Consider the following 57,671-nt stretch of genomic DNA (forward strand, 5'->3'; position numbering starts at 1 on the left):
ACTGGGGCGCCGCGCTGGTGTATTTCACTGGCAGCAAGGCGCACAACATTGCGATTCGCAAGCAGGCGCGGGAACAGGGCCTGAAGCTCAACGAGTATGGCGTGTTCAAGGGCCAGGAACGCCTGGCGGGTGTCACGGAGGTCTCGGTTTATCAGGCCCTGGGGTTGCCGTGGATCACGCCGGAGCTGCGCGAAGATCGCGGTGAGGTCGCGGCGGCACTCAGCGGGCGTTTGCCCAGGCTGGTGGAAGTGAGTGATCTCAAGGGTGACTTGCACGCGCACACCTGCGACGCGGATGGCGCCAATACCCTGGAGCAGATGGCACTGGCCGCGCAGCAAGCCGGGTTGGAATACCTGGCGATCACCGATCATTTCCTGGACAGCGAGCGGCTGCTGAAGCAGATCGACCAGATCGATGCGCTCAACGCCCGCCTGCGCGGCATCACCTTGCTCAAGGGGGTTGAAGTCGAGATACTAGAAGATGGCAGCCTGGGGCTGCCAGACACTGTCCTCGCTCGCCTGGACCTTGTGGTGGGCGCGGTCCACACGCATTTCGGCCTGACGCTGCGGCAACAGACGCAACGCCTGCTCAGGGCCATGGATCATCGCTATTTCACGCTACTGGCGCACCCGCTGTGTCGCCTGATCAATCAGCGCGCGCCGTTGAACATGGACCTGTCGGCCGTCATCAGGGCCGCCTCTGCACGCGGCTGCTGCCTGGAACTCAACGCGCAACCCCAGCGCATGGACCTGTTCGACCTTCAATGCCAATACGCCAAAGACCAACACGTGCTGATCAACATCAATTCGGATGCCCAGCGCACCGCGGATTTTGCGTACTTGCGCTACGGCGTCGCGCAAGCCCGGCGTGCCTGGCTGGAAAAGGGCGATGTACTCAATACCCGTTCGCTGAGCGCGCTGAAGTCGTTGTTGGCCGCTACGGCAGGCGGGCCTTCGCAAGGCGCCGGGAACTGACGGTTCGGTCTGATTCTTGGTCGAAAGTTGACAAAAATCAGAGCCCCGCACCGACGGCGCCGGATACTTGAACCGTAGCCGGAGCGTTCCTGCTACGACCCTCAAGGAGAATACCCATGAATATGCGTTTACCCGTAGTGTTGCTCAGCGTCCTCCTCGCGTTATCGGCTGGTTGCAGTAACAAACCGGCCAAAGAACTGGATGCACGCCTGGAGGCTGCTCAAAGCACTGCGCTGTCGGCACGCGCCAGAGCCGATGAAGCCTACTCGAAAGCGGAGCAGGCGGCGATGGCGGCCAATCAGGCGCAACAGACTGCCGATCAGGCCAATGAGCGCGCCAGCCGGATGCTCGAAAAAGCCAGCCGCAAGTAGTGAACGGTTGCAGCACCCGACACGTCGTCGGGTTTGCTGCAAGACAGCCGCAGGCCTGCAACCACCCCTGCCAGGCAGCACATCTGGCACCTGCGCGTCGACTCAACAGCATTGGCTTGGTTTTCCCCGACTATCATCTCTTCGCGTAACGGACTGCCGCTGAACATGTGGCTTAGGCTGACGTTCGGCAGGCGTTACCTGTGCATTCGCACGCTCTTGAAGATCGAGCTGTTCGATATTTTCCGGGGATGAAGCGTTGAACCACTGCAGATAAAAAAAGCCCCTTGTCGGTTTCCCGCCAAGGGGCAGTGCAGCCTGGGATTCATTCGCCTTTGATCGGCACGACTTTATCCGCTTTCATGGCTTCTGGCTTTTTCGGCAACGAGATGCACAGCACGCCTTTGCTGAAACTCGCGTCGATCTTATCGGCATCAATACCTTTGGGCAGGTTGAACACCCGCTCGAAGGAACCGTAGTGACGCTCGCTAAGGTGGTAGCCTTTGCGTTTTTCTTCCTTGTCCTCCTGTTTCTCGCCTTTGATGATCAGGCTGCCGTTGGACAGTTTGACCTCAATGTCTTTCTGATCCATGCCGGGTACTTCGGCGGTGATCTCGTAGCTTTTGTCTTTCTCGGTGATGTCCACGGCAGGCATGCCATGGCCGATCAGCTCGCGACGCCAGAACGGTTCAACGTCGAACAGCCCCCGGCTGAAGGGCGACAGGCCGGAACCGAGATTGAAGTCATCAAACAGGTGGTCCACCTGTTGCCGCAGTTTTTCCAGCGGCCGCCACAGGTCTGTCGTCATGGGATGCTGGTCGGATTTGTGTTCGGTAGTGACCGGCATTTTTTTTGCGGAATTGCTCATCTTTCGGTACTCCTCTTCAGATAGAAGGCAGGCAGCAGAACGGCCTCTGCGCGGCCTGCCAGGACAGAACACGGGGGCAAGCCCATCGTTACAAGGTCAGCGTCCCCGACCACAGCATCCAGCCGGCATAGGCCGCGGCCGCCCAGATGATGATCAACAGGCCGGTCTCGGGGCCGCTGAGCGCTTGTCCCTGACGGGCGCGCAGGGTGCCCAGGTAGATCAACGAGCCCGGGGCGTAGAGGAGGGCGCTGAGCAGCATATATTTCGGCCCGGCGGCATAGAGCAACCACATGCAATACAGCGTGGCGACCGCCGCGATGGCCATGTCGCGCAATTGCAGGGCGCGGTGGCCGGCATAGGTGTCACCCTTCCAGGTCAATTTCAGCGCATACAGGCCGCTGAACAGGTACGGCAATAGAATCATCGAGGTGGCCAGGGAGATCAGCGCGAGATAGGTAGCGCTCGAATACAAGGTCAGCAGCAGGAACAATTGAATGCAGCCGTTGGTCAGCCACAGCGCATTGGCTGGCGCGCCTTGGGTGTTTTCCACGCCCAGCGAGACAGGCATGACCTTTTCCTTGGCGGGCGTGAACACCGACTCGGCCGCCAGCAACGTCCAGGCGAGCAGGGCGCCGCCGACCGAAACGATCAGGCCGATGCTGATCAGCACCGCGCCCCATGGCCCGGCCGCGGCCTGCAGCACGCCCGCCATCGAGGGGTTCTTCAAGGCGGCGAGTTCCGGTTGTTTGAGCACCCCCAGCGACAGCAAGGACACCGAAATCAGCAACAACAACGTGATGACAAAACCGATCACCGTGGCCCGCCCGACATTGGCCCGCTCCGCCGCACGGGCAGAAAACACGTTGGCGCCCTCGATCCCGATAAACACCCAAACGGTGACCAGCATCGTGCTTTTGACTTGATCGAGCGTACTGCCCAATGCCGGCGAGCCCCAGAAGTCGACAGTGAACGTTTCACGCTGGAACGCGGCGATCACCAGGCCGATGAACAACAGCAACGGCACGATCTTCGCGACCGTCGTCAACGCATTGGCCCGCGCAGCGGTGCGCAAGCCCCTGAGGATCATCCAGTGCAACGCCCACAACACCACGGACGCACCGGCGATCGCCGCCTTGTTATTGCCTTCGCCAAACACCGGAAAGAAGTAACTCAGTGCAGCGAACAGGATCACCAGGTAACTGACGTTGCCGATCCAGGCACTGATCCAATAACCCCAGGCGGAGTTGAAGCTCAGGTATTCGCCACCCAGCGCACGCGCATAGGCAAACACACCGTTGTCCAGCGCGGGCTGGCGGTTGGACAGGGTCTGATAGACCAGCGCCAGCGACAGCATGCCGACGCCGGTGATCAACCAACCGATCAGAATCGCACCGGCGCCCGCACTGGCGGCCATGTTTTGCGGCAGGCTGAAGATGCCGCTGCCGATCATCGAACCGACCACCAGGGCAATCAACAAGCTCAGCGACAAGCGCTTGGGTTCTACCTTGCGCAGACTGCCTGCCACGGGTTGGACAGCCGGCGGGACGATCGGTTGAGAGCCTTGCAGATGCGTAGCCATGACGAGCCTCCACGAAAACGTGAGTATCTGCACCGTCGAATGCGAGGGTGCGACTGCTGCATCTAATTTCTGCGCGAAGGGGCTGGGTCTGGTTGATTTAGATCAGATGTAAGTGTCTGCGGATCAGTCGCAATACTTAACTGATTGAATTGTTTTTCAAAAAACATTTTCCCGCGGGTGTTTTCGTCGTTAAACGCCAAAGTGTTGTTCGTCGATGATATTGATGCGCCAGGAGCGCGCCGAACCGTAACGGGAACATTTTATTGAGGAAGGTCAAGCCGCCGCGCCCCGTGGATGCCAGGATAAGGCCAACCTGGGGCAAGGTTCCCTGTAACCTCATTGAGTGTCGAGGCGGCCCATGATGCGAGCATTACGGTTACTGCTTGGCGGCTCCCGTCAGGCCGTGGATTCCCCGGCGTTGTGGAGCCGCGCATGATGGATGCCCCTTGCCCGGCGTTGTTGGTGCTGAATGCGGGCTCTTCAACCCTCAAGTTTTCCCTTTACTTCGTGACGGCACCAACGGTCCATTGCCTGGGCAGCGGCATGATTGAAGTGCGCCAGGGCAGGGCAACGCTGGTGTATCAGGCCCCAGGATCCGAGGCCGAACATCAGGAGCAATGGCGCGCCGACAGTTGCATGGACGCAGTTTCCCTGGGCAACCTGATGCGTTGGCTGGGCAGCAACCGCCAATGGCAGATTGTCGGCGCGGCGCATCGGGTGGTCCATGGCGGCGCCCGTCGGGAAGTGGCTGCGCGGGTCGATAGCGCGCTGATCGACGAGATACAACGACTGATTCCAATGGCGCCCTTGCACCAGCCCTTGTGCCTGGCACCGATTCTCCATATGGCCCGCGAGCATCCCGAGCTGCCTCAGGTGGCCTGCTTCGACACCGCCTTTCACCACACGCTCAACCCGCTGGAAACCTTGTACGGCCTGCCCCGGGCACTGAGCGAGGCGGGCCTGCGGCGTTACGGCTTCCATGGTTTGTCCTACGAGTACATTGCCGGGGTCCTGGCGGATTACGACCCGCGCGCGGCGGCCGGGCGCACCTTGGTCGCACACCTGGGCAACGGTGCCAGCCTGTGCGCGATGCGTAACCGCATCAGTTGCGGCACCACCATGGGGTTTTCCACCCTGGACGGGCTTTTGATGGGCACCCGCCCGGGCAACCTGGACCCCGGCATCGTGCTGTACCTGCTGCGCGAACGCGGCATGAGCGCGGCGGCGGTCGAACACCTGCTGTACCACGAGTCCGGATTGCTGGGCGTCTCTGGCGGTGTGGCGAGTGACATGCGGACGCTGCTGGCCAGCCACGCCGAAGGGGCCGCGCAGGCCGTTGAGTTGTTTGTACGGCGTGCCGTCAAGGAGATCGGCGCGCTGGCCGCATTGCTCGGCGGGCTCGACGCGTTGGTGTTCACCGGCGGCATTGGCGAACATGCACCCACCGTGCATGACGGGATTCTCGACGGTTGCGCCTGGTTAGGCGTAACCCGCAACCAGCACCCGCCCACCGGAGCCTGCCTGACGACGCCGGACAGCCCGGTATCGGCCTGGGTCATAGCCACTGATGAAAATGCAGTCATCGCTCGACACAGCCTGGCCTTGCTGCCGGCGCCGGCATCGAGCGAGGCGCTTTAGCCACTATCGCCTTGAGGTGTCGACGTGTATGCATTCTTGCCACGCGAGCTGCCAGAGCAGTTGCGCGCATTGACCGAGCTTGCGCTTAACCTGCGCTGGACCTGGAACCATGCGCTCGACGAGCTCTGGAAAAGCATCGACCCGCAGCTGTGGGAGCGTACCCACAACCCCTGGTTGATACTGCAGAACACCTCGCCGCACCGGCTAGGAGAACTCTGCCGAGATGCGACGTTCTCGCAAACCCTCGCGCACGCCATCGAAGAGCATCGGCACTACCTCAGCGAGCCGGGTTGGTATGCGCAGCAGACAAACGCCGGCGATTCCAAGCGGATCGCCTACTTCAGCATGGAATTCGGCCTGAGCGAGGCGCTGGCGCTTTATGCCGGCGGGCTCGGTGTGCTGGCCGGGGATTACCTGAAGACGGCAAGCGACATGGGCGTACCGGTGCTCGGGGTGGGGTTGCTCTATCAGGAAGGCTATTTTCGACAATCCATCGACGCGATGGGGCGCCAGCAGGAGGCCTACCCCTATAACGACCCCACCAGCCTGCCGATCCAGCCGACGTTTGGACAGGACGGCGCGTGGTTGAAAATCCCCTTGGCGCTTCCCGGCCGGACCCTGTATTTACGCGTGTGGCAGGCCATCGTCGGGCGTACCAGCCTGTACCTGCTCGACAGTAATGACCTGCTCAACGGCGCCAGCGACCGTGGCATCACCTCGAAGTTGTACGGCGGCGGTTCGGAGATGCGCTTGCTGCAGGAAGTGGTGCTTGGCATCGGCGGCTGGGCCACACTCGAAGCGTTGGCGATCAATGTCGATGTGTGCCACCTCAACGAAGGTCATGCTGCACTGCTGGTGCTGGAGCGTGCCCGGCGCTTCATGCATCAGAAGGGCACATCGTTCCAGGAAGCCTGGTGGGCGACGCGGGCAGGCAACGTGTTTACGACCCATACGCCAGTGGCTGCGGGTTTCGATGTGTTTTCCGCGGAACTGGTACTCAAGTATGCCCGCGGCTATCTCGACGACTGCCGCCTCACATCGCACGAGTTGCTGGCGTTGGGCCGACGCAATCCGTCGGATGCGGATGAACCCTTCAACATGGCTTTTCTGGCGCTGCGTGGGTGCGCTCAAGCCAATGGCGTGAGCCGCTTGCACGGCGAGGTCAGCCGACGGCTATTCAGCGATTTGTATCCCCGCTGGCCTGTTCAAGAGATACCGGTGGGGCATGTCACCAACGGTGTGCATGTGCCGTCCTGGGACTCAATGTGGTCCGATCATCTGTGGACCACAAGCTGCGGCAAGGAGCGTTGGCGCGGCGCAGTCGAGTTGCTGCCGGCGACGGTCGCCAACAATGACGACGAGGCCTTGTGGAACATGGCTGCCGAGCAACGGCGCGACCTGGTGAACTATGCGCGCAAGCGCCTGGCCTGGCAGCTCGAGCAGCGTGGCGAATCGGCGCAGCAGGTGGCGGAGGGCGGGCAGGTGTTTGACCCCAACTGCCTCACGCTCGGGTTTGCGCGACGCTTCACCGACTATAAGCGCCCGAACCTGCTGCTGCACGACAGCGACCGCCTGGCGCGGCTGTTAACCAACGAGCAGCATCCGGTACAACTGCTCATCGCTGGCAAGGCTCATCCCGCCGATGAGCGGGGCAAGCAACTGATCCAGGCATGGCTCGACTTCGTGCATCGCCCGGGGCTGCGCCGGCATGTGGTGTTCCTGGAAGACTACGACCTGGAAATGGCCCAACACCTGGTGCAAGGCGTCGATGTCTGGATCAACACCCCGCGTCGGCCCTGGGAAGCCTGCGGCACCAGTGGCATGAAGGTGCTCGTCAACGGCGGGTTGAACCTCTCGGAACTCGATGGTTGGTGGGCACAAGCGTACCAGCCCGCCTATGGCTGGGCGATCGGGGATGACGCGCCGAGCGATGACGACGTCGACGCCGAGCGCTTGTACGGCCTATTGGAAAACGAGGTCGTCCCCACGTTCTATTCACGCGATGCACAGGGTATTCCACGCGACTGGGTGCAACGCATGCGCGCCAGCATGTCGCAGCTGGGGCCGTACTACAGCAGCAATCGCATGCTGCAGGAATACCTGGAGCATCTTTACCAACCGGCGATTCAGGCGTTTCGACGCCGCCGCGAGGATAACGCGGCACTGGCGCGCACGCTCCATGCCTGGCAGAAGGCGTTGACGGCGGCCTGGGACAATATTCACTTCGGCGCGGTCGAGGGGCATCGCGATGGCGACTGTCTGAGCGTTCGCGTGCCGGTCTATTTGGGTGAGATCTCGCCTCTGTGGGTCAAGGTGGAACTCTATGGCGGCCTGTGCGACGAGTACCCCGCAGAGTGCTTGCTGATGAAAGCCGTCGATGTGATTCCGGGCGCCATCCAGGGTTATATCTATTCCATTTCGGTCGCCGCCACGCGCCCGCTGGAGCACTACACTCCGAGGGTTCGCGCCTTGCACGCGGATGCCTTTCTGCCAGCGGAAAACCCATTGATTGCGTGGCAGCGTTGAGCGGCGATGCGCCTATTGTCAGCGAGCCAAACCGGGGTAAAGCCTGGCGGCCAACAGCAGAAAAACGGTGAACACCGAGAGCATCACCTATCGCAACGGGCGCTGTCCCACGCGGCAGCAAAGCGCATTTGTTGATAAAGATCAGAGGGCATCGGGAGCAACCCCAGATACTCGTGCGACTGACTTAACCGTCTTCCCGCACTCTCGACTCAACAAAAAGGAAAAGGATCATGGGCGCAGCCGCCATTTCCCCGCAGGCTGAACGTTTCAATCTGCCGGTCAGTGAATGGGTTACCTCGACTGTTGATCCGCTGGCGCTAGCGCCGGTTTCACCGGCCATTACCAGCGTGGCGGCGAGGGCCAAGGTCCTGTTCGTGACCTCCGAATTGGCCGGCCTCGTGAAAACCGGCGGGCTCGGCGATGTATCGGCGGCATTGCCCCGGGCCCTGCATCCCCTGCACGATGTGCGCGTGTTGATGCCGGGTTACCCGCAAGTGCTCAACAGTGGAAATCCGGTCCATGTGATCAGCGAGCTGGAGGGCCATGCGGCATTGCCGGCGTGCAAGATCGGGCGGATGGACATGACGGATGGCCTGGTCATTTACCTGGTGATCTGTCCCGAACTGTATGAGCGTGAAGGCACTCCTTACGGGGATAACAATGGCCGTGACTGGCCGGATAACCATATCCGGTTTGCCCGTCTCGGCCTGGCCGCGGCCGACTTCGCCGCAGGCGCGGTGAAGTGCCAGTGGCGTCCGGAGCTGGTGCACGCGCATGATTGGCCGGCCGGCCTCGCGCCGGCGTACATGCGCTGGCGTGGGCAGGCCACGCCGAGCATTTTCACCATCCATAACCTTGCCTATCAAGGCATGGTCAGCAGCGGTTCCCGGCGCGAACTGGGCATCCCCGAGCACGCGCTGGCCTCGGACGGTATGGAGTTCTACGGCAAGCTCTCATTGCTCAAGGCCGGCATGGCCTATGCCAACCACATCACCACCGTCAGCGCGACCTACGCCCGGGAAATCACCACGCCAGCATTCGGTTGCGGCCTGGACGGCTTTCTGCAGAGCAAAGCCGAACAAGGGCTGCTCAGCGGCATTGCCAATGGTATCGACGCCAGTTGGGACGCCGAAACCGATGAGCACTTGATCTGCCGGTTTGCCGCTAACGATTGGCTCGGCAAGGCGGTGAACGCCCACTATGTCCGCCAGTTGTTCAATCTCAAGCCGTCGACGGGGCCTCTGTTCGCGGTGGTATCGCGTCTGGTCTTCCAGAAAGGCCTGGATCTGACCATTGGCGTTGCCGGGCACATCGTCAGGCAGGGCGGGCAGATCGCCATCATCGGCCGTGGCGAACCGCAGGAAGAGGAGGCCGCACGGGAGCTGGCCCGGCGCTTCCCGGGCCAGGTCGGTGTGCTTATCGGCTTCAACGAAACGGATGCCCGGCGCATGTTTGCCGGCAGTGACTTCCTGCTCATGCCGTCGCGCTATGAACCGTGCGGCCTGAGCCAGATGTATGCGCAGCGTTTCGGCTCATTACCGGTAGCCCGTAATACCGGTGGGCTGGCCGACACGATCGAAGATGGCGTGAGCGGTTTTCTGTTCGAGGAGCCCACCGTGGAAAGCTACTCGGCAGCACTGACGCGGGCGATCAAGGTGTTCGCCAACCCTGAGTTGCTCAATGCAATGCGTTGCCGCGCCATGCGCAAGCCGTTCGATTGGCACCAAGCCATAAAGCCTTACAGCGCCCTGTATCTGCGATTGCTGAAGGCCAATCGGGTATCCCTGGCGGCCCCCTCACTCAATGGAGAGATATCGTGACCCATTCACAGCCGCACATTCGTTGGTTCAAGGACTTGGGTATCAACGACGTCGCACAGGTCGGTGGCAAGAACGCCTCGCTGGGAGAGATGTACCAGAACCTGACAGGCCAGGGCATCCGCGTACCCAACGGGTTTGCCGTTACTTCAGACGCGTACCGTTATGTCCTTGAGCACAACAAGGCGTGGGCGCCGCTGCATGCCGCGCTCGACGGCCTCGACCCCAACGACATCAAGGACCTGCAAGCCCGCGGCAAACGGGCGCGGGCGATTGTGTATGGCTGTACGCTGCCGGAAGACCTGAAGAGCGCGATACTGCACAGCTACGCCCAGCTCAAGCGCGAATACGGCAACAGCCTTTCACTGGCCGTGCGCTCCTCGGCAACCGCCGAGGACTCGCCGCAGGCCTCATTTGCCGGGCAGAACGAGACCTATCTCAATATCACCAATGAAGATGCGCTGCTCGATGCCTACAAGCGTTGCCTGGCCTCCAACTTCACCGATCGGTCGATCCATTACAAATACGACAATGGCTTTGATTGCTTCAAAGTCGATCTCGCCGTCGTCATCATGAAAATGGTGCGCAGTGATCTCGGGGCCAGCGGCGTGATGTTTTCCCTGGATACGGAAACCGGCTTCAAGGATGTCGTGTTCATCAACGCCGCGTGGGGGCTTGGGGAGAATGTGGTGCAGGGCGCGCTGGCCCCGGACAGTTTCTACGTACACAAACCCAGCTTCGTCGCCGGTTATCGTGGCGTGCTCAAGCGTAGCCTGGGCAGCAAAGAAAAGAAGATGGTGTTTACCGACACCCTCAATACCGGGAACATCGCGCAGGAGTACACCGCGAATATCGAAACACCCGACGAAGAACAAACGCGCTTTTGCCTCTCTGACGGGGACGTCATGGTCCTGGCTGACTATGCCATCAAGGTTGAAAACCACTATTCGAGCAAAGCCGGTTTCTACAAACCCATGGACATGGAATGGGCGAAAGACGGGATCGATGGCCACTTGTATATGGTCCAGGCGCGCCCCGAAACGGTGGCCTCGCAGAAAAAAGGCAGCGTGCTGCAGATCTATCACCTCAAGCAACGCTCGTCAGTGCTGCTTAAGGGGAAGGCGGTCGGCACCCGCATCGGCGCCGGGAAGGCCCGTATCGTCAACGATGTGAAACAGCTCAGCGAGTTTCAACCGGGCGAAGTGCTGGTTTCCGAAGCCACGACTCCGGATTGGGAACCGGTGATGAAAACCGCCGCCGCGATTGTGACGAACCGCGGCGGACGCACCTGCCACGCGGCCATCGTGGCACGGGAGCTGGGTATTCCCGCGATCGTGGGCGCCACCAATGCGGCAGCGACAATCAAAACCGGCGCCTTGTTGACCGTCAGTTGCGCCGAAGGCGAAATCGGAACGGTCTACGACGGCATCCTGGATTTTGATGTGGAGGAAACGGACCTCAGCCAACTCGGGCATCCCGACACGCACATCATGATGAACCTGGCCAACCCCGACCAGGCCTTCAGCCTGGCCTCGCTGCCGGTCGACGGGATCGGTCTGGCGCGCATGGAGTTCATCATCAATGAATGCATCAAGGTCCATCCGATGGCCCTTGTCCACCCGGAAAAGCTGGATGACGCCACCCGTGAAAAAATCGCCGTGCTGAGCGCCGCGCATGCGGACCCTACGGATTTTTTCATCAAGACCTTGGCCGAAGGCGTCGCCACCATTGCCGCAGCGGTGTACCCAAAACCGTGCGTGGTACGCATGAGCGACTTCAAGAGCAATGAGTACGCGACCCTGCTGGGTGGGCAGTATTTCGAGCCGGTAGAACACAACCCGATGATCGGTTTTCGCGGCGCGTCCCGATACAGCCATCCGGCTTATGCCGAAGGGTTTGCGCTGGAGTGCGCGGCGATGAAATGGGCGCGCGAACACATTGGCCTCACCAACATCAAGTTGATGATCCCGTTTTGCCGCACCGTGGCGGAGGGCGAAAGGGTATTGGCGACCATGGCCAGCCATGGCCTGCAGCGCGGAGAAAACGGGCTGGAGGTCTACATCATGTGCGAAATACCCAACAACGTGATCCAGATCGACGCGTTCGCCAAACTGTTCGACGGCTTCTCGATCGGTTCCAACGACCTGACCCAGTTGACGCTCGGCGTGGACCGCGACTCGGAAATCGTCGCCTTCGATTTCGATGAGCGCGACCCGGGCGTCAAGCAGATGATTCGCCTGGCGGTAGAAGGCGCCAAGCGTAACGGCCGACACTCGGGAATCTGCGGGCAGGCGCCGTCGGATTATCCCGAGATGGCGGAGTTTTTGGTGTCGATTGGCATCGATTCAATGAGCCTCAGCCCGGACGCGGTGCTGGCGACGATTCGGCATGTGCTGGCGGTGCAGGCGCAGCGGTTACCGAGCGATGAGGCCGACCGGGGCAACATCGGCACGTGAGGCCTTTCACGCAAGGCCTTCGTCTCGCAATGCTTTGCGCACCGCAGGACGTGCCTTGACCCGGTCATACCAGGCCCGGAGGTTATGCAAGTGCTCGAAGTGGATGTCGGCCTTGTAATAGCTGGTCAGCCAAGAGGCCTGGCCCCAGCCGGTCAATGCGAACAGATAGGCATCCGCCACCGTGAAGGCATCGCCCATGAGGTATGGACGGGTACTCAATTGTTCGTCGATCCAGGCGAAGCGCTTTTCCAGCTTTGGCTTGGCAGTCTCGACGTATTGACCTGCGAGTGTGGCGTACAACAGCGGAATGTAGCCCTTGTGAATCTCAGACGACAGGAAGCTCAGCCATTCCTGAAGTCGGTATCGATCGAGGGTGCCATGAGCGGGAACCAGCCCAAGCGCCGGCTTCAGGTCGCCCAAATACTGCACGATTGCCGGGCCTTCACGCAGGAGCGTGCCATCGTCCAGCTCGATGGCGGGTACGTAGCCCAGACGGTTGACCTCGAAGTAGTTGGCGCCCGAGTCGGTAAGGTGCGTCTTGTGATCGACCTTGATCAGCGTGGCATCGAGACCCAATTCATTCAGAACGATGTGGGGCGAAAGCGAGCAAGACGCGGGGATGTAGTACAACTTCATTGGCAAACTCCAGAACAGGGGGAGCGCTGTCAATCCAATGGAGAGCGCGCTTCAGCTGATTCTAGATGCCCGGTATAAAATAGGAAGAACGCACTATTTTGTAGTATAGGTACAAAAAATATACCTACACCCGGCCAGGACTCTGACTATGAAAGACAACATCTCTGGCTGCTCGGTCGAAGAAGCGATGCGTTTGTTGGGTGGCCGCTGGCGCCTGCTTCTTGCGTCCTACCTGCTCGATGGGCCGAAGCGTTTTAATGCGCTGAGGCGCGACATTCCGGCTATTTCGCAACGCATGCTGACCCTCGACTTGCGCGCCCTTGAGCAAGCCGGGCTGGTCAAACGGACGGTGTTCCCCACCGTACCCGTGACGGTTGAGTACGAACTCACCGTGGACGGGCGACGGTTGGAACCGGTCGTTACGGTAATGAAAGAGTTTGGGCTGTGGGTCAAGAGTCGCCCATGTGAGGAGATTGTGAGCATGTCCTCGGTCTTGACTGACAGTGCGCGTGGTTGAGGCAATGGCTGCCCTTAGAGCGACGCCCTGGCAACCAACGGGCAATCGACTGACTGGGCTCCCGATACCTCGACAGCGTCGATCAGGTGTCGGGCGGCCCTGCGACCGATCTCGTAGTACGGCAGTTGTACCGTTGTCAGCGGTGGGATGAACAGTTCGGCGATACCGATCATATTGTCGTAGCCGAGCACGGCGACATCATCGGGGATTTTCAGCCCGCGGCCCAACAACACCTGGTAGGCACAAAAAGCAATCCGGTCGTTGCCACAGATCAGAATGTCGAATTGGGGGCGACCCTCGATGATGTGCCGGTCGAGGATGGTCGCGGTTTCACCATAGGCGTCATGATCGGAAAGGTCATATTGCAGGAGTGCCTCAGGCAACAGCCCGAATGCCTGACAGGCACGCTGCAGGCCTTTTTGCCGCAGCCCCCACGCCAGGCTCTGTTTTGGGAGATTGATCAACAGAGGGCGCCGATAGCCTTGGCTCAAGGCGTGATGTACGGCTCGATACTGCCCCATTTCATCGTCGGGCACATAACTGACCAGGCGGCTGTCATCCGCCAGGCAATTGGCAAGCACCAGGCGGGTGCTCTTCAATCGCTCGGGAATGCACACCTGGCGCAGCCCCATGGCGCTGAAGATCAACCCGTCGGGACGGTGCGATAACATCAGGTCGATGTTCTGGTCGGTGGGCGGGTTGCTTAACAGGTTGAGGATAAATACATTCCAGCCGGCTTGCTGCGCGGTCTGTTCGATGGACAGCAGCAGTTCGACGGCGAACGGGGTTGTCGCGGTGTCCAGCGCGAAGACGCCGATGGTTCGAGTCTGGAGGTTGTCGCCGCGAATCCTGCGCGCCGACAGGCTGGGCACGAATTGCAATTCGTCGATGGCGCGGCGCACCCGTTGATAGGTTTCGGGGCTCAATTTTTCCGGGTTGTTGAGCGCTCGGGAAACCGTCATCAGGGACACGCCGGCTAGCTGTGCAACGTCTTTCACTGAAGTCATGCGAAGCGAGACCGGTCAGGTTGAGGCCGAATCATGACACATGGCCTGCGCTTCTCGCGACTCGAATGACACGGTTCATAACCATCCCGAGGCGAGTGGCCATGCCTTGGGAATGGCGACACGCCCACCACTCCCGCTTGCAAAGAGCTTCACCCCCAGACTGCCGGGCTGCGGGTAGAGGCGACTGCTCAGGCTGAAGCTGCCGTTTTCGTCGAACACTTCAATGGACGAACGATCGAGGAACACCCGCAGTGCCAGTTGCCCTTGTGTCGGGTCTATCGCCACGCTGCGCTGGCCGCTGACTTGCGCGCCCGAGCGGCTGCGGTCAAGAACCAGGCGCTGCAACGCCGCATCGTAGTAGAGCAGGGTTTGTTCCTGGCCATCGTCGCTGCAACGCAAGGCGACTCCCAAGTGGCCGTCGGTGCAGCCGAGTAAATCCAGATGCACATGGATTTCCAGCATATCGCCATTCACTTGCGGCACCCAGCGGCTTCCCGACGCCTCCCACCACGCGGTAGCCGGCAGCAGCGTCCCGCGCAGTGCGGTGAGCTCCCGTGCCGGAAACATGCGCAGACGATCGGCACACAGTTCAAGTTCGCGTGGCAATCCGAGCATGCCGCTCCAGTGATGCGCCTGACTCGGCATCGGGCTTTCCCACATGTCGAGCCAGGCCCAGACAAGACGCCGACCATCGGCGGCCACGAGGGTCTGCGCGGCATAGAAATCGTGGCCGTTATCCAGCTCGATAAACGGCCCGCCGGTGAAGTGCCACGCGCTGTCGAGCCGGCCCACTCGATAACCCGTCTGGTATTTGTTCAGCCGTTCGTACCCTTGGGCAAGCATGCCTTGCGGGGAATACAGCAGCACGTCGCGTCCGTTCAGTCGAAACAGGTCCGGACACTCCCACATATAACCATCGCCGTCGCTGCCCGCGGCAATATAGTCAAGGAACTCCCAGGTGTGCAGATCGGTGGAGCGGTACAACGGAAGCAGCGGCCTGTCGCCCAGGCGTGCGCCGGCAATGAGGTACCAAGCGTCATCCTCCTTCCATACCTTGGGGTCGCGAAAATGCATGATGTTGTCTTGCGGCGCGGTCTCGATGACTGCGCCATGCTTGACGAAGCGGATGCCGTCGACACTGGTGGCCAGGCACTGGACTTGACGGATCGAGCGTTCGTCGCCCACTTCCCCAAGCCAGGTGTGCCCGGTATAGATCAGTGCCAAGGTATCCCCACACACCACTGCGCTACCGGAAAAACAACCGTCACGGTCGCACTCATCGCCGGGCGCCAGCGCAATGGGCAGGTGCTGCCAATGAACCAGGTCGGCACTCTTGGCGTGCCCCCAATACATCGGGCCCCATTTCGCTTCGAATGGGTAATGTTGATAGAACACGTGATATTCGCCACGAAAGTACACGACCCCGTTCGGGTCGTTCATCCAGCCGGCCGGTGGCGCAATATGATAGCCGGGGCGATAGTCGTCGACGACGCGAGACGCACCGTCATGCAGTGCGCGCTGCGCAAGGTCAAGGGCTGAAGGCATTGGCTCGCTCAGGGTATTCAAGGACAAAGTCATAGGGCGCGTGCTCGGAATGAATGCAGAGCGACGTCATCGGGCAGGTGTTCGGCGGCGGCCGGATGGCGTTTCAAAGCGGTGCCGTCGGCGTCGAACAGGTGCAGGTTGTCAGTGTCCAGCTGCAGCTCGACCCGATCGCCCACCTGCCATCCGGCGTTGACCTCGCAACGGCAGATCAGGGGTTCGTCCTGACCCGATTCGAGGTGTACATAGGTTTCGCTGCCCAGGTATTCGACCCCGGTCACGACGACACCGTTGGCGCCCTCAGCCGCTTTGAGCGACAGGTGCTCCGGGCGAATCCCCAGGCTCAGCTGCGCGTCTGCCGGCAGGTTCGAGCTGTCGAAGGGCAGGGCAGTCATGCCCGCTACAGGGGTGTCGATCAGGCTGGTTTTGCCTGGGGCATGCAGGCGCGCCGGCATAAAGTTCATTCTGGGCGAGCCGAGAAAACCGGCGACAAAGCGGCTGGCCGGGCGTTCATAGAGTTCGCGCGGTGAGCCGACCTGTTCCACGCGGCCGCCGTTGAGCACGACAATTTTGTCGGCCAGGGTCATCGCTTCTACTTGGTCGTGGGTGACGTAGATCATGGTCGAGCCCAGTCGAGCATGCAGACGGGCGATTTCGTTGCGCATCTGCACCCGCAGGGATGCGTCCAGATTGGAAAGCGGTTCATCGAACAACAGAATGTCCGGCTCCCGCGCCATGGCTCTGCCCATGGCCACACGCTGACGCTGGCCTCCGGACAGTTCCTTTGGTTTGCGTTGCAGCAGTTTGTCCAGTTGCAGGATCTGCGCAGTTTTCAGCACGCGCTCGCGCAAGCTGGTCTTTTCCGTCTTGGCCAGTTTGAGACCGAAGCTGATGTTGTCGTAGACACTCATGTGCGGGTACAGCGCATACGACTGAAACACCATGCCGACGCCGCGCTCACGCGGTTCCAGGTCGTTGACCCGTCGTCCGTCGATCAGCAGGTCGCCGCCGCAGATCGAATCCAGCCCGGCGATCAGTCGCAGCAGGGTCGATTTTCCGCAGCCCGAAGGGCCAACGAACACCACGAACTCGCCCGCGGCAATCTCCAGGCTGACGTCGCGAAGAATCCGCGCGCCGCCCAATTGTTTGTTCACGTTGTCCAGTTTCAATTTGATCACGATGCTGTTCCTTGTATTTGTTGGGCATCAACCCTTTAACGCGCCGGCAGTGAGGCCGGATACGATTCGGCGCTGGAAGATCAGCACCAGAATCACCAATGGGACCGTGACCAGCACCGAAGCGGCCATCAACAGTCCCCACGGCAGCTCATGGGGGCTCCCGCCGGAAATCAAGGCAATGGCGACCGGTACCGTGCGTTGCGTGTCGGTGAGGGTGAAGGTCAGGGCGAACAGGAACTCGTTCCACGCTGCGATAAAGGCCAATAAGCCAGTGGTGACCAGGGCGGGCCAGAGCAGCGGCAACAACACCCGCGTCAGCGTGACCCACGGCGAAGCGCCATCCATGATTGCCGCCTCTTCCAGCTCATGGGGCAGTTGGCCCATGAATGTGGTCAGCACCCAGACGGTGAAGGGCAGGGTGAAAATCGTGTAGCTCAGGATCAACGCCCAGGACGTGTTGTACAGGCCCAGGGCGCGGATCACTTCGAACAGCCCCGACAGTACCGCGACCTGGGGAAACATCGAGACGCCAAGCACCATCATCAATACTGTGCCGCGCCCACGGAACTTCACCCTGCCCAAGGCATAGGCGGCGGTCAGGCTGAGGAACAACGCCAGCGTCACGACGCACAGCGCAACCACCAGCGAGTTGCCGATAGCTTTCAGGAACGAGGGTTGATGGAGTACCGCCGCATAATTGGAGAAGTCGGGACGGTCGATCCAGTAGCTCACCTCGAACAAGGTGCTGGATGGCTTCAGCGACGTCACGATGGCGTAGTAGAAAGGGAAGACCGCATACAGCAGCAAAATTCCGATCAGGCACCAGAACCCGAGGCGCAACAGCGCTTTTTTGAGTAGACGCGGGCTCATGAGCGCACCTCCAGTTGACGGCGTCCGAGGTAGAGATACAGCAACGCAATCACCGCGACGACCAGGAACAGCAACGTCGACGCCGCGCTGCCATAGCCCACGTCCTGGAACTCCACCAGGTGCTGGCGCGCATAGACCGACATGCTCATGGTGCTCGACGAGTTCGAGGTCAGCACATAGATAACGTCGAATACCCGCAGCGAATCGAGGATGCGAAAGATCGCCGCCACCAGCAATGCAGGCATCAACAGTGGAAGCGTGACACGCCAGAACACGTGCAGCGGATGAATGCCATCGACCCTGGCGGCTTCGTAGCAATCGCTTGGCAACATCTGCAAGGCCGCCAGCATCAGCAGTGTGACAAAGGGCACGGTCTTCCAGACGTCGACGATGATGACGGCCCACATCGACAGACTTGCATCAGCCGTCCAGGCCAACGGCATGTCAATCAGGCCGAGGCTCAGCATCAGGTGATTGATGATGCCGAACTGGTCGTTGAGCATCCACGACCAGATTTTCGCCGAGACAATCGTAGGAATCGCCCAGGGAATCAGTATCAACGCACGCACCAGGGACCGGCCGGTGAACTTGATGTTCAGCAGCAATGCCACCAGCAGCCCGAGGACGATTTCCAGGCCCACCGACACTACGGTGAAATGCAGCGTGTTGCGCACCGCGTTCCACCATTGTGGATCGACCAGGATGCCCGACCAGCCGGAGCCGTTGTAGAACAGGTAATTGCTAAAGCCGACGAAGGTTGCGCCACGCGTGTCCGCCAGGTTGGCGTCGGTCAGGCTGAACCAGAATGTGCGCAATAGCGGCCAGGCCGCTACCAGGGCCAGGCACAGCAACATCGGTGTCAGAAACAGCCAGGCGGCGCGCAGGCGGCGGCGCTGTATGGGCGTCTCCCTGGCGAGCAAGGGCTCGTCACAGGAGGCGTGGGGAGTAGAGACAGACATGGTGATTTCCTTCCTTGTGGCTTACCAGTTCCGGCGTTTGATGCGCGTGAGTTCGCTTTCCAGCTCGGCAAGCGCCTGATCGACGGGCAACTCACCCGCCAACACGCCATGCACCCGATCGAAGAACGCATTGGAAACCCGTGGATAGCGCTCGGCAGTGACTGAGGCGGGGCGCATGACCCCGTCGTTGAGGATGCTGTGGAGCTGACGGTAGTAAGGCATTGCCGCGAGCAGTTCGGGGTCTTGATACAGCGCCTCGATCACCGGGTTATAGGCGCCTATCAGCGCACGCCGTTTTTGCTCTTGAGCGCTGGTCAGGTAACTCACCAGCTCTGCGGCAAGTTTCGGATGGGCGCTGTAACGCGAAACCGCCAGACCCCACCCACCAAGGGTGGACGCATGGCTGCCGGCGCTGCCGCCGCGGGGCAGGGGAGCGACGCCCACCTTGTCTTTGACGGCACTGTCCGGGCTTTGCACCAGGGCCCAGACATAAGGCCAGTTACGCATGAACAGCGCATTGCCCGACTGGAAGACACCACGTCCTTCTTCCTCGGTGTAATTGAGTACGCCACGCGGGGAGATGTCGCCGACCCAGCTTTTCGCCAGGGTCAAAGCCGCTCTTGAAGCCGGGCTGTTGACCACGATGTCGCCTTGCGGGGTGACCAGTCCGCCTTCCGGTTGGCTGCTGATCCACTCCAGTGCATTGCACGTCAGACCTTCGTAGGCGCGCCCCTGAAATATGTAGCCCCACACATTGGGGTTACCGGCGTTGCGTTCGGCCTGTTGAACTTCCTTGGCGGTAGCGGTCATTTCCTCCCACGTCTGGGGCACCGGCTTGTTGTACTTCTCGAGCCAGTCCTTGCGGTAATACAGCAGGCCCGAATCGGTGAACCATGGCATCGTCACCAGCCGTCCGTTCACCGTGGCGTTATCGATCTGGGCCTGGAAGTAGCCTTGGGTCGCGTCCGGCGCAAGCACCTCGCGCAGATCCATCAGGTGTTTGGCCAGCATTCCCGGCCACACCATGTCGATTTGAATGATGTCGATGTCGCTGGACTGCGCACTGAGGATCTGTTGGTAGAACGACAGCCTCTCGGTTGCCGAGTTAGGCGTGGAAACCACCTCGACGTTGTTGCCGGTCTGTTTCGACCATGCCTCGACAGCCTCCTTGCACAGTTGTAACTCGGCACCCACTGCACCGCACGAGATCGTCAGATCGGCTGCGCTCGAGACGCCAGGAAGCCCGGCACAGAGGGTAAGCAGCGCTGCGGGAAGGAGCGATTTCAGTTGTTTCATAAAGCCCTCTTTATTTTTGTTTTTAGAGAAGTTAACGTTAACACGCTCAATGTATCAGCGTATTTTCGATGAGGCATCCTTTTTTTTGCCGACTCTGGCAATTCACACCTCACGGAAAAACACGTCTGTCGCTGGGACAAAACAATAAAAACAAAACAGGGAAATCCACATGCAGAAAGCATCACAATGGCTGCTCGCAGGCGTGCTCAGCACCTCGGCAGCGACGTCCCAGGCCGCGACTCTGGAAGAACGCATGGCCGCGTTCGAAGCCCGTGCCAGCGCCGCCGAGAAACGTGCCGCCGCAGCCGAGCAGCAAACCCAGGCACTCGCCAGAGAATTGCAACAGATCAAACTCGCCACGCCGCCCTTGCAGCCCGCTGCCGCCACTGCGCAAGCAACGGCGCAAGCAACGGCGGCACCGACGCTGGATACCCGGCTGGCAAAGCTCGAAGCCCGCCAAGAAAGCCTGGAAAAACCGGGCGGTACCGGACACCTCACAGACGGCTTCAGCTTCAAAGGCTATGCCCGCTCGGGATTGCTGATTGACCAGGGACTCGGCGGTGGCCGCGGCGGGCCGTATACGACACCGGCCGGCTCGGTCGGTGGCGCGGTTGGGCGCCTCGGTAACGAAGACGACACCTACATGCGTATAGACCTGTCGAAAGAGATCTATGCGCAGAACGGTACCCGCGCGAAATTCACGGTCTCCATCGCCGACGGCGTGGAAAGTTCCAATGACTGGACCGCCGAAGAAAGCAAGTTGAACGTGCGCCAGGTCTTCACGGAACTCGACCGTCTCGCCGCGTTCAAGGGCAACTCAGTGTTCGAGAACGCGACCTTGTGGGCCGGTAAGCGATTTGATCGCGATAACTTCGATATCCACTGGATGGATTCGGACGTTGTCTATCTGGCCGGCACCGGGGGTGGCATCTACGATGTGCAGATGAACAAGAATTGGCGCTCGAATTACTCGTTGATCGGGCGTACCTACGGCGATTTCAGTCGAGACGGTGTGAATGCCGATGTGGAAAGCTACATCCTGACCTCCAACCAGTTCTTCGATAATGGTCAGTGGCAGTGGATGTTCAATGGCATTGGCGCCAAGAAAAACGATTTCGCCACCCGCACCAACGAAGCGGGGTTCAGGCCTGCGAATTCCGGTGTACACACCATGCTGGCCAACCACCAGAAAAACTTTTTCGGCAGGGAAGGCTTCTTCAAAACCGCGCTGCTCTATGGGCAAGGCCTGGGCGCGGAGGTCAAGAACGTCGGCTCGGACGGTGAGTTGATTGACGACGCCCGCGCTCTGCGTCTGGCACTGTATGGCGAGACGCCCATCGCGCCTGGTTGGCGCATCGGCCCGAGCTTGTTGGCCGAGCAGAGCAAGGATAGATACGTCAAGGGTGACGACTACCGCTGGATGACCCTCAACATGCGTTTGGCCAATGAAATCAACAGCAATTTTGAGATGGCCTACGAATTGAGCTGGCAAACCATGAACCTCGACCCGAAGGGCTATCTACAACGTAATGCAGTCGACGGTAACTTCTGGAAGTTCACTGTCGCGCCAACATTCAAGCTTGACGTTGGCGACCTTCTCACGCGGCCCGAGTTGCGAGTGTTCGCAAGCGTGATGAACTGGTCTTCCGATCTGGACAACTACGCGACCTCTGACGCCTTCGGCAAGACCGACTTCAAGGCCGGCGGTGTATGGCAATACGGGATACAGATGGAAACCTGGTTTTAATGCCTGGACGCGCCGGCCTACGCGTCTTCAGCGCGTCGGTCGGGTTGCGTCGCGCCCCTCTGTCGTCGGCCTCGACGAAGCCCGGTTCATCGCACCGGATTGTTCAAGCTATTCACCATTTCCTTCAAGAGTAAAACTCGCCTCGGTTGTTATCGTTTATCCGTGCCTTAAGCATTGCCTGGCAGCAAGTAAGTAAAGGCAAATATAAACATAACAATATGAGGCTTCAAAATGAGTGCTCAATCTAAACTCGCCGCTGTGTCTGCCGAAAACGGCAAAGTCACGTACTTGGACGCAATGGTGATTGGTGCAGGGGTAGCTGGCCTCTACCAGTTGTATCGACTTCGTGAGATGGGCTTGACGGTCCGTGCCTACGATACGGCTTCCGGAGTGGGCGGCACATGGTATTGGAATCGTTACCCCGGTGCGCGGTTTGACTCTCAGGCAGAAATTTATCAGTACTGGTTCTCTGAAGAACTCTATAAGTCCTGGCAACCCACCGAGCGTTTCCCGGCTCAGCCCGAAACAGAGCAGTGGCTGAACTTCGTCGCCAATCGGCTCGACCTCAAGAAAGATATCCAGTTCAACACCCGCATCGCTGCCGCGCACTTCTGCGAAGAGAGCGGGCACTGGAGGGTGACAACCGAGGCCGGCGAAACGATCAATACGCAATATCTGATCTCTTGCTGCGGGATGCTGTCCGCTCCGCTGTCCGATCGGTTCCCCGGCCAAACCGACTTCAACGGTCAGATCTATCACACCGGCCTGTGGCCAAAAGACCCCGTGGACTTCAACGGCAAGCGCGTGGCCGTGGTAGGCACTGGCGCCACCGGTATTCAGGTGATCCAGACCATCGCTCCGGCGGTGGGATCGATGAAGGTCTTCGTGCGTACCCCGCAGTATGTGATTCCGATGAGGAACCCTAAGTACAGCAAAGAAGACTGGGAAAAGTGGGGCACCCAATTCCACCAGCTCAAGAAGCGCGTGCGAGAGACCTTTGCCGGTTTCGACTATGACTTCGACGCCGGCCCCTGGGCCGAGAAAACCCCCGACGAGCGACAAGCCGTGCTTGAACAACTCTGGGAGGATGGCTCTTTGGCCATGTGGCTGGCGTCGTTTCCCGAGATGTTCTTTGACGAACAGGTCAATGAAGTCGTGTCGGAGTTCGTGCGTATCAAGATGCGTGAGCGCCTGCAGTCGAGGCCAGATCTCTGCAACCTGCTGATCCCGACCGACTATGGCTTTGGCACCCATCGCGTACCGCTGGAAAGCAAGTACCTTGAAGTCTATCTGCAACCCAACGTCGAGGCGGTCGACTGCAAGCAGTCGCCGATCGAGCGCATTGTGCCGGAGGGGCTCCAGACCGCAGATGGAAAGATTCACGAGGTAGACATCATCGTGCTGGCCGTGGGTTTCGATGCAGGTTCCGGCGCACTCAGCCGGATCGACATTCGAGGGCGCGATAACCGGTCGCTGAGGGAGCAGTGGAAACAAGAAATCCGTACATCGATGGGGCTGCAGATCCATGGCTACCCCAACCTGTTCACCACCGGTGCGCCATTGGCACCGTCGGCTGCACTTTGCAACATGACCACTTGCCTGCAGCAGCAGGTGGACTGGATCACCGGATGCATTGAGTTTGCCATCCAGCACGGCAAACAAGTCGTGGAAGCTTCCAAAGAGTTCGAGGACGACTGGGTACAGCATCACGACGAGACGGCGGCGAAGACCCTGGTCGTCAAAACCGACTCTTGGTACATGGGCTCCAACGTCGATGGAAAACCGCGCCGACTTGTATCGTATATCGGCGGCGTCGGTAATTATCATCGCCGCTGCGACGAAATAGCCGCACAGGGTTACCCAGGCTTTGAAATGGCTTGAGGTCGAACGACTGCTCATTGATTGCAGCTGTCACTCCGACTCTCTATTGCGCCGTGACAGCTCGATATTCGAGGTAACCTGAAATGAACAACTATTACTCCCAGGAACATCACGGTCCTTTTGAACTGATCAACATCGGAGCGCTTCAGCTTGAAGAAGGCTCGTGCATTCCTGAATGTCAGCTGGCCGTAGCCGTACATGGCACCCTGAACGCCGACAAGACTAACGCCATACTGGTTCCCACTTGGTATTCCGGCACAAGCAAGGCGATGGAGCAGATCTACATCGGCGAAGGGCGGGCGCTGGACCCTGCGAAATACTGCATCATCGTCGTCAACCAGATCGGTAACGGTCTTTCCAGCTCTGCGAGTAACACCGGCGGTTCATTGGCTGGCCCTGGGTTCCCGAATGTCAGAATTGGCGATGACGTCAGTGCCCAGCACACATTGCTCACCGAATACTTTGGCATCGAGAGCCTGGCGTTAGTGGTCGGGGGATCGATGGGCGCGCAGCAAACCTACGAGTGGGCTGTGCGCTATCCAGACTTTGTCAAACGCGCCGCAGCTATAGCGGGCACCGCGCGCAATAGCGAACATGACTTCCTGTTCAGCGAAATACTGATTGATGCGATAACCACCGATCCGGCCTTCCGGGCTGGCTTATACGGCTCATCGGCGGCAGTGGCGGCCGGGCTCAAGCGCCACGCGAAAGTTTGGACATTGATGGGCTGGAGTACCGCGTTCTTCCGCGCCGAGCGGCATAAGGCGCTGGGTTTCGAGTCGATGCAGGTATTCGTCGACAGCTTTATGACGAACTACTTTGCAGCAATGGACCCTAACAACCTCCTGACCATGGCCTGGAAATGGCAACGGGGCGATGTCAGTCGAAACACGGGCGGTGATCTTGCGGCGGCCCTGGGGCGAATCCGAGCGAAAACCTATGTCATGCCCATCTCACATGACCAGTTCTTTACCGTGGACGATTGTCTGTCGGAGCAGAAAATGATCCCGAACAGCGAGTTCAGGCCATTGCAATCAATCGACGGTCACCTCGGACTTTTTGGCACCGATACGCAAATGCTCAATCAACTGGACGCCCATCTGGCAGAGCTGCTTTCGTCCCCGACACATTGAAAAAAGCTTCAAAAAAAATAGCACAGGGCACCTGTGCTAGACCCAGAACAATTTTAAAAAAAACAGGGTTGAAGATGAACATAATAACAACAGCACATGCTTTGCGCGCGGCCAATACGCTCAAGTCGAGTTCTGATGCTAGCGTCGACTGCCTGAGAAAAAACAATACCCACTGCCGAATTATGCATGCGTTTCAGTTGGCGACTTTAATGCTTGGCCTACAACTTCCGATTGTGTGCCACGCACTGGATATCGATCCTGGCGACTATACGCCAATGCCAGACGGCACACAGCTCGGGCTGCTGTATTTACAGCATGCAGAACGTCACGATTATTACGTGCGCGGCAATCAGTTAAGCGACAAATATAACCTGTACTCGGATGTCAGCATTCTGAGGGGGGTCAGCTATCAAGCGTTTGCAGGCGTCCTGACGAATATCCAACTGCTATTGCCTTTTGGCCACTTGTCGGCCGGTGGCGCTATAAAAGGCATGGGCAGCGAAAGCGGAATGGGCGATCCGATTCTGGCCAATGCGGTCTGGATCCATCAGGACCCTTCAACAAACCGCGCATTGGCCGTCACTCAATATCTTTTTTTGCCAATAGGCGACTACAACAAGAATAAAGAGTTGAATATTGGGGAGAACCGATGGAAGTATGTCTTGCAGGGCGGATACATGCACGGCATCGGCAGCCGCGTCATTCTGGATTTCGTTGCTGACGTGACTTTTTTCGGCGACAACGATCGTTATTCCTCCCGCGACCTGACGCTGAAGCAGGACCCGCAGTATCAGATGCAAGGATTCATCAGGTACATGTTCAGTGAGCGCGCGGCTATGCATGTCGGTTATTCCCGGCTATGGGGCGGGCAGAGGAAAGTTGACGGAACTGAACTGGAAGATGAAAGCCGTCAAGCAAAAATAATGCTGGGCGGGTCTTATTTCGTGACGCCGAAAACTCAGTTGCTTGCGACATTGGGGCGAGACCTTTCAGTTGAAAATGGCTTCAAGGAAGACTCTCGCGTCAATCTTCGATTGCTTTACGTATTCTAAGTCACTGAGCAACGCCGGCTACGCCAGGAAAATCAGCGAAGACATCACCAGGGCGGCGGCCTGACAGGCGTCGCTCCGTTGCGAGAATCACTTCTCGCAGCCCCTTTACGGCCGCCCGGCGGTGGCCGTTTTTTTTGCGGGGCGGGAAACGTTCGCAACCCTCAACCCATGCAAATCATCTCGGTCACGCTTTATACCCATTTAATCCCTGTGTTCGGTTTTTTTATAATCACTTAAGTCGCATAACGTTGGATATTTTTTTCGACACTGCTCATCCCGTGCTAGTATTCTGGTGAGCTGTAAATACTAATAAAAACAATACTCCACGGCCATCCTCGAGTGCTTTCAACTTTGCGTAGGAGCGCAATAAGAGCCAGGGTGACGGCCCTCAAGTGAGACTTCAAGTATGCCGACCGTCATTACTCCAAAGGAACTTCTCAAGTGGGTGCCAGGCGTAGTTCTCAGCTCAAGCGAAGAACTCGGATGGAAAGATATGCAGCAACGCTCATATCGATATAAAGGTCAGGACGTCCTCATTCCACCCCTTGATCATTTCATGATCGTTTATTACTTTGGCGGCCGTACACCGATGGATCGCTGTGTGGATGAGGGCTGGACACGTACCGCTTGCGCGCCGGGCGATATTTCCCTGCTTACGATGTCACAGGACTCCCATTGGAACTGGACGCAAGACATTGATGTTTCTCATCTCTATCTTTCCAATGCGCTGATGTCTCGTGTGGCCATGGATGTTATGGAGCGTCCGATTGAAGAGGTGCGCCTGCATGATCTGCTCCGTACCCAAGACACGATCCTCACGGCTATTGTCGGCGCAATTACCAATGAAGTAAGAAGTCGTGGGATTGGTGGCGCATTGTATGTGGAAGCCTTGAGCATGCAGTTGGCCATTCACCTTCTACGGCATTACGCCAGTGTCACCTTTAAAGAGTCCAGTGCGCCTGGTCGGCTGTCGCAACAACAAAAAAAGTACTTGCTCGAGTTCATCGATGCTCATCTGGAGGAGTCCATACGCCTGGACGAAATGGCCGATGCCGTAGGGTTGGGCGTCTGGACGTTTTCCAGGAAATTCAGCGAATCGTTCGACTGTTCGCCACACACCTTTGTTACCGAACAGCGCATCGAACGGGCCAAGCGAATGCTGTACAGCGGCACACTTTCGATTAAGGAAATTGCCTATCATTGTGGGTTTTCAGATCAGGCGCATTTGACCCGTGTCCTGCGCAGCAAACTTGGCGTAACGCCTACGCAACTAAGGAAAACAAACAACCTGGAATAGTGTTCTTACAACGATCGGAAAGTAATTTTCTGCTTCGCCGAACAACCATCAGCGAAGTCAAGCCATCGCCGGCCAACGGCTACCGGAAAGAAACATGGACCTTTTAGATATTCTATCCTCGGCTGTCGTAACCGTATTGGTGGTGGCACTGATTGCACTTAGACGCACGGACAGGAAAATCCCGATCGAAGACATCCCTCAGGAGCGTGCCAAGTGGGAAGAGAAGGTTCGCGGTAAGTCCCGGTCAGCCCTCACACGGCGCCCACTCGCACCCTCTATTCCAGAACCGTATGTGCCTCGCGAATCCGCAACCGTCGCCGAGGCCCCATCGGAGCCAGGCGATAAAACATAACGCCGGTATCCCGCGACGGCGAGCAGCGCGTTAACCCGCTGAAATGGTCAGAACGTCTGACCCATGGAAAACTGGAACACCTGTTTATCCGCGTTCTCCGGCGTGCGAATCGGATAAGCCAGGTTGACACTCAACGGCCCCAGCGGGCTGTACCAGGTCACGCCAACCCCCACCGAACTGGCCATCTGGCTCAGGTCCACACCACCGCAGCCTTGGGTGGTGCTGAGGTAACACTTGTCCGAATACACCGTGCCCACATCCCAGAACAAGGAGGTCCGCACGGATTTGTTGTCTTTGATGAACGGCACAGGGAACAAGTACTCCGTGCCCCCGGTAATCAGAATATTACCGCCCAGCGCCTCCGTAGTCCGGTCCGAGTAGTACGCTTGACCTGCGCTGGCATAGGTCCCGGTCGCCGGGGTATTGCGCGGGCCGAGCGTGCCGCTTTCAAAACCACGTACCGTGCCTTCGCCGCCGGCCGTATAGCTCTCATAGAACGGCAACCCGTCCGTGGAGCCATAACCGTTGCCGTAACCGAGCTTGGTATGGAAGCGCAGGGCGGTGGTATTGCTGACCGGCAGGAAGGTTTGCCCCGTATAGTCGATTTTGTAGAAACTCAGGTCACTGCCGGGCACCGTCACCGTCAGGTTGAGGTTCTGCGCGTGCCCGCGCGTGGCCAGTACGCCTTTGTTCAAGGTCGACTCCGACCAGCCTGCGCTGGCCTTGAAGTTGGTGAATTCCTTGCCTTCGCGCTCGATGAAATCGTAGATCTCGTCGGCGCTGTAGGTGCCCGGCTCGATGCTGTCGTGTTGTGCGGTCAGGCCGAACGTCAGGCGCGAGGTCTCGTTGATCGGGTAACCGAGGCTGGCACCCAGGCCAAAACTATTGATGGCGTAATAGGACACCCCGTCATCGTAGTATTTGTTGTAGTCGGTTTTGCTGTAGAACGCGTTGTAGCCCAGGCTAACCCCATCGGTGGTGAAGTAGGGGTCGGTGAAACCGATGTTGTACTTGCTCTGGTAGGACGAACGGGTCAGCCCCAGGCTGGCGTAATTGCCCGTGCCAAGAAAGTTGTTCTGGGTAATCGACCCGCCAAGGATCAGGCCCGAACTCTGGGCGAAGCCGACGCTGGCCGTGATCGAGCCGGAGGCTTGTTCTTCCACGGCGTAGTTCACATCCAGCTGGTCATCCAGCCCGGCCACGGCCGGCGTCTCGACGTTCACTTCCTTGAAGAACCCCAGGCGTTCCAGGCGCACTTTGGATTGGTCGATCAGGTAGGTCGACGCCCAGCCGCCTTCCATCTGCCGCATTTCGCGACGCAGCACTTTGTCGTCGGTCTTGGTATTGCCTCGGAAGTTGATGCGATTGACGTAAGCCCGCTTGCCGGGGTCGATGCTGAAAGTGATGTCTACCGTGTGGTCTTCTTCATGCACCTGAGGCGTACCGTTGACGTTGGCGAACGTATAGCCTTCGTTGCCCAGGCGGCGGGTGATCAGTTCCGAGGTGGTGGTCATCAACTTGCGCGAAAACACCTGGCCCTTTTGCACCAGCAATAATGACTGGACCTGCTCTTGCGGGACTTTCAGCTCGCCGCTCAGCTTGACTTCACGCACCGTGTATTTCTGGCCTTCCTGGATGTTCACGGTGATATAGACGTGCTTTTTATCCGGGGTCATGGAGACCTGGGTCGAGGTGATATCCATGTTGATATAGCCACGGTCCAGGTAATAGGAGCGCAGCCGTTCGAGGTCGCCGGAGAGTTTCTCCCGTGCGTATTTATCGTCGTTCTTGAAAAATGACAGCCAGTTGCTGGTCTTGAGCGTGAATTGGTCGATCAACGCGTCGTCGGGGAACACCGTATTGCCCACCACGTTGATGTGCTGGATCGACGCCACTTCGCCTTCATCGATCTTGATCTTCAGGCCGACCCGATTGCGCGGCTGGGCCACGACCTCGGTGTCGACCGAGGCCGAGTAACGGCCCTGGGCAACGTATTGACGCTGCAACTCGTTGCGCACGCCTTCCAGGGTGGCGCGCTGGAATATCTCGCCTTCGGCAAGGCCCGATTGCTTCATGCCTTTCATCAAATCTTCGGTGGAGATCGCCTTGTTGCCCTCGAACTCGATGCTGGCAACCGAAGGACGCTCGACGACATTGATAATCAGCACATCACCTTCGCGACTCAGCTGGATATCCTGGAAGAACCCGGTCTTGAACAACGCGCGAGTGGAATCCACCAGGCGCCGGTCATCCGCTTCGTCGCCGACGTTCAGCGGCAATGCGCCGAATACGCTGCCCGCCGAGACGCGTTGCAGGCCATTGATTCGAATATCCGAGATTTTGAAGCCTTGGGCGAGTGCCAGTGAGGTATTGAGCAGCAGCGCAACCGAGCAGAGCAGGCGCGAAAAATTCATCAAGATCTTTTCCAGAACACATCGACAAGCAGCGCCGGCGTGCTGGGTTCACTCGCCGACCGGTGAACAGCCAGCATAAGAGTGCGCGGCGTTTGGTGCGGTTAACCGAATGTCAAGTTAGGTAAAGGTGGGCCTGATAACCTGCGCAAAGGCTGATAATGGACAACCCCACACTGACGAGCCCACGATGATCTGCGTACTGTTGGTCGACGACGACCAGGAATTGACGGAAATGCTCAGCCAATACTTGGCGCGCGAAGGTTTTGAGGCCACGGCCGTGCATACGGGCGAGGAGGGCGAGGTCGAGGCGCTGTCGGGGCGCTACAGCATTGTGGTGCTGGACGTCATGCTGCCCCAGCGTTCGGGTATCGAGGTGCTGCGGCGCATCCGCGCGGTCAGCCAAGTGCCCGTGGTGCTGCTGACCGCCCGTGGCGACAACATCGACCGCATCACCGGCCTGGAACTCGGCGCCGACGATTACGTGCCCAAGCCCAGCTCCCCGGGCGAGCTGGTGGCACGGCTGCGCGCGATCATGCGCAGGGTGCAGCCGGTGGGCCAGCCGCTCACCGAAGTGATCAAGACCGGCGCGCTGGTGTTGTGGCCCGGCAAGCGCCAGGCCCTATGGAGCGGTGTCGAGCTGGGCCTGACCAGCACCGAATTCAGCCTGCTCGAAGAACTGGCCCGCAACGCCGGCCAAGTGGTGAGTAAAAAGGACCTGTCCCTCAACGCCCTGGGCTGCCCGCTGACCCGCTACGACCGGCGCATCGACGTACATATCAGCAGCATCCGGCAGAAGTTGGGGCCGCGCCTGGACACCAAGGCCTGGATCCAGAGCGTGCGCGGCCTTGGCTACCTGTTGATCGCCGAATGACCCGGCCCAGCCTGCTGTTCTGGAAACTGTTCCTGGCCTTCTGGCTGGCGACCACCCTGACGTTTCTGGTCGGGATCGGCGTGCTTGAACTGAGCCGTTTTCGCCCGAGCGACCCGTATGTGGAAGCCATTCTGGCAGCGGAAACCGGGCTGCTCGAGCGCGTCGGTGTCGACGCGGCAGGCCAGCTCCTCACGGTCTGGGAACGTCCGCCGGATGAGAACATCGGCGTCTATGACAGCAACGGTCACTTGATCGTGGGGTCGCCCGTTGAACAACCGGCCTATGAACGAGCGGTCACCAGCAAGGAAGGCCTGGCGCTTTCGATCAGGTCCACCCACGCCCCCGGCAACGTCCCCGGCCGGCCCTGGCACCAGATCCCGCTGCTCATCGGCACGTTGATGAGTGCGCTGTTCAGCGGCTACATGGCGTACTACCTGGCCTGGCCGCTGGCCTACTTGCGTCGGGCGATGAGCGATGTGGCCCAAGGACGCTTCGAAACCCGGGTCAAACCCGCCATGGGCAAGCGCCGCGATGAAATCGTCGACCTCGCCGAAGACTGCGACCGCATGGCCAACCAGCTCAAGGTGCTGGTGCAAGCCCAGCAGCATCTGCTGCACGACATCTCCCATGAATTGCGCTCGCCGCTGACGCGCATGCAAGCGGCCATCGGCCTGTTGCGCCAAGACCCTGCACGCATGGAAATGCTCGAACGCATCGAGCATGAATCCGAACGCATGGACACCCTGATCGAAGCGCTGCTGACCCTGGCTCGCCTGCAAGGCCGGCCCGAAAGCATCGAGCGCGAACCCGTGGACATCATCGAGTTGCTGGCGATGATTGTCGAAGATGCGCAGTTCGAAGCCGGCATCAAAGGCTGCCGCGTACACCTACAGGCTTGCCCGCCGTTTATCGCCTGTGTCAACGGTGAGTTGCTGTACCGCTGCTTTGAGAACGTGATCCGCAACGCCGTGCGCTACACGCGGCCGGACACCACGGTGCTGGTTTCAGCGCGCATCAATCCCGACGCGAGCCGCCTCACTGTGGCGATCAGCGACCACGGGCCGGGCGTCGACAACGATCGATTGCACAGCATCTTCCAACCGTTCGAGCGTGGCGCGGGGGACGCCAGCGTCGGCTTTGGCCTGGGCTTGGCCATCGCCGCGCGGGCAGTGCAGATGCACGGCGGCAGCATCGTGGCTCGCAATGAGTCAGGCGGCGGGCTGACCGTTGAGGTCAACCTGCACAACGCGCGATCTTTACACGACATTACATTGGCTTGACCGCCCTGTACGTCGCCGCTCATTAGACTTGTCGCCATTGTTTGAGCGGAGGTGGCGATGTTTCAGGTGCATAAAAAGGGCTTTGTGCCCGGCAGGAAAATGGTCGATGGTCTGGTCCCGTATGACTTCTTTTGTGAAGACAGCCCGACGATCAATATCTTCGTGTTTACCGGCGCCGCCACCCCCGACGCAACCGTCGAGGAGCAGACGCTGTGGGGCTTCACCCGCCTGGAGCGGTTCGAGGCGATGACCAACGCGCTGGTGAGCAACAAGAAACACGCCGGCTGGTTTCAAAGCGTGAATGTACTGACCGGGCCCAACCAGAACGGCACGCAAAGCGTGAAATTCCAGCGCGTGCTGAAAATCATCAAACACGCCAGCAGCACGCAAAAAGTCGATTATGAGATTCTGACCGACGAAGGCGACACCTACTTCACCCGGCAAACCGTTGCGGCGAACAGCGCGCAAACCGTCATCTATTCGGCGGAGTCGTCCGCTCGTAGCGCGTGATTATCTCACGAGCCTGGCGGGCGTGAGGCGCGCCTGTTCGTCCAGTCACGCGTGTTATCTCTGCCCAAGACGCCTTGCTTTTTTCGCGCTATCGATCACCGTCCGGTCCCCCATCAAGCGCTACAAAAAGCGTGGGCAGTACTGGGGCAGAGGACTTCAACAACATTGACGTTAACAAGCACCTGAAGAAGAAAATCAGGCCATGGGCTCTTGGGCGCAAGAGCTGGCTCTTCGCAGGGTCTTTACGCCGTGGCAAACGGGCGGCAGCGATCATGAGCTTGATCCAGTCGGCGCGGCTCAGCGGGCATGATCCGTATGCTTATCTCAAAGATGTGCCGACGCGGCTGCCGACGCAGCGGGCAAGTGAGATTACCGAGTTGCTGCCGCATAAATGGGCGCCCGTTCAACCGCCCAAAGTATGTTGGGCAGGTGCGGACAGCGCTGGTACTGGGGTTGCCGGAGCAGCGGGTCGGCTCATCGCTAATGTGACGAGACGTACATAGATGGCGTGGACGGCGCAGGCAGTGCGTAGGTCGCCTTCATCCATTCGATCTCTGCCTGGGGCGTGCGCCCAAAGAAACGTTTGAATTCGCGGCTGAATTGCGAGGCGCTTTCGTAGCCTACATTGAACGCCGCCGTCGAAGCGGTCATAGCGTTGCGTAGCATCAGTAATCGCGCCTGGTGCAAGCGCGTCGACTTCAGGTATTGCATCGGCGACGAGTCCGTCACGCTGCGAAAGTGCAGATGAAAATTGGGCACGCTCATGCTCGCTTCTTGGGCAAGGGACACCACATCCAGGCGCTCCTGGTAGCAACTATGGATCTTGCGGATCGCACGAGTGACCTTACCAAAGTGACCCTGGCGATTGAGCGCGGCGCGCATCGAGCCACCTTGCTCGCCGGTTAGGATGCGGTAGTAGATCTCCCGCACCAGCGACGGCCCAAGTATTTGCGCTTCGCCCGGACTGCTCATCGCCTCAAGAAAGCGTAGCGTCGAGGCGCGCAGCAAATCGTCCATTGGCGAGGCATACATGCCCTTGGGCTGGGCATCACTTGGCCCGAGAGCTTCATCCATTTGCAGTATCAACTCGCTGGCCATTTGTAAGTCGAGGCGCATGTAGACCGCCAGCATTGGCTGCGCCTCGCTGGCATCGGTCTCCATGGTGAAAGGAACTGGGACGGACACCACTAGATAGTGCTGGGCGTCATAAACGTATACGTCATCGCCCAGATAGCCACGTTTGCGCCCTTGACACAGGATCACGATACCCGGGTCATACAGCACCGGAGTGCGAGTCAGTGGCCGATTCGAACGCAAAAAGCGGATATCCTCTAGCGTGCTGAGGTTGTAGCCCTCGACCGGCGCGAGGGTTTCCATCAAATGCACCATGCGCGAGGTGCGTGAGTCGGCCCGATTCATTGATGTCCCCTCTGCTGGCCGCTCAACCGTCGGTGGTAAGAGTCAGCGCTTCCCATTGATCAATCTCCCTGGCCGTGCGATTCAGCTTGTCACGTACCAGTCCCAACGCGTCACTGCCCAATAATAAGTGTGCCGGTGGTGTCGGGCTGGCAATAACCTGCAACATCGCTTGCGCCGCTTTTCGCGGGTCGCCAAGCTGTTTGCCGCTCTTTTCTTCGCGGGCCTTACGTACCGGGTCGAAACTGGCGTCATAGTCAGCAATGCTTCGTGGGGTGCGCTGCATCGAACGACCGGCCCAGTCAGTGCGAAACGAACCAGGTGCCACGGCGGTCACGAAGATGTTGAAAGGTAGCAGTTCTTTGCTCAGCGTATCGGAGATACCTTCGAGAGCAAACTTGCTCCCGCAGTAGTACGCGATGCCCGGCATCGTGATGGTGCCGCCCATAGAAGTGATATTAAGAATATGACCAGTGCGACGCTTGCGAAAATAAGGCACGAAAGCCTTGGTCACCGCTACCGCGCCGAACACGTTGACGTCGAATTGGCGACGCATTTCCTCCAGCGGCGACTCTTCAAAGATGCGCTCATGACCGTAGCCGGCGTTGTTGACCAACACGTCGACTGGGCCGTGGGTTGCTTCAATAGCAGCTACTACGCTGTCGATCCGGGCGAAGTCAGTGATATCCAGAATCACCCCATGAGCATGATCCACCGAGAGCGCCTGAAAGGCGCGCAAGGCGGCTTCACTACGCACGGTACCTATGACACGGTGGCCCGCTGCAAGAGCTTCTTGCGCCAGCGCGTTGCCGAAGCCACTGCTCACCCCCGTGATGAATATGGTTTTTCTGCTGTTCATGGCGACTTCCAATAAGTAGGGACGAGGCCATGATATCTATCGAAAACTCGGTCACCTATGCCGGTTTGTCTTAGAGCATTGCCTATTCCTATCAGAGTCAACAGTTAAGTGGGCGCGCGTTTAACCACGCAACATGTGTGTTGAATGGACACTTATGTCAATTCCATGCAATTGAACCGCCGAGAGCTGTTTTTCTGCTTCGCCAGCGGTAAGAGGTCTTTCACAGTACTCTCGACTTAGAAAAACAATTGCGTCATTACCGTCAGGATTGTCGGAATAACCGGGGTGTTTTGATATCTCTGCGAGCAAGTCTTCCGAGACTGGAACGACATGAAAATGTGCGCTGAAGTCAGGAGAAAATCCCAATTTGTAGAACATTACTTTGTAAGGGGAATACACCTTTGCCAGCAGACGCTCCGAGGTTTTCATCACCAAACCGAGAGATGACATGGCTTCGTCGCTCAAATCGCTGAGATCTGAAGCCGTCTCTTCAGATGAAATTATCAAATACCCGTCGTAACGTGAATCTCGCCGATGAGTTACTATCCAGTGGGTGTTGCTGAAAACTCTTAGCTCGTCCATGTAGCTCCAGTTAAACGATGTATTTATGTTGACGGTACAACCTACATTTCTTGCCCAACGATATGCAACCAATTGTCGCACGGCCCAAAGTCGTCTGGTCAAGACGGGTTTGCCATACGCTTACATTGCTGCGACGTTGGTTGATCCCGTTATCATAGGATTACTTCACGAGAGCAGATCCAGCTATGCCAAGGTCGTCATTCGCCATCCGAGTTTTGTTTGCCTGTTGCCTTTTGGTCGCAACCACCAATCACATTCGAGCAGATTTTCAGCATGGGTTGCTCTGGGACTACGGATACGGGGCCAGCGCCTATTGGGCTAGCCGTATTTTCTGGGGGGCGCTTACGTTTTTTGACCCGCTGGCGGCACTGCTCCTTTTCATAAAACCAAGGGTGGGCATCATCCTTACAGCAGTAATCATTCTGGCTGACGTCGCCCATAACACCTATTACGTTGCATTGAACCAGCAGTGGCTGGAGCCGTTTTACCTGTCCCAGGTGGCGTTTCTTGTCGCGGTTCTTCTACTTTCGCCTATTGCCTGGAACTTCACCCGTCGTCGCGTAGCACTAATCAACACGATTCGATTGTGAAGTGTTCCAATGAGGAGCAGCGTCGCTCAGTATTATCAGGATGTTCAATGCACAGGGGCTCCTATGCAGCGTGTCATGATTATTGGCCAACCAGGGTCAGGAAAAAGTACGCTGGCTCGGGCGATGGGCAAGCACACAGGTCTTCCGGTCATCCATATCGACACGATCCATTGGCAACCGGGATGGGTTGAGCGAAACGCTGATGAGAAGACTCGCCTTTGTCACGAGGCCGAGGCTCGCGATCAGTGGATTTTTGAAGGTGGCCATTCGGCCACCTGGGATAACCGTATTGCCAGAGCCGACCTCTTAATATGGATTGATCGGACGCCGGTACTTCGGTTTTGGCGTGTGTTTCTTAGAACTTTGACCCAGCGTGGTAGCACTCGCCCCGACCTTCCAGAGGATTGCCCAGAGCAGCTAAAGAACCTTCTAGCGCTTTTCAACTTCATGTGGACTACCCGTAAATCGGCGCGTGCCAAGATGAGGCAGCTTGCGGCAACGGCGCCCTCAACATGTCGCGTCGTCTGTCTGCGATCCAACCGTCAAACCAGACGGTTTCTGTCAAGTATTCGGGACGTGCGTTGCGGACAGTCGTCGTGAAAAGTCCAGGTTCCGACAAAGCCGCTGCGTGATTGAAGAGCGCTGAGCGCCAAAGTCACGGTGTATTACTCAAGCGAGTACCCACTGGTGCGCAAGCAACTGGTCAATCTCACTCGCTCTCTGCGTCGGCCATCTTTCAAAAAAACATACGGGTGTAGATCAAGCTCTATGAGCTTTTTCTCGTTCAAGCAGAGGGGGAGGTCGTGTTGAACGTTTGTGCAAGGTCTTCTGCTTTCGCAAAGAGCAGCATTTCCAGATCACCTATCTCGACGTCAAGTTTTCGGGAGACGCTCATGAGTAACTCGATGTAGGTTGAGTAGACACTGGTCGTTGCAATTCGAATCCAGCTTTGTTAGATCGCCTGAGCCTTCATGCGTGGCCAATGACCCATTTGAATGAATGGTGAACAAGGGTGGTATCAAGCGTCCACATGTAGATCTTCGGAAGTGTTGGCAGGTGCTGTCTGGCATATAAAAACAAGGTGTTTTCGAGAGTCTGCATGGACGTGGCAATGTATTGGGCGAGGTCTCTATGTTAATTCAGCATCAAATTTGCAGCTAACGTGTATCCGTCCGGCCAAGTCATCTGCCCAGCCCCGAAGAGCCAGGACATGGTGTGCACTTACATTTAAGTGGGCACCAGTTCTAACCTTTTAAGCGGATATTTCATGCAGCCAACACGCCGTTCCTATTCCAAATCCTTCCCTGCTGGTCAATGCAGATACTTTGCCGCAGGCCAGATAGGGGAGCTACATTTTCAACAGAATCGGCCAGAAGCCGACATCTGAAGAGCATCAGTGTGAGCTGCTAGACCTGGCGCTCCAGCGCGGTGGGTAAAGTCATGGGGCTCGGTTTACAGTGAGGCGTCTCGGGGCCGGAGACGCCATGTGGTGTCCAGATTGCCACAGTCTTTCAGAGGCGGTACAGACTGCCGAAGTCAGCGCCATCCATCGGCGTGCTGTCCGTGCAGCCTGTCATCGGCAAACCCTGTGACCATCCTGCCGCCAAGGCCTGCACATCACGCAAGGGATCGGACGCCTTGGCGCGTTCATTGCGAATGCGGCAGGTTTCAGGATCAGTGGCAAACAGACCGCGAGCGAAGACTCGACCCTGCTCGGCCAGCTTGGCGGTCTTCGGCCCGCGGATCTCCGCGAAGCGCTGCAAGGCTTCATCAAGGCCGTTCGTTCCTTCCAGGCATCTAGCAAGGTGCCAAGCGTCTTCCAACGCCTGACAAGCGCCCTGGCCCGATGTCGGCAACGGCGCGTGCGCCGCATCTCCCACAAGCAGCACATTAGCCCGGCTCCACGTGTGCAGCGGCTCCAAGTCGTGCACGGCAATCATCCGGATGGCGTGCGCCGGCGTCGCCTGGATGATACGGGCGATAGGCTCCGGCCATCCCGCGAACAGATCCTCGATCTCCTTGCGCATATCGGCTGCGGGCGTCGCCCCTGACAATGGCCGCGCCTGCGCCGCTGCCCAGTAGACCAACTCCGGCCGGACCGGCACGCATCCGAAGCGATTGCCCGACCCCCAATAATCCTGAATCGCTATATCGCTCACCAACGCACTTTCCCCCTGCGCCACACCTATCCAGTTCACAAATCCCTGATAAACCGGCATGTTGTCCCCCGCAACGAACCCGCGTGCCACCGACCCCATGCGGCCATCTGCGCCGATAAGCAGATCTGGACGGATACTCACCCCGTTCTCGAAGCGCGCTACCGCTTTGCCATTAGCCTCCAGATCGATCCCCACCGCCCGATGCCCGAACTCCACCGGGATTCCGCTCTGTGCCGCATGCTTGAGCAGCACTGCCTGCAAGTCCCTCCGCAAAATGGTATGAGTCGGATATCCCATTGTCTGGTCCAGCAGCGCGATATCGATGCCCCCCAACGAATTGCCCGCAGCGTCCTGGCGGCGCACTACCACTGGCCGGCCACCCGCTGCCGCGATGTCTTGGAGGAGGTCCAGTTCCTCCAGCACAAAGCCAGCGTTGGGCCAGAGCGTCACGCCAGCCCCCATGGTCGCTGGCCCCGTCCGGCGCTCATATACCCGGGGACTGTGTCCCCGCTTGCGCAATGCAAGCGCCACGCTCAACCCCGCAATTCCGCCGCCAAGTATTCCGATTTCCACGCTGGATCTCCTATTCAATCCGTCCCGACACGCCATCGGCGACAACCCATCGGACGAGACGGCATCTTAGATTCCGTCAATGGGGAGAACTATTATGTAAAAATGGGCGACTTTAATACCTTAATCGGGATAATCATGCGCAATGCCCTCGACCTGAACACCGTCCGTGTATACGTGGCGGTCGTCGATGCACAAAGCTTTTCCGGCGCGGCGCGCCTACTGTCCCTGCCATCCTCTAACGTCAGCCGCCACGTCGCCTCGCTGGAACGCAGATTGGGCGTCCGCTTGCTGGAGCGCAGTACTCGCCACCTGCGCATGACTGAAGCCGGCAGACTTCTCTACGAACGTGCAAAACCTTTGCTCGATTCCTTGCTCTCCACTGAGGAAGAACTTGGCGCGGTGCAGCGTGAACTGCGGGGGCCCTTAAGGATGTGCATGCCAGGCGAAGCGCCAAGGCTACTGGCCCCTATCCTGGCCGAATTCTGTAGCCTCCATCCTGGCGTCGAATTGGAGTGCGACACGCGCCTGACCGGTTTAGAAGCGCTCCGGGAAGACGTGGACCTCTCTATCGTCTTCCATCGTGGGCGCCAGGATGACAGCACCATCATCACCCGCGAACTCGCTACGCTACCCAGCATTGTGGTCGCGGCACCCGCTCTGTTAGCCAAAACGGGAACTCCGCGCCAAGTGCGCGAACTAGAGTCCTTGCCGTGCATTACTACACTGAGCGCATTGAAGGGCCAGCCCTGGCTGTTTCTCGACGGCACAGGCGAAATCGTGAAGGTATCTGTGCGTAGTCGCTATCGTGTCAACAGTGGAGAACTTGCGTTGGCGGGCGCGCGGCAAGGCATCGGTTTCGCGATAGTGGCAGCCTATCCATGCCAGGAAGATCTTGCCGCGGGCCGATTGCGGGAAGTGTCGCTGGACCTGCGCCCTGCGCCGCTGCAATTGCTTGGCGCGTACAGCCACCGGCATTCCGTGACTGCGCGGGTTCGGGCGTTGCTGGAATTTATACAGCTGCGGTTGGAACGAGTTGGGAGCGGCTCAAGATAAGGGGCCGCCAAGGATCAAGTCCGAAAGCGTCCCACCAGCCCGCTCAGCTCCGCAGCCAAGCGTGACAGCGCATGGCTCGCGGCGTTGGTCTGCAAGGCGCCCGCCGCGGATTGCGCCGACAGGTCGCGGATCGCCAACAGGTTGCTGTCGACCTCACGGGCAACCTGGGCCTGTTCTTCGGCGGCACTGGCAATCACCAGGTTGCGCTCGTTGATCTGGCCGATGGCCGCGAAGATATCCTCCAGCACCACCCCCGACGCCTGGGTGATTTCCAGCGTGCCTTGCGCCCGCGCCGTGCTGCTGCGCATCGAATCCACCGCGTGTTCGGCAGTGCTCTGCACGCTGGCAATCATCTGTTCGATCTCGCGGGTCGATTCCTGGGTGCGGTAGGCGAGGGTGCGGACCTCGTCGGCCACGACAGCAAACCCCCGACCGGCTTCACCGGCCCGGGCTGCTTCGATCGCCGCGTTGAGGGCCAGCAGGTTGGTCTGCTCCGAGACGGCCCGGATCACGTCGAGCACCTTGCCGATGTTGCGCACTTCATTGGCGAGGTGCTGGATACGCTCGGCGCTGCCCTGAATTTCGGCGGTCATCGATTGCGTACCGCTGATGTTTTCGCGTACCTGCTGACGGCTCTTTTCCGACAGCGTATTGGAGGCGGTGGCCGCTTGCGAAGTCGACACCGCGTTGCGCGCCACTTCTTCGACCGCACTGGTCATCTGGTTCACCGCGGTCGCGGCCTGTTCCAGCTGCATGTCCTGCTGCTGGAGGCCACGGTTGCTTTCTTCGGTGACGGCGTTGAGTTCTTCAGCGGCTGAGGCCAACTGCGTGGCTGAGTCAGCGATCTGGATCAGTGTTTCACGCTGGCTCGCCTGCATGCGTTGCAGTTCAAGGAACAATTCGCCAATTTCGTTGCGGCCAGGCGAGACGACTTCGCGGGTCAGATCGCCCCCGGCAATGCGCTTGAAGTGCTCGCCGGCCGCGCGCAATGGGCGCAGGACGGTGCCCGAGATGAATACCCAGCAGACGACAGCGAGTGCCAGGGTCAGCAGGATCAAGGCAATGGCCAGGGTTTGCGAAGTCTGCAGCCGCGCAGCCGCCTCCGTGTTGATCTCCTGGGCACGGGCATCCAACGCGCCGACCAGCTTCACGCGAATCTCCTGAAGCTTGGTCATGCTGTTGCCGGCATCGATGTTGACTTGAAAATACTCTTCGGCGGAGCGCGCGCGCGTGGCGGCGCGTTGTCCGACGATGGCCGTGCCGTATACGGCGAACGCACGCTTGAGATCTTCGGCGAGGGCCTTCAACTGCGGGTCACGCAAGTCTGTGGTCGAGGCATTGACCTTGGCGATGGCGTCACTCCAGATCGCCTCACTGCGCACCAGCCGGGCTTCCGCGTCGTCGAAACGCCCGCCGACGGTCTCGATGAACGCCGAGGACACGTTGGCGCTGGTACGGATTGCCAGCAGCAACGCGTTGTTGATCCCGTCGATTTGTCGCGAGGTACGCCCCAACTCGTCAATGTGCTCGTGACTGCGTACCGCCGACCGCCAGCCGTTCAGGGTAGAGAACAACAGTGCAATAACGAACAGCAGCAACACCCCGATCATCCCGGTGCGAATTTTCAGATGGGCAAACATGGGCATACTCCGCAGACCACTTAAGTAATAGTGATCGTGCTATCCGCATTCACGCAGTGAACTTGAACGGCAGAAGTGGGAACTCGTTCGATTATCGAACCCTGAATTCAATGGCTCAGGTACATGGGCTGAATGGGGCGCGCACCGGGTTCAATCGAGCAGGCGACTGACCTCACGTAGACGCACGTCGTTCAGGTTCCCCGTCGACGCCAGCAGGTTGAGCTGCGCGAGCAGAATCGCGTAGCGTTGCTGGGCCAAACGTTGCTGGGTGTCCGTGACTTTCTGCTGTGCGTCCAGCACCTCCGTGTTGATGCGCGCACCGGCCTCGAAGCCGTGGGTCACCGACGTGAGGTTGACCTGGCTGGATTTCAGCGCCTGCTTGAGCGCCTGGTATTGGCTCATGCCGCTGGTCACTTGCAGGTAGGCCTGGCGGGCCATCAGCCCGGCGCTGCGGCGCGCATCTTCGAGTTCATCCAGGGCTTTGCTCTGCAACGCATGGGCTTCGCGCACGCGGCTGCTGGTACGGCCGCCGCCATACAGTGGCACGCTCAGTTTGACCCCGACCACCGTCTGGTTATAACGATTCTCCGGCAGGGTGACGTCGTACACATCGCCGCCGACCGAGGCAAAACGACCATGGGCGGCGATCAGGTCAAGGGTCGGCAAGTGGCCGGCTTGTTCCTTGTCGATGTCCATTTCGGCCAGGCGCTGGGCAATCTGCGCCCGCTGCACGGCGAGGTTGCCTTGTTGCGCGGTGGTGGCCCAGGCGCCGATCGCGGCGGGCACCGGAGCGCTGAATTGTGGCTCCTTGCCCGACCATGGGCGCGCCTGGGCGGCGGTCAATTGGGTGAGGGCTTCGGTGGCGATATCCAGCGCGCCGCGTGCGGCGATTTGCTCCGCGAAGGCCTGGTCGTATTTGGCCTGAACCTGTTCGAGCGCGTTGTGGGTGCTGGCGCCGTCGGCCAACAAACGCCGGGTGCGGTCCTGGCTCTCCTGCAGGGTTTGCAACTGTTGCGTGCGGGTGTTCAGCAGTTCCTGGTTAAGCAGTACGTCGAAGTAGGCGCGGGCGACACGCAGCATCAGGTCCTGGCGCGCCTGTTCGGTCTGCACCTCGCTGGCGCTGATCATCAGTTTGCTTTGGTCGTGGGCAACCACACTCTGCCAGCGCAACAGCGGTTGGGTGAGAACCACGGCATAGGCGTTGGTGTTATTGCGGTTGCGATGATAGTCGGACGAATCCTCGGCATCGACCCACGCCGCGCCGCCGGTGACCGACAGGTCCGGTAACAGGTTGGCACGGCTTTGCGGTTCTTTTTCCGCGGTGGCCAATTGTTGCGCCTGTGCGGCGGCGAACTTCATGTCGTGGGTCAGCGCCTTCTGGTACAGCTGGTACAAGTCTTCCGCCGCCGCATTGGCCGGGCAGCAGGCGAGGCTGAGGCCGCACAGGAAAGTGAGCAGTGTGATCGGGTCGAGATGCAGCCCTGGAATACGCAAGGGGATGTGCTCCACTGGAGAAGTTATCGGCTGAGGGTGCTTCTGCGCATCATCAGCACCATGGGAATGCCGATGGCCATGACCGCGCCCAATGTGCCGAACAGCATGCTGAACGCCAGCATTTGCGCTTGTTCACGCGCTTGCAGGTAAGGCATCAGGGCCAAGGCTTGTTGATGGCTTGCAAGGTTCAGGGACAGAAACAGCGGGTTGGATTCCACGCCGCCCCAGCCGCTGGCAACCAGGCTGGACTCGGTCACATGCTCGGACAGCAGGCGATAGCGCTCCCACGAAAACCGCGTGAGCAGGGTCGCGGCAATGGCGATGCCGACGCTGCCGCCCAACTGGCGCATCAGGTTGAGCACGCCCGAGGCGCCCGAGATCAACGTCAGCGGCAGACGGCGCATGGCCAGGTTGGTCAGCGGTACGAAGATCATGCCCAGGCCCAGGCCGCGAATCACCAGGGGCCAATAGAGCGTGTCCGGGTTGCTGTCGAGGGTGAACTGGGTGTGCAGGAACATCGCATAGCAGTACATGACGATGCCCAAGGTCACGAACACGCGCTCGTCGATCTTGTTTTCCTGGGACAGCTTGCCGATCACCAAGGTGCTGATGGCACTGGCCACCGCTCCGGGGAAAATCACCAGCCCGCTCTGGTACGCGCTTTGTGCCAGCAACGTCTGCAAAAACAGCGGCACCATGAATAACGTGCTGTACAGCCCGAAACCCACGCAAAACGCGCAGATGCAGCCCATCAAAAACTCGCGGTTCTGAAACAACGCCACATTGACGATCGGGTTGGTCGCGCGCCGTTCCCACCAGAAGAACCCCACTAGGCTGAAGCTGCTGAGCAACAGGCAGGCAACCGTCCAGTTCGATTCCATCCAGTCCCAATGCTCGCCGCGCTCCAGCAGGATCTGCAGGCTGCCGACGCCCAGGGCCAGCAGGCAGAAGCCGCTGTAGTCGACGCTGCTGGGTTTGCTTTCATTGGCGGAATCGCCGATGCACAGCCAGCACAGCAGCAGGGCCACGGCACCGATAGGCAGATTGATCAGGAATATCCAGTGCCAGGACAAGGTGTCGATCAGATAGCCGCCGACGGTGGGGCCCAACGTCGGCCCCATCATCACGCCAACGCCGTACAACGCCATGCCGCTGCTGACCTTCTCCTTGGGGAATACGTCGTAAATGATTGCCTGTGAAATCCCCAGCAACCCGCCTCCCGCCAAGCCTTGCAGTACGCGGAACGCCACCAGTTGCCAGAGTTCGGCGGAAAAGGCGCAGCCCACGGATGCCAGCACGAACACTGCCGTGGAGACCAGGTAATAAGTGCGCCGCCCGAACCAGGCCGACAGCCAGCCGCTGACCGGCAGGATCACTACGTTGGCCACCACGTAGCCGGTGGACACCCAGGAGATTTCATCGACCGACGCCCCGTAGGTGCCCATCAGGCTGGGAATCGCCACGTTGACGATGGTCACGTCGAGCAGTTCCATCATCGACACCAGCGTCACGGTCAGCGCAATCAGATACGGCGACTTCATAACGTGTGGCTGCCGTGCTGTTGCGTGGCGACTTCGACGAAGGCGCTCATGCCGGGGCTCAACAAGGCTTTGTAGTCATCCGGCACGTCTTTGAGGGCAATCCTGACCTGCACGCGCTGCACCACCTTGGTGAAGTTGCCGGTAGCGTTCTCTTGGGGCAGCAGTGAAAATTTTGCGCCGGTAGCCGGTGCGAGGCTCTCGACCACCCCGTCGAAAGCCTGCCCGGGAAACGCATCCACAGTGACCTTGGCCAACTGGCCGACCCGCACGCGCCCGACCTGGGTTTCCTTGAAGTTGGCGGTAATCCACAGCGGGTCGGTGGCAATCAGGCTCAACAGCTTCTGCCCGGCGACCACGAATTGGCCCGGCTCGACTTCTTTTTTCGAGACGATGCTGCGCACCGGCGCGGTCTGACGAGTGTCGTGCAGCTTGATCCGGGCCTGTTCCAGTTCGGCTTGCGCCGCCGCGATCCGGTAGTCCTGCACTTTCAGTTCGGCTTTGTTGGCCAAGGTGCTTTGCGCGGCAGCCTGGGCATTGCCGCGTGCCACTTCCTGGGCGTGGCTAAGGGCGTCGAAACGCGCCTTGGCCACCTCGAGATCCTGGGTGCTCAACACACCTTGGGCGCCCAGGCGGCGGGCGCGCCCGTAATCGTTGCGCGCCTGCTCCAGATTGGCGCTGGATTGCGCCAGCGCCGCTTGCGCCGCCTGGCGCATTGCGACCGCGCCGAGGACCTGGCTGTCCAACGCACCCGGACCGCCGCCGCGCCCTGCGGCAGCAAGCAACGCCTGCCATTGCGCCTCACGCTGCTCGACCTGGTATTGATATTCGCTGTCGCGGATCTGAAACAGCAGATCACCGCTTTGCACCGTGACGTTGTCTGTCACCGGCACGCTCATCACCACGCCCGAGAGCTTGGCGCGCACCGGAATGATCACGCCATCGAGCTCGGCGTTATCGGTACTCACGTAAGCGTTGGAATACTGCCAACGCTGCCAGCCGAGCAGCAGTAACCCACCGACCACAACGCCGCACAGTGTCAGTTTTATCAATTTACCTTTGGTCATGTCCTGCTCCCTGTGGTCATGCGAGGCTTAGGCACTCAGGGCGGTCCGTGGCATGTTGCGCTTTGTGCTGCAGGAAGTGATGCACGCCATCCCACAAATCGATGCGCGATTTGATCGCGGTCTTGGCGCTTTCGACCATGTGCTGGTGCTGCACAGGGGTGGTGACGATTTCAGCGATGATGCGTTTAGCGGCCGGGCCGTGATCGTCGCCATCCATTTCGATGTGGCGCTTCAAGTAATAGGTGAGCATCGGCACCTCGGTTTCGCTGACCGACCATTGCGACAGCAGGCGTCCGAACATGTCGGGGATGATGTCTTCACGGCCAAAGAAGAAGTACGCCAACACCGCTTCGGTGGTGCCGTGTTGCGCCACATCGAGCGTCTGGCACATGAACACTTTGGCCGCCAATGGGATATCGCGGTCGCTGAGGGCCTTGGCCAGCGGTTCCTTGGCCTGGATGGCAGCGAGGAAACGGCGGAATACCGAGCTGTCGGCGCCGATTTCATCCATGGCGGTCAGGTACAGGTCCAGGTGGCTGATAAAGCCGCCATCGGGGTGTTCGTCGGTTTCTTCGCCGACCACGATTTCATTGATCAAGCGCGCAGCCGTGATATGCGTTGGCGGTACCCACGGCAACTCCACACAGGTGAGGTCGCGCTGGATGCGCTTGAGCAGGGTCATGAAGTCCCATACGGCAAACACATGAAATTCCATCAGTGTGCGTACATCTTCAACGGTGCGGATATTGGCGAAAAGCGGGTGGCCGAATAACTGGGCGCGCTCGGTTTCAATGTGGCGGTCGATATCAAAAGGCATAGCAGCTCCTGCGGCCTGATGGTTCAGGCCAAAATCCATGGGGAAAGTAAGAGGGCCGTTCAGTCGTTCAGCGTGTCGCCCCGGTAAGGATGGCGACCGCAGGCGTACTTGAAGGACGGTATGAAGCGTGTTTCCAGCAGGTATTGCCGGTCTGCATACCACCCCGCGTCCAGCAGTTGGCGGTGGACCTTGGGCAGGCGCCAGCACGGCACCGCTGGATAAAAGTGATGCTCCAGGTGAAAGTTCGCGCCGGCGTGCAGCCAGGTGCTCAGGCGCGAGGTACGCGAGCGGGCAGGGGGCTGCTCATGGCCCTCGCTGAAGGCATGTTCCTGATAGGCATTGACTGCCGAGAGCAGGAACGCAACCGCCAGGCTCAAGGCAAACCCAAGCAGCAGCCCGTCGATCTGCCACAGGGCGACCGCGTAGACACTCAACCAGCCGACCTGGCACGCGATATTGCAGCGCGCCAGTCGTCGCACCTGGGCTGCGCTCAAAGGCGAAGGCAAGGGCGATGGGCTGACCGGCGGGCCGAAAGCCAGGCGCAACGTCGCCTGCAGATAGTTCGAGGTGGCCATCAACCGTGACAGCGCAAGGCGGCTAAACAGGCTCCGATAACGCGAGAAGTGCCGATAGTCCGGGTCCTGTTCGCTGTTGCTGTAGCGATGGTGTTGCCAATGGTCGACGAAGTAACCGGTCACGCAGAATCCAGGCAGCAACGAACTGGTGAAAATGCCCAGGTAGCAACTGTGCATAGGCCTGCTGCTCAGGTTGAAGTGGAAACCTTCATGCCCGAGGATCGCTTGCAGAAACCACCCGTACCCGGCCAGCACCCAAAGGGGCGAGCACAGCAACACCCACAGGGTGGCGGCCGTGTTCGCCACCCACACAAACAGCGCGAGGGGCAGCAGGAAGAGGCACAAGGCGTAACCGATGATCAACAGGGACTCACCCGACCGGGCCTTGAACAAGGCGCGATCGAGGCGGACCTGAGGCTTGCTGTGGAGTTGTCTGGCCATTGGCAACGCGTTACTCGATCAGTTCAGGTTTGAGCGCGAGGTGCCCGCCGCGGGTCAGCGTGCGCAGGCGCAGGGCGATAAAAGCGTCGACCACACTTGGTGCGATACGCGCGGTGTACATGGCCAGCGTGCCCATAAAGGTCAGCCCGCGGTTGCGCAGGCCGTCTTTTTGGCAGGCGCGAACCAGACCATCGGCGGCGGCATCGAGTTTCTCTTCGAGAGACAGCAGGGTCCTGTCACCCCACATGAACGTCACCAGGCGCTTGACCGACAAACCCACGCGCTGGGCGGGCAAGTGAATGGCGGTGTCGATAAAGCCCGGGTACACGGTGACCACGTCGAGCTGCCCGCGATATTGCATGCGCAGCACGTCCGAATAAGCACTCAGCGCGCGTTTGCTGGCAGCGTATGCGGCCACATAAGGCGCGTTCACCAGGGCAAACAGCGACGACACGTTGACCACTTTGCCGCGCTTGCGCAGCAACCCCGGCAGGAACCCGGCCACCAATTGCCATGGCGCGAACAGGTTCACATCCACCGCGCGGGTGACTGCGTCGGTGACGCCGGTTTCACCGCGTTCCAGGGTCAGGGTGCCGGCGTTATTCACCAGGATATCGATGTCGCCGAAGTCGGTGCTGATGGCGCCAATCACCTGCGCCAGCGCCGTTCGGTCACACAGGTCGACTTGATAAAACCCATCCAGCAACCCGGGCTCTTGTGGCGCAAGAATGTCCAGGCCGATCACGGTGGCGCCCTGTTTTTTCAATGTGCAGGCCGCCGCGTAACCGAGGCCGCGCGCGGTTCCGGTGATCACGACGATTTTTCCGAGCAGGTTCATGGGTGCGCTCCGGCGATGCTGAAGGTTGAGTGGGACAAGTAGGTGTCGAGGTTGCTCGCCATCGAGATCTTCGCCGGCGGGTGAAACTGCAGGCCACGGCAAGCCATCAACCAGTTCGAACTCTGGTTGCTGGTGATAAACGCCATCCCACCGAGCATGGCGTGGGCCTGGTCCGAAAGCTCGGTGAGCAGTTGTTCGATGCCGTAGCGCACCAGCAGCAGGCGGGCCAGCACGTTCGGCAGGTCCTGCGGGTTGCGTTCGATATCCAGCGCCGCGCCTTCCAGCGCACTGATCGCCAGTTGCAGCTGAGCCGCCAGCTCCACGCGGTGATGGGGTGTCCAGCGCCCGGCCTCGATCACAGACTCGACCAAACCGGCGCAGACCCCCACGTAGGACGCGCAAATCAACAGCTCGAACCAGATGAAACCGACGGTTTGCACGTCACCCAACAGGTGTTTGTAGCCGGCGGAAAACAACATGCGTTCGGGCACGAAGACTTCGTTGAGGCGCACCTCGATGCTTTCGGCGGCGGCCAGTGCGCTGTTCTGCCAGAACGGCGACCGCGTGATGCCCGGTGCATTCGCCGGAATCAGTGCGACCATCAGCTCTTCGCCCTCGGCGGTCTGGCGGGTGTAGCTGGCGGTGAGCAAGTCCATCGACTGCCCGAGGCAGCAGGGCTTTTTGCTGCCACTGAGCAATACACCTTCAGGGGTTTGCAGCGCCTGCATGTTCGAATCGAGAATGCCGGCGCCCGAGTTGCCTTCGGCAAACCCCGAGGACAGCAGCAAGCGCTTTTGTGCGACCGCCGCCAACAGCAAACCTTCGGCGCCGCCGCCGTTCTGGGTGAGGGCCAACAGGCTCGCCACGGAAAACTGATGCATGGTGCTGGCCACCGCCAGCGAGGGTGAACGCGCGCCCAGGGCGATCTGCACATGCACGGCATCAAGGATGCCCGCGCCCAACCCGCCCGCGGCACGGTTGACCAACAGGCCGACCGGCCCTTGTTGCTTGAACAGGGCGATGACTTCGCTAGGCGGCGCTTCGCGTTCGGCGAATGCGATGCTCGCCAGGCGTTCGTCAAAACCTGGGGCGTAGCTGTGCAGCAAGGCACGCGAGCGATTCAACAGTGAAAGGGACATGGTTCAGGCCTTCAAGTAACTCGCCGGGAACAGACCGGTGATGATCGAGTGAATGTTGTCGCGGATGGCTTTGTGGGCCACGGGGTCGAGCATGTCGGCGAGCATCGGCAGGCCCAGGTCAAAGCGCGAGGCGAAGGTGATGACCGCGTCTTTGCCGTCCGGCAGTACTTGCCAGGTGCCGGAGAAGTGATCGACATCGCCGCTCATTTGCTCGAAGTGGATTTCCCGGGTCTGGGTATTGAACGTGTCACGCTCCTGCCACTTGAGAATGCCGCTGTGGAAATTGACTTCCCAGGAGGTGAACGACACCTGGTCGCTGACCTTATTGATCGTGATATTGCGCACCGACTCGCACAGCTCGACGTAGTTGCTGAAGTCGCTGATCACGGCAAAGACTTCATCAGCGCAGGCACTGGGGATATGGGCCAGTACGTTGACTTCTTGCATGGGGGAAACTCCAATCAAAGGGATGGTATTGAGGTGGTCAGCGCGTGGGCGAACCCCTCGATCAACCGATTGCAATCCTGGGCTGTCAGCAGCGGGGAAGGCGTGAGCCTGACGACCCGGTGGTCATTGAGCGAGTGGCACACAATGATTTGCTGTTCGATCAGGGCCATGACCATGTTCGCGGCGACCGAGGCGTCGCTGAATTCAAAGCCCAGCAACAAGCCAGCACTGCGCAACTTGACGCGCTCGGCCAGGCCCCTCTGCTGCAACAGCGCGCTGAAGCGGGCGTGCAGGTCCTGGCCCATCAGCCGGGCACGTTCCACGAGGTCTTCCTGCACCATCACTTGCAACGTGGCCTGCACGGCCGCCATGGCCAGCGGGTTGGCGCCGAAGGTCGAGGTATGCACCGTGGGGTTGCGGTTGAACGGCGCGTAAATCGCTGCGCTGGCGACCATGGCACTGACCGGCACGCAGCCACCGGACAGGCTTTTGCCCACCAGCATGATGTCGGGCACCACCTGTTCCTGGTCGCATGCCCACCAATGGCCGGTACGGCCCATGCCGGACTGGATTTCGTCGATGATCAGCACGGCGCCGTACTGGTCGCACAGTGCGCGGACACGTGTCAGGTAGCCTGGCGGCGCGAGGATCACACCCGCTTCGGCCTGGATCGGTTCGAGAATCACACAGGCCTTGTCCGGCGAAGCGCGCAATTGGTGTTCCAGCGCGGCGCTGTCGCCGAAGGGGACGAACGTGCTTTCACTGAGCAGGCCGCTGAACGGCTCGCGGTAGCTTTCGCGGCCGGTGACGGCGAGTGCGCCGAGGGTCTTGCCGTGGAAGCCGCCGAGGGTCGACAGCGTGCGGCGGCAGCCGTTGAGCCGGGCGAGTTTCAGGCCGGCTTCGGTGGCCTCGGCACCTGAGTTGCAAAAGAACACATAGTCCAGGTTGCCAGGGCAATGTGCAGCCAGGGCTTGCGCGGCGAAAGCCTGTTGCGGGTTGAGCAACAGCTTGCTGGCCAGGGCGTTTTGCTGCAGTTGCCGGGTGACGGCCGCCACCACCACCGGGTGGCCGTGGCCGAGGAAAAATACGCCATAGCCGCCGGCATCCAGGTACTTGCGGCCTTGGCTGTCGTAGATATAAACGCCATGGCTGGACTGTTCGATCGGCAAATTCATCAACGACGCAAGGCGCGCGTACCCTGAATTCACATGCTGGCGGAAGTACTGGTCGACCTGTGCGGCGTCGGCTGCGGGTTCGGTAAGAAGCGGGTTCATGCGACTGACGCCTGTGCGACGGTTGGCATCGGCTGCTTGAGCATGCGCGTCAACGCGCCCAGCTTGGGCGCCAAGTGGTTGAGCGAGAGCAGTAACTCACGGCTGACATCCCGTGCGCTGAACGCCGGTTCGCCGAGCAACTCAGGGAGTGACGTGGGCAGCGGTGTACGCAGGCAGGCATAGCGACACAGCTGGTTGGCGCGGCCCAGCGCGGCCTGGATATTGCCGGTCAGTGCCGGGAGGAACACTGGGCGGATCAGCCGCTCATAAATATCCGGCGCCATGCAGCGCGGCCGGGTGAAGGCTTGGGCCTGGGCTTCCATGGATTGGCACATCAGGTCCAACAGGCCGTTGAGATCAAGCGCCTGCGGGCCACTGGTGAGAAAGTAGTCTGCGCCGATCAAGCGCTGGCGCAACGCGTTGGCAATCGCCCGCGCCGCCACGTCACGGGCGATCAAGTCGATATACCCGGCAGGCGGGCAGGGCACGATAGGCAGCACGCCGGACATCATCAGCCCCATGGTCATATGAAACCCCTGGAAGTTGGGCATGTGCCCGCTGTCCGAGTCGCCGATGATGATGGAGGGACGAAAGATCGAAACATCGATACCTGCCGAGCGCACCAGCGTTTCAGCCTGGCGCTTGGCGACTTCGTAAGGCGTTTCTGCTTGCACGCCTTCGTAGTAGTCGCACGGATGGGTGAAGGCGGTGCTGATGTGGTAAAGCGGCACGTTGGCTTGCTGGACAAAGTTCACGACGTTTTCGGTGCCGAGGTAGTTCACCGAAAAGATCTGGTCGATATCGCCATCCATGCGGGTCACCGCTGCGGCGTGGATCACCCAATCAACACGCTTGAGCAGCGCTTCATAATCGCCGACGTCCAGCCCCAGTCGCGGGCTGCATATATCGCCCTTGAGCACCTCCACGCGCGGGTGGCGAATGCGGCTTTTACGCGCCAGGCATACCAGGTCAAAGTCCTCTGCCAGGCAGTCGATCAGTGATTCACCGAGTACGCCTGAGCCACCCGTGAGAAGGACGGTTAATTTTTGCTGTTCTGACATGTAGGACGCTTCCTGCGGACTCATCGAAAGAATTAACGGTGCGTTCCGCCAAATCCCGGGCACGGATACCCCTGGCGAACACTCTTGCATTCACTGTCGGTAGCGCTGAGGTGCTGTGTGAGGCCGGCAATCAGCGCTTATCGTTTTCGCGAATAAGATGCGATCGATATTGGCTTTTTGATATCAATGCGTCTTGAACGAAACGCTTGTCTTTCGCAAAACCCTGGCAGCGGTGCGGGGCGTCATGCCAATCATGCGGCGCATGATGCGGGCCAAGTGCGCCTGGTCGGAAAAGCCGCCGTCGGCGGCGGCATCCGACAAGGTGGAACCGTCAGCGAGGGATTTGGACGCGCGCTCGAGTTTGTTCCAGATGATCCATTGGGACAGCGACACGCCCATCTGGTGCGTGGCGACATAGCGCAAGCGCGGGCTGGACAGGCCGACCGCACTCGCGGCGCGGCTGACGGAGCCCGGACCGTCGCGGTCCAGGCGCAGAATGTTCAAGGCCTTGTAGAGGCGTTGGTCGATGGGCGACGTAATCGCCAGCAAGCGCCCCAGCGCTTCCACAAACTGAGACAGGGAGCTGGAGTGGCGAAAGCACTCGAGCAGTTCGTCACTGGCCAGGGCGATGCCATTGTCTTGCAGCAACGCGTTGAGCGCACGCCCCAACGGGGTATCCGGGTTGACGTAGACAAAGGCCACCGGATGAATGTCGGGCACGGCACGGTGCTCGACATTGGGCCCAATGATCACGCCGGCCGCGCGGATCGACTGGCCTGGCAACTCCAGGGTGACGGGCTGGTGTACGCCGATGCACAGCTGAATGGCAACATGGGAGTGGGCAGTGTTCTGATCCGCGCGGCCAATGTAGCCGGCCCATGAATCACCAAAGGTAACGTTGCCATCCCACATGTAAGGTCTTCCTGACTCAGAGGGTGAATTTTCCGTGTGCAGGGTAGGCCTGCGCCGGACTTGATTCAAGCATCGGGCAGCGGGTTATACCTGCAACGCGGCGCGCATGCCCGCCAATTTGATGCAGGTTTCGTCGTATTCGCTGGCAGGGTCGGAGTGTTCGACGATGCCACAGCCGGCAAATAGACGGGCTTGGTTGCCGTTGAGCAAGGCGCTGCGCAAACCGACGATGAATTCGCCGTTGCCGTGGGCATCCAGCCAGCCTAACGGCGCCGCGTACCAGCCACGGTCAAAGCCCTCGAATTGGCGAATATGCTCCAGCGCCTGGCCGCGTTCATGGCCGCCGACGGCGGGCGTCGGGTGCAGGACTGCGACCATGTCCAGCAAACTGCTCTGCGGGCGCAGTGCGCCTTCGATCAGCGTCGCCAAGTGCTGCACGCGGCTGAGCCGCTTGATGTGCGGCGCCGGGGGAACGTGCAACGGGCGTACCCAGGGCGCCAGGTCACGCTGAATGATCTGCACCACCACGGCATGCTCATGCTGGTTCTTCTGGCAGCCGAGCAGCGTTTGCGCCAGTTGCGCATCCTGCTCCGGGCAGGGATCGCGCCGGGCTGTGCCCGCCAGCGCCAGGGTTTGCAGGTGACCGTTGTGCAGTTTGACCAGGCGCTCCGGGGAGGCGCCGATAAAACACGCGTGGTTGCGTCGAAACGCAAACAAGTACGCCGTGGGGTCGTTGATCGCCAGGGCAGCCAAGGTGCGCCCGGCACTGATAGGCCGGGAAAATTCGCTGACCACTTCCCGCGCCAGCACCACCTTGTTCAACGCGGTGTCGCGCAACACGTCCAGGGCATGCGCGACTTTGCTTTCCCAGCAGGCCCGCGACAGGCTCTGGTCGCGGGTGTGCTGCCGTGCAGCCGTCGAGGGCGCGCCGCTGACGTAGCGATCCATCAGCGTGTTCCACTCCTTCAGTACGTGCTCGCAACAGCAGCGCGCCGCATCGCTGGGCGCGATGCGCTGTTGGCACACCAGCCAACAGTCTGCACCGTCGCGCACCAACAATAACGTCATCAGCCACAGGGACGCATCGCCAAAACCCTGCCAGGCGGGGCTGGCCTTGACCTGATGATCGAATCGAAAGCCGCCGCACACCGAAGGCGCCAGCGGGCCGTGTATCACCGCGCTTTGCAGCCAGTGTCGCCATTGCGCATCGACCGAGGCAAAACGCTGAGGGCCCGCGCTGCTCAGCTCCGCCGCCACCCCCCAGCCGAACAGGCTTTTGTCGTCTTCCGGCGCCCGCCAGAACAGGCACTCGGCGCCAGGTTGGTCGACGCTGCCAAACAGCGCCAGCAAGTCCAGCGGGGCGATCCTCATCGAGTAGCTGGCCAACACCGGTTCACCTTGTTCGACGGCACGCCGCTGGGCGTGCTCGAACACCTCGGTCATCCCCTCGGCATGGGCGTGCAACTGTGCAAAGGCCCTCATGCCAGCGTTCTCATCGCGCGCCAGTGCAACACTTGCTGGCCGATGTACCAATGGATGATCTGGGCAAACAGGGTTTCGACGAAGTGCGGGTCCAGCCCGGCCTGCTCGGCCCACTCGCGGCGTTGCGGGAGCATCTGGGCAACGCGTTCGGGCGCGGCGATGCTGCTTTCGGTCGGCTTGAAGCGCGCGGCGGCTTTGACGTAAGTCATGCGTTGGCGCATGAGGTCGATGATCTGGTGGTCCAGTGAATCGATGGCGTGACGGATGTCCTGCAGGCCATCACAGGCGTCGGGGGTTTTCATTGACAGGTTTCCTTCAAGGAGGGCGATGGGGTCGACAGCGTCGCGACGATGGCGTCGATGAGTGCCTGGCGCTGCTCGACCAGGTAAAAATGTCCGCCTTGCCAGCGCTGCAGGTGCAGTGGCCGGTGGCTGGCGGCTTGCCAGGCCATGGCTTCATCAAGCTCGATTTCCGGGTCTTGCTCGGGGTAGAACACCCCGATGCGGCTCTTGAGCGGCCGCGGTTGCGCACAGGTGTAGGTTTCAACGATGCGGTAATCGTTGCGCAAGCCGGGCAGGAACAGTTCGCACAGGGCCGGGTTCTCCAGCAACGCATTGGGGCGCTCGGCCAGGCGCCGCACATCGTCCAGCAAGGCCGCGTCGGGGCCCAGGTGCAACTGCCCGCCGCGTTGGCGCTGCGGTGCCGGGTGGGCGGACACGAACAGGTGGTCGACGGCGATTGCCCGTTGTTCCAGGCGCGTCGCCACTTCATATGCCACCACCGCCCCCAGGCTATGGCCGAACAACACCAGCGGCCGGTCGGCGTAACACGACAACGCGTGCGCGGCACCGTCGGCGAGGCGCTGCATGTCGGTCAGGCACGGCTCGCTGAAACGGTCTTCGCGGCCCGGGTATTGGATGGCCAACAGGTCGATGTCGGCGGGCAGGGCATGGACCCAGTCGCGGAAGAAACTTGCACTGCCCCCGGCATGCGCGAAACACACCCATCGCCAGCGTGGCATGGGCGTGAGTCGATAAGCGCGTACCCAGCGTTCGTCGTGCAGGTTCACGAAGCGGCACTCTGCAGCCAGGCCTGGCGCAGGCGCTCGCGCAGGTCTTTGCGGCTGACTTTGCCCACGCCGGTGTGCGGGAAGTGTGCGACGAACTCGATACGGTCCGGCACCTTGAACGCCGCCAGGCCGTGGCCGCGCAGGTAATGCTTGAGTGCGAAGGCCGAGGGCGCCGGGTCACGGGCGACGATAAAGGCACAGGTGGATTCGCCGAGCACCGCATCCGGCATCGCCACCAGCGCGGCGTCGTGTACCTGGGGATGGCCGATCAGCAGGTTTTCCACTTCTTCGGCAGCGACTTTTTCACCGCCGCGGTTGATCTGGTCCTTGTCACGACCTTCGACCACCAGGTAACCGTCGGCGGTGCGCCTGACCCGATCACCGCTGCAATAGAATCCATCGGCGGTGAACGCCCGGGCATTGTGTTCGGGCAGGCGATAGTAGCCGCGAATGGTGTACGGGCCGCGCACTTGCAGTTCACCCACTTCACCCTCGGGCACCGGTTGGCCCTGTTCATTGACAATGCGTACTTCGTCATCGGCGCTCAGCGGACGGCCCTGGGTATGCAGCAGCAGATCCGGGCGGTCATCCAGGCGGGTAAAACACAACAACCCCTCGGCCATGCCCAGCACTTGTTGCAAGGTGCAGCCCAGCGTCGGCGTGACCCGTTCTGCCGCGCTACTGAGCAATTTCGCACCGCCCACTTGCAGCACGCGCAGGCTGGACAGGTCGGCCTGGCGCTGGTCCTGGGCGTCCAGCCAGAGCATCGCCAGCGGCGGCACCAAGGCGGTGACGGTGACCCGCTGCTCGCTGATCAGCGCAAAGCAGGACTCCGGGTCCGAGCGGCGCGTACACACCACGCGCCCACCGGCCAGCAGGGTGCCGATCACACCCGGGCAACACAGGGTGAAGTTATGCGCCATGGGCAACGCGGTGAGGTAAACGGTACGCGCATCCAGCTCGCAGACTTCGCTGCTGGCGCGCACGTTATAGAGGTATTCGGCGTGCCGCCTCGGGATCAACTTTGGCGTGCCGGTGGTGCCTCCCGACAGCTGGAAACACGCCACGGCGTCGGCGCGACCGGCGTCCCGTTCCAGCGGCGCGCTGTTGTAAAGCTCACTCAACGCGGTGAACTCCTGCGCATCGCCGTCGATCACCACGTGGCGCAACAGCGGGTTGGCAGCGGCCAGTCGGCGCGCCATCGAGCGGCAATCAAAGCCCTCCAATTGAGCGCAGCCGATGTAGGCCGAGGCCTGGGCAAACCCACAAAAGCCGCCGATCTCATGTTGACGGTGGGCGGGCAGGGCGAGGATCGGCCGGGCGCCCAGGCGGAACAACGCAAAGCACACTTCGATAAACGCAGTGCCGTTGGGCAAGTGCACCACCACATTGTCGCCCTCTGCGATCCCCAGCGCGTGCAAACCGCCAGCCAGGCGCCGGCAGCGGTCTGCCAGGCTGCGGTAATTGAGGTGCAAGGGGCCGTCGGTTATCGCGATGGCCGATGGGGTGCGCGCGGCGACCGTATCGAGGGCCTGAGCGAAGGTCTGGTCTTGCCAGTAACCGGCCTGGCGGTAGCGTTCGGCGAACGCGGCAGGCCAGTCGGGCGCGTCGCCAACGCTGTCTGAATCGGGTGCGCAGGTGTGCAATGACATGGAATCCCCTATTTGTAGAAATAATTGGCTACAAACGTCCAAATGAGATCTATTATCATTGTCCTTCGCCGAGCGCTTCTCAACGCCAAGGCTTTCGGACCTGTGACTTTTTCATTAGATGAAATACACAGCGGCTATAAACAGGGAGGTTTACGGTTTAAAAGCCTCCTCCTCATTCAGGTCAGGCCCCGCGTAATGGCCTCAGGATCAAGGGAAAACCCAATG

49 protein-coding genes and 1 pseudogene (2 of these 50 only partly in view) are annotated in these 57,671 nt (G+C 60.0%); 20 read left to right on the plus strand and 30 right to left on the minus strand.

Annotation, left to right across the window (positions count from 1 at the left end; translation table 11 throughout):
* Window positions 1-974: the 3' portion of a DNA polymerase/3'-5' exonuclease PolX gene (gene polX, locus PverR02_RS15380; RefSeq protein WP_079443774.1), read on the plus strand. Its footprint begins 814 nt before the window's first position; 974 of the gene's 1,788 nt are visible here — the last part of the coding sequence; its start codon lies beyond the left edge, outside the window; its stop codon occupies window positions 972-974.
* A 116-nt stretch (window positions 975-1,090) separates the two neighbouring features.
* A complete protein-coding gene (locus tag PverR02_RS15385; protein WP_017845783.1) occupies window positions 1,091-1,345 on the plus strand; it encodes an Lpp/OprI family alanine-zipper lipoprotein in 255 nt (84 codons plus the stop codon).
* 322 nt (window positions 1,346-1,667) lie between these two features.
* On the opposite strand, the gene PverR02_RS15390 is transcribed toward PverR02_RS15385, so the two are convergent.
* Both PverR02_RS15390 and arcD read right to left on the minus strand, forming a co-directional pair.
* Complete coding sequence (locus tag PverR02_RS15390) at window positions 1,668-2,210, minus strand: Hsp20/alpha crystallin family protein (RefSeq protein WP_017845784.1); 543 nt, start codon at window positions 2,208-2,210, stop codon at window positions 1,668-1,670.
* A gap of 88 nt (window positions 2,211-2,298) precedes the next feature.
* Window positions 2,299-3,789, minus strand: a complete 1,491-nt coding sequence (gene arcD, locus PverR02_RS15395) for an arginine-ornithine antiporter (RefSeq protein WP_052735791.1) — start codon at window positions 3,787-3,789, stop codon at window positions 2,299-2,301.
* 432 nt (window positions 3,790-4,221) lie between these two features.
* Here arcD and PverR02_RS15400 point away from each other — a divergent pair, with 432 nt between their 5' ends.
* The 4 genes from PverR02_RS15400 to ppsA all read left to right on the plus strand — a co-directional run bounded on the left by PverR02_RS15400 (window position 4,222) and on the right by ppsA (window position 12,226).
* Window positions 4,222-5,427, plus strand: coding sequence for an acetate/propionate family kinase (locus PverR02_RS15400; RefSeq protein WP_079443775.1), 1,206 nt, complete (start codon window positions 4,222-4,224; stop codon window positions 5,425-5,427).
* 24 nt (window positions 5,428-5,451) lie between these two features.
* A complete protein-coding gene (gene glgP, locus PverR02_RS15405; protein WP_079443776.1) occupies window positions 5,452-7,953 on the plus strand; it encodes an alpha-glucan family phosphorylase in 2,502 nt (833 codons plus the stop codon).
* Between the two features lie 227 nt (window positions 7,954-8,180).
* Window positions 8,181-9,773 (plus strand): glycogen synthase GlgA, encoded by a 1,593-nt coding sequence (gene glgA / locus PverR02_RS15410; protein ID WP_079443777.1) that lies wholly within the window; start codon window positions 8,181-8,183, stop codon window positions 9,771-9,773.
* Window positions 9,770-12,226 (plus strand): phosphoenolpyruvate synthase, encoded by a 2,457-nt coding sequence (ppsA, locus tag PverR02_RS15415; RefSeq protein WP_079443778.1) that lies wholly within the window; start codon window positions 9,770-9,772, stop codon window positions 12,224-12,226. The genes glgA and ppsA overlap by 4 nt, the downstream gene beginning before the upstream one ends.
* Before the next feature lie 6 nt (window positions 12,227-12,232).
* On the opposite strand, the gene gstA is transcribed toward ppsA, so the two are convergent.
* A complete protein-coding gene (gene gstA, locus PverR02_RS15420; protein WP_079443779.1) occupies window positions 12,233-12,862 on the minus strand; it encodes a glutathione transferase GstA in 630 nt (209 codons plus the stop codon).
* A gap of 148 nt (window positions 12,863-13,010) precedes the next feature.
* Here gstA and PverR02_RS15425 point away from each other — a divergent pair, with 148 nt between their 5' ends.
* The gene (locus PverR02_RS15425) at window positions 13,011-13,379 is read left to right on the plus strand and encodes a winged helix-turn-helix transcriptional regulator (protein WP_057004105.1); all 369 of its coding nucleotides are present in this window, start codon (window positions 13,011-13,013) and stop codon (window positions 13,377-13,379) included.
* Window positions 13,380-13,393: 14 nt separating this feature from the next.
* Here the strand turns inward: PverR02_RS15425 and PverR02_RS15430 are convergent, their stop codons facing one another.
* The 6 genes from PverR02_RS15430 to PverR02_RS15455 all read right to left on the minus strand — a co-directional run bounded on the left by PverR02_RS15430 (window position 13,394) and on the right by PverR02_RS15455 (window position 20,231).
* Complete coding sequence (locus PverR02_RS15430; protein ID WP_046383407.1) at window positions 13,394-14,386, minus strand: LacI family DNA-binding transcriptional regulator; 993 nt, start codon at window positions 14,384-14,386, stop codon at window positions 13,394-13,396.
* 75 nt (window positions 14,387-14,461) lie between these two features.
* A complete protein-coding gene (locus PverR02_RS15435; protein WP_169850538.1) occupies window positions 14,462-15,964 on the minus strand; it encodes a glycoside hydrolase family 32 protein in 1,503 nt (500 codons plus the stop codon).
* Entirely contained in the window at window positions 15,961-17,106 is a 1,146-nt protein-coding gene (locus tag PverR02_RS15440; RefSeq protein WP_079443780.1) for an ABC transporter ATP-binding protein, read from the minus strand. Before PverR02_RS15440 ends, PverR02_RS15435 begins: the two co-directional genes overlap by 4 nt.
* 27 nt (window positions 17,107-17,133) lie before the next feature.
* On the minus strand, window positions 17,134-17,976 hold the full coding sequence (locus PverR02_RS15445; RefSeq protein WP_046383410.1) for a carbohydrate ABC transporter permease: 843 nt from the start codon (window positions 17,974-17,976) through the stop codon (window positions 17,134-17,136).
* A complete protein-coding gene (locus PverR02_RS15450) occupies window positions 17,973-18,935 on the minus strand; it encodes a carbohydrate ABC transporter permease (RefSeq protein WP_046383411.1) in 963 nt (320 codons plus the stop codon). The genes PverR02_RS15445 and PverR02_RS15450 overlap by 4 nt, the downstream gene beginning before the upstream one ends.
* A 21-nt stretch (window positions 18,936-18,956) precedes the next feature.
* Window positions 18,957-20,231 carry an ABC transporter substrate-binding protein gene (locus PverR02_RS15455; protein WP_046383412.1) on the minus strand — a complete coding sequence of 425 codons (1,275 nt, stop codon included), beginning with the start codon at window positions 20,229-20,231 and terminating at the stop codon, window positions 18,957-18,959.
* A 169-nt stretch (window positions 20,232-20,400) separates the two neighbouring features.
* Here PverR02_RS15455 and PverR02_RS15460 point away from each other — a divergent pair, with 169 nt between their 5' ends.
* From PverR02_RS15460 to PverR02_RS15480, 5 genes are all read left to right on the plus strand, one after another.
* A complete protein-coding gene (locus tag PverR02_RS15460; RefSeq protein ID WP_079443781.1) occupies window positions 20,401-21,978 on the plus strand; it encodes a carbohydrate porin in 1,578 nt (525 codons plus the stop codon).
* Window positions 21,979-22,209: 231 nt separating this feature from the next.
* Entirely contained in the window at window positions 22,210-23,859 is a 1,650-nt protein-coding gene (locus PverR02_RS15465) for a flavin-containing monooxygenase (protein WP_079443782.1), read from the plus strand.
* Window positions 23,860-23,942: 83 nt separating this feature from the next.
* The gene (locus PverR02_RS15470; RefSeq protein ID WP_079443783.1) at window positions 23,943-24,992 is read left to right on the plus strand and encodes an alpha/beta fold hydrolase; all 1,050 of its coding nucleotides are present in this window, start codon (window positions 23,943-23,945) and stop codon (window positions 24,990-24,992) included.
* Window positions 24,993-25,066: 74 nt separating this feature from the next.
* Window positions 25,067-26,044 (plus strand): transporter, encoded by a 978-nt coding sequence (locus tag PverR02_RS15475; RefSeq protein ID WP_227778870.1) that lies wholly within the window; start codon window positions 25,067-25,069, stop codon window positions 26,042-26,044.
* Between the two features lie 406 nt (window positions 26,045-26,450).
* Window positions 26,451-27,341, plus strand: coding sequence for a helix-turn-helix domain-containing protein (locus tag PverR02_RS15480; RefSeq protein ID WP_046383417.1), 891 nt, complete (start codon window positions 26,451-26,453; stop codon window positions 27,339-27,341).
* 399 nt (window positions 27,342-27,740) lie between these two features.
* On the opposite strand, the gene bamA is transcribed toward PverR02_RS15480, so the two are convergent.
* Window positions 27,741-30,107 carry an outer membrane protein assembly factor BamA gene (gene bamA, locus PverR02_RS15485; protein ID WP_079443785.1) on the minus strand — a complete coding sequence of 789 codons (2,367 nt, stop codon included), beginning with the start codon at window positions 30,105-30,107 and terminating at the stop codon, window positions 27,741-27,743.
* A 187-nt stretch (window positions 30,108-30,294) separates the two neighbouring features.
* On the opposite strand from bamA, the gene PverR02_RS15490 reads away from it, so the two are divergent.
* From PverR02_RS15490 to PverR02_RS15505, 4 genes and pseudogenes are all read left to right on the plus strand, one after another.
* On the plus strand, window positions 30,295-30,978 hold the full coding sequence (locus PverR02_RS15490) for a response regulator transcription factor (protein ID WP_046383420.1): 684 nt from the start codon (window positions 30,295-30,297) through the stop codon (window positions 30,976-30,978).
* A complete protein-coding gene (locus PverR02_RS15495; protein ID WP_079443786.1) occupies window positions 30,975-32,258 on the plus strand; it encodes a HAMP domain-containing sensor histidine kinase in 1,284 nt (427 codons plus the stop codon). The genes PverR02_RS15490 and PverR02_RS15495 overlap by 4 nt, the downstream gene beginning before the upstream one ends.
* A 57-nt stretch (window positions 32,259-32,315) precedes the next feature.
* Window positions 32,316-32,768: a hypothetical protein gene (locus tag PverR02_RS15500; RefSeq protein ID WP_046383422.1), complete on the plus strand. Its 453-nt coding sequence runs from the start codon at window positions 32,316-32,318 to the stop codon at window positions 32,766-32,768.
* 191 nt (window positions 32,769-32,959) lie between these two features.
* A pseudogene (locus PverR02_RS15505) lies at window positions 32,960-33,172 on the plus strand (transposase domain-containing protein); the annotation flags it as partial.
* A 76-nt stretch (window positions 33,173-33,248) separates the two neighbouring features.
* Here the strand turns inward: PverR02_RS15505 and PverR02_RS15510 are convergent.
* The 3 genes from PverR02_RS15510 to PverR02_RS15520 form a co-directional block, all read right to left on the minus strand.
* The gene (locus PverR02_RS15510) at window positions 33,249-34,187 is read right to left on the minus strand and encodes an AraC family transcriptional regulator (RefSeq protein ID WP_046383423.1); all 939 of its coding nucleotides are present in this window, start codon (window positions 34,185-34,187) and stop codon (window positions 33,249-33,251) included.
* A gap of 22 nt (window positions 34,188-34,209) precedes the next feature.
* Window positions 34,210-35,043, minus strand: a complete 834-nt coding sequence (locus PverR02_RS15515; RefSeq protein WP_079443787.1) for an oxidoreductase — start codon at window positions 35,041-35,043, stop codon at window positions 34,210-34,212.
* A 120-nt stretch (window positions 35,044-35,163) separates the two neighbouring features.
* Complete coding sequence (locus tag PverR02_RS15520) at window positions 35,164-35,625, minus strand: hypothetical protein (protein WP_079443788.1); 462 nt, start codon at window positions 35,623-35,625, stop codon at window positions 35,164-35,166.
* Between the two features lie 185 nt (window positions 35,626-35,810).
* On the opposite strand from PverR02_RS15520, the gene PverR02_RS15525 reads away from it, so the two are divergent.
* Window positions 35,811-36,215, plus strand: a complete 405-nt coding sequence (locus tag PverR02_RS15525) for a hypothetical protein (RefSeq protein WP_079443789.1) — start codon at window positions 35,811-35,813, stop codon at window positions 36,213-36,215.
* 63 nt (window positions 36,216-36,278) lie between these two features.
* A complete protein-coding gene (locus PverR02_RS32640; RefSeq protein WP_079443790.1) occupies window positions 36,279-36,815 on the plus strand; it encodes an AAA family ATPase in 537 nt (178 codons plus the stop codon).
* 911 nt (window positions 36,816-37,726) lie between these two features.
* On the opposite strand, the gene PverR02_RS15535 is transcribed toward PverR02_RS32640, so the two are convergent.
* Window positions 37,727-38,983 (minus strand): FAD-dependent monooxygenase, encoded by a 1,257-nt coding sequence (locus PverR02_RS15535; protein ID WP_227778897.1) that lies wholly within the window; start codon window positions 38,981-38,983, stop codon window positions 37,727-37,729.
* 99 nt (window positions 38,984-39,082) lie between these two features.
* On the opposite strand from PverR02_RS15535, the gene PverR02_RS15540 reads away from it, so the two are divergent.
* A complete protein-coding gene (locus PverR02_RS15540; RefSeq protein ID WP_046385277.1) occupies window positions 39,083-40,000 on the plus strand; it encodes a LysR family transcriptional regulator in 918 nt (305 codons plus the stop codon).
* A 14-nt stretch (window positions 40,001-40,014) separates the two neighbouring features.
* Here the strand turns inward: PverR02_RS15540 and PverR02_RS15545 are convergent, their stop codons facing one another.
* The 16 genes from PverR02_RS15545 to PverR02_RS15620 all read right to left on the minus strand — a co-directional run bounded on the left by PverR02_RS15545 (window position 40,015) and on the right by PverR02_RS15620 (window position 57,446).
* Window positions 40,015-41,640, minus strand: a complete 1,626-nt coding sequence (locus tag PverR02_RS15545; protein ID WP_079443792.1) for a methyl-accepting chemotaxis protein — start codon at window positions 41,638-41,640, stop codon at window positions 40,015-40,017.
* A 150-nt stretch (window positions 41,641-41,790) separates the two neighbouring features.
* On the minus strand, window positions 41,791-43,134 hold the full coding sequence (locus tag PverR02_RS15550) for a TolC family outer membrane protein (RefSeq protein ID WP_079443793.1): 1,344 nt from the start codon (window positions 43,132-43,134) through the stop codon (window positions 41,791-41,793).
* Between the two features lie 23 nt (window positions 43,135-43,157).
* Window positions 43,158-44,675: a DHA2 family efflux MFS transporter permease subunit gene (locus PverR02_RS15555; RefSeq protein ID WP_046489551.1), complete on the minus strand. Its 1,518-nt coding sequence runs from the start codon at window positions 44,673-44,675 to the stop codon at window positions 43,158-43,160.
* Window positions 44,672-45,739: an HlyD family secretion protein gene (locus PverR02_RS15560; protein WP_017849071.1), complete on the minus strand. Its 1,068-nt coding sequence runs from the start codon at window positions 45,737-45,739 to the stop codon at window positions 44,672-44,674. The genes PverR02_RS15555 and PverR02_RS15560 overlap by 4 nt, the downstream gene beginning before the upstream one ends.
* Window positions 45,740-45,755: 16 nt before the next feature.
* A complete protein-coding gene (locus tag PverR02_RS15565) occupies window positions 45,756-46,556 on the minus strand; it encodes a DUF3050 domain-containing protein (protein WP_017849072.1) in 801 nt (266 codons plus the stop codon).
* Between the two features lie 59 nt (window positions 46,557-46,615).
* The gene (locus PverR02_RS15570) at window positions 46,616-47,572 is read right to left on the minus strand and encodes a fatty acid desaturase (protein WP_079443794.1); all 957 of its coding nucleotides are present in this window, start codon (window positions 47,570-47,572) and stop codon (window positions 46,616-46,618) included.
* Between the two features lie 10 nt (window positions 47,573-47,582).
* Window positions 47,583-48,410 carry an SDR family NAD(P)-dependent oxidoreductase gene (locus tag PverR02_RS15575; RefSeq protein WP_017849074.1) on the minus strand — a complete coding sequence of 276 codons (828 nt, stop codon included), beginning with the start codon at window positions 48,408-48,410 and terminating at the stop codon, window positions 47,583-47,585.
* Entirely contained in the window at window positions 48,407-49,549 is a 1,143-nt protein-coding gene (locus tag PverR02_RS15580) for an acyl-CoA dehydrogenase family protein (protein ID WP_034113710.1), read from the minus strand. The genes PverR02_RS15575 and PverR02_RS15580 overlap by 4 nt, the downstream gene beginning before the upstream one ends.
* A 3-nt stretch (window positions 49,550-49,552) precedes the next feature.
* Window positions 49,553-49,996 (minus strand): type II toxin-antitoxin system RatA family toxin, encoded by a 444-nt coding sequence (locus tag PverR02_RS15585; RefSeq protein ID WP_046383430.1) that lies wholly within the window; start codon window positions 49,994-49,996, stop codon window positions 49,553-49,555.
* Window positions 49,997-50,010: 14 nt separating this feature from the next.
* Window positions 50,011-51,270 carry an aspartate aminotransferase family protein gene (locus tag PverR02_RS15590; RefSeq protein WP_079443795.1) on the minus strand — a complete coding sequence of 420 codons (1,260 nt, stop codon included), beginning with the start codon at window positions 51,268-51,270 and terminating at the stop codon, window positions 50,011-50,013.
* Complete coding sequence (locus tag PverR02_RS15595; protein ID WP_046383432.1) at window positions 51,267-52,331, minus strand: SDR family oxidoreductase; 1,065 nt, start codon at window positions 52,329-52,331, stop codon at window positions 51,267-51,269. The genes PverR02_RS15590 and PverR02_RS15595 overlap by 4 nt, the downstream gene beginning before the upstream one ends.
* A 183-nt stretch (window positions 52,332-52,514) precedes the next feature.
* Window positions 52,515-53,243 (minus strand): helix-turn-helix domain-containing protein, encoded by a 729-nt coding sequence (locus PverR02_RS15600; protein ID WP_017849079.1) that lies wholly within the window; start codon window positions 53,241-53,243, stop codon window positions 52,515-52,517.
* Between the two features lie 84 nt (window positions 53,244-53,327).
* A complete protein-coding gene (locus tag PverR02_RS15605; protein ID WP_079443796.1) occupies window positions 53,328-54,725 on the minus strand; it encodes an isochorismate synthase in 1,398 nt (465 codons plus the stop codon).
* Window positions 54,722-55,027 (minus strand): isochorismate lyase, encoded by a 306-nt coding sequence (locus PverR02_RS15610; protein WP_079443797.1) that lies wholly within the window; start codon window positions 55,025-55,027, stop codon window positions 54,722-54,724. Before PverR02_RS15610 ends, PverR02_RS15605 begins: the two co-directional genes overlap by 4 nt.
* On the minus strand, window positions 55,024-55,794 hold the full coding sequence (locus tag PverR02_RS15615) for a thioesterase II family protein (RefSeq protein ID WP_321572496.1): 771 nt from the start codon (window positions 55,792-55,794) through the stop codon (window positions 55,024-55,026). The genes PverR02_RS15610 and PverR02_RS15615 overlap by 4 nt, the downstream gene beginning before the upstream one ends.
* Window positions 55,791-57,446, minus strand: a complete 1,656-nt coding sequence (locus tag PverR02_RS15620; protein ID WP_079443798.1) for a (2,3-dihydroxybenzoyl)adenylate synthase — start codon at window positions 57,444-57,446, stop codon at window positions 55,791-55,793. The genes PverR02_RS15615 and PverR02_RS15620 overlap by 4 nt, the downstream gene beginning before the upstream one ends.
* 222 nt (window positions 57,447-57,668) lie before the next feature.
* On the opposite strand from PverR02_RS15620, the gene PverR02_RS15625 reads away from it, so the two are divergent.
* Window positions 57,669-57,671 carry the start of a helix-turn-helix domain-containing protein gene (locus PverR02_RS15625; protein ID WP_017849084.1) on the plus strand. It continues 891 nt past the right edge of the window, so 3 of the gene's 894 nt are visible here — the first part of the coding sequence; it begins with the start codon at window positions 57,669-57,671; its stop codon lies beyond the right edge, outside the window.

Origin of the sequence: Pseudomonas veronii, from assembly GCF_002028325.1 — a bacterium.
Taxonomy (GTDB): Bacteria; Pseudomonadota; Gammaproteobacteria; order Pseudomonadales; family Pseudomonadaceae; genus Aquipseudomonas; species Aquipseudomonas veronii.

Excerpts from the sequence above, each read along its gene's own strand:
- gstA (WP_079443779.1), bottom strand. The coding sequence starts at position 12,862 with ATGAAGTTGTACTACATCCCCGCGTCTTGCTCGCTTTCGCCCCACATC.
- PverR02_RS15540 (WP_046385277.1), top strand. The coding sequence starts at position 39,083 with ATGCGCAATGCCCTCGACCTGAACACCGTCCGTGTATACGTGGCGGTC.
- PverR02_RS15445 (WP_046383410.1), bottom strand. The coding sequence starts at position 17,976 with ATGAGCCCGCGTCTACTCAAAAAAGCGCTGTTGCGCCTCGGGTTCTGG.
- PverR02_RS15500 (WP_046383422.1), top strand. The coding sequence starts at position 32,316 with ATGTTTCAGGTGCATAAAAAGGGCTTTGTGCCCGGCAGGAAAATGGTC.
- arcD (WP_052735791.1), bottom strand. The coding sequence starts at position 3,789 with ATGGCTACGCATCTGCAAGGCTCTCAACCGATCGTCCCGCCGGCTGTC.
- PverR02_RS15545 (WP_079443792.1), bottom strand. The coding sequence starts at position 41,640 with ATGTTTGCCCATCTGAAAATTCGCACCGGGATGATCGGGGTGTTGCTG.
- PverR02_RS15425 (WP_057004105.1), top strand. The coding sequence starts at position 13,011 with ATGAAAGACAACATCTCTGGCTGCTCGGTCGAAGAAGCGATGCGTTTG.
- PverR02_RS15620 (WP_079443798.1), bottom strand. The coding sequence starts at position 57,446 with ATGTCATTGCACACCTGCGCACCCGATTCAGACAGCGTTGGCGACGCG.
- PverR02_RS15495 (WP_079443786.1), top strand. The coding sequence starts at position 30,975 with ATGACCCGGCCCAGCCTGCTGTTCTGGAAACTGTTCCTGGCCTTCTGG.
- PverR02_RS15430 (WP_046383407.1), bottom strand. The coding sequence starts at position 14,386 with ATGACTTCAGTGAAAGACGTTGCACAGCTAGCCGGCGTGTCCCTGATG.
- PverR02_RS15555 (WP_046489551.1), bottom strand. The coding sequence starts at position 44,675 with ATGAAGTCGCCGTATCTGATTGCGCTGACCGTGACGCTGGTGTCGATG.
- PverR02_RS15450 (WP_046383411.1), bottom strand. The coding sequence starts at position 18,935 with ATGTCTGTCTCTACTCCCCACGCCTCCTGTGACGAGCCCTTGCTCGCC.
- PverR02_RS15385 (WP_017845783.1), top strand. The coding sequence starts at position 1,091 with ATGAATATGCGTTTACCCGTAGTGTTGCTCAGCGTCCTCCTCGCGTTA.
- bamA (WP_079443785.1), bottom strand. The coding sequence starts at position 30,107 with ATGAATTTTTCGCGCCTGCTCTGCTCGGTTGCGCTGCTGCTCAATACC.
- PverR02_RS15460 (WP_079443781.1), top strand. The coding sequence starts at position 20,401 with ATGCAGAAAGCATCACAATGGCTGCTCGCAGGCGTGCTCAGCACCTCG.
- PverR02_RS15580 (WP_034113710.1), bottom strand. The coding sequence starts at position 49,549 with ATGTCCCTTTCACTGTTGAATCGCTCGCGTGCCTTGCTGCACAGCTAC.
- PverR02_RS15470 (WP_079443783.1), top strand. The coding sequence starts at position 23,943 with ATGAACAACTATTACTCCCAGGAACATCACGGTCCTTTTGAACTGATC.
- PverR02_RS15610 (WP_079443797.1), bottom strand. The coding sequence starts at position 55,027 with ATGAAAACCCCCGACGCCTGTGATGGCCTGCAGGACATCCGTCACGCC.
- PverR02_RS15490 (WP_046383420.1), top strand. The coding sequence starts at position 30,295 with ATGATCTGCGTACTGTTGGTCGACGACGACCAGGAATTGACGGAAATG.
- PverR02_RS15390 (WP_017845784.1), bottom strand. The coding sequence starts at position 2,210 with ATGAGCAATTCCGCAAAAAAAATGCCGGTCACTACCGAACACAAATCC.
- PverR02_RS15515 (WP_079443787.1), bottom strand. The coding sequence starts at position 35,043 with ATGAACAGCAGAAAAACCATATTCATCACGGGGGTGAGCAGTGGCTTC.
- PverR02_RS32640 (WP_079443790.1), top strand. The coding sequence starts at position 36,279 with ATGCAGCGTGTCATGATTATTGGCCAACCAGGGTCAGGAAAAAGTACG.
- PverR02_RS15465 (WP_079443782.1), top strand. The coding sequence starts at position 22,210 with ATGAGTGCTCAATCTAAACTCGCCGCTGTGTCTGCCGAAAACGGCAAA.
- PverR02_RS15400 (WP_079443775.1), top strand. The coding sequence starts at position 4,222 with ATGATGGATGCCCCTTGCCCGGCGTTGTTGGTGCTGAATGCGGGCTCT.
- PverR02_RS15535 (WP_227778897.1), bottom strand. The coding sequence starts at position 38,983 with ATGGCGTGTCGGGACGGATTGAATAGGAGATCCAGCGTGGAAATCGGA.
- PverR02_RS15565 (WP_017849072.1), bottom strand. The coding sequence starts at position 46,556 with ATGCCTTTTGATATCGACCGCCACATTGAAACCGAGCGCGCCCAGTTA.
- PverR02_RS15605 (WP_079443796.1), bottom strand. The coding sequence starts at position 54,725 with ATGAGGGCCTTTGCACAGTTGCACGCCCATGCCGAGGGGATGACCGAG.
- PverR02_RS15560 (WP_017849071.1), bottom strand. The coding sequence starts at position 45,739 with ATGACCAAAGGTAAATTGATAAAACTGACACTGTGCGGCGTTGTGGTC.
- PverR02_RS15600 (WP_017849079.1), bottom strand. The coding sequence starts at position 53,243 with ATGTGGGATGGCAACGTTACCTTTGGTGATTCATGGGCCGGCTACATT.
- PverR02_RS15520 (WP_079443788.1), bottom strand. The coding sequence starts at position 35,625 with ATGGACGAGCTAAGAGTTTTCAGCAACACCCACTGGATAGTAACTCAT.
- PverR02_RS15455 (WP_046383412.1), bottom strand. The coding sequence starts at position 20,231 with ATGAAACAACTGAAATCGCTCCTTCCCGCAGCGCTGCTTACCCTCTGT.
- PverR02_RS15510 (WP_046383423.1), bottom strand. The coding sequence starts at position 34,187 with ATGAATCGGGCCGACTCACGCACCTCGCGCATGGTGCATTTGATGGAA.
- PverR02_RS15595 (WP_046383432.1), bottom strand. The coding sequence starts at position 52,331 with ATGTCAGAACAGCAAAAATTAACCGTCCTTCTCACGGGTGGCTCAGGC.
- PverR02_RS15475 (WP_227778870.1), top strand. The coding sequence starts at position 25,067 with ATGAACATAATAACAACAGCACATGCTTTGCGCGCGGCCAATACGCTC.
- PverR02_RS15590 (WP_079443795.1), bottom strand. The coding sequence starts at position 51,270 with ATGAACCCGCTTCTTACCGAACCCGCAGCCGACGCCGCACAGGTCGAC.
- PverR02_RS15525 (WP_079443789.1), top strand. The coding sequence starts at position 35,811 with ATGCCAAGGTCGTCATTCGCCATCCGAGTTTTGTTTGCCTGTTGCCTT.
- PverR02_RS15435 (WP_169850538.1), bottom strand. The coding sequence starts at position 15,964 with ATGACTTTGTCCTTGAATACCCTGAGCGAGCCAATGCCTTCAGCCCTT.
- PverR02_RS15585 (WP_046383430.1), bottom strand. The coding sequence starts at position 49,996 with ATGCAAGAAGTCAACGTACTGGCCCATATCCCCAGTGCCTGCGCTGAT.
- PverR02_RS15575 (WP_017849074.1), bottom strand. The coding sequence starts at position 48,410 with ATGAACCTGCTCGGAAAAATCGTCGTGATCACCGGAACCGCGCGCGGC.
- PverR02_RS15480 (WP_046383417.1), top strand. The coding sequence starts at position 26,451 with ATGCCGACCGTCATTACTCCAAAGGAACTTCTCAAGTGGGTGCCAGGC.
- PverR02_RS15570 (WP_079443794.1), bottom strand. The coding sequence starts at position 47,572 with ATGGCCAGACAACTCCACAGCAAGCCTCAGGTCCGCCTCGATCGCGCC.